Source organism: Paenibacillus sp. J31R30 (assembly GCF_059692115.1).
The window spans coordinates 1,441,789-1,499,459 of the sequence record NZ_JCAUAV010000001.1 but is presented as its reverse complement, the minus strand read 5'-3'; the positions used below and the strand labels follow the sequence as shown (position 1 = coordinate 1,499,459).

51 protein-coding genes (2 of these 51 only partly in view) are annotated in these 57,671 nt (G+C 42.4%); 22 read left to right on the top strand and 29 right to left on the bottom strand.

The genetic code is table 11. The features are described from left to right. The 18 genes from AC58QO_RS06015 to AC58QO_RS05930 all read left to right on the top strand — a co-directional run. Positions 1-258 carry the 3' portion of a DUF6756 family protein gene (locus AC58QO_RS06015; RefSeq protein ID WP_497264334.1) on the top strand. The gene continues 159 nt to the left of window position 1, outside the view, so the window shows 258 of its 417 coding nt (coding positions 160-417); the start codon falls outside the window, past its left edge; it ends in the stop codon at positions 256-258. 363 nt (positions 259-621) lie between these two features. Further along, a complete protein-coding gene (locus AC58QO_RS06010; RefSeq protein WP_497264333.1) occupies positions 622-1,092 on the top strand; it encodes a hypothetical protein in 471 nt (156 codons plus the stop codon). 228 nt (positions 1,093-1,320) lie between these two features. Then, complete coding sequence (locus AC58QO_RS06005) at positions 1,321-1,962, top strand: group-specific protein (protein WP_497264332.1); 642 nt, start codon at positions 1,321-1,323, stop codon at positions 1,960-1,962. A gap of 201 nt (positions 1,963-2,163) precedes the next feature. Next, positions 2,164-2,712, top strand: a complete 549-nt coding sequence (locus tag AC58QO_RS06000; RefSeq protein ID WP_497264331.1) for an NUDIX hydrolase — start codon at positions 2,164-2,166, stop codon at positions 2,710-2,712. A gap of 193 nt (positions 2,713-2,905) precedes the next feature. Continuing rightward, complete coding sequence (locus tag AC58QO_RS05995; RefSeq protein ID WP_497264330.1) at positions 2,906-3,178, top strand: hypothetical protein; 273 nt, start codon at positions 2,906-2,908, stop codon at positions 3,176-3,178. Between the two features lie 116 nt (positions 3,179-3,294). Continuing rightward, on the top strand, positions 3,295-3,774 hold the full coding sequence (locus AC58QO_RS05990; protein WP_497264329.1) for a hypothetical protein: 480 nt from the start codon (positions 3,295-3,297) through the stop codon (positions 3,772-3,774). A gap of 538 nt (positions 3,775-4,312) precedes the next feature. Beyond that, positions 4,313-5,320 carry a serine hydrolase domain-containing protein gene (locus AC58QO_RS05985; protein WP_497264328.1) on the top strand — a complete coding sequence of 336 codons (1,008 nt, stop codon included), beginning with the start codon at positions 4,313-4,315 and terminating at the stop codon, positions 5,318-5,320. 496 nt (positions 5,321-5,816) lie between these two features. Next, positions 5,817-6,701, top strand: a complete 885-nt coding sequence (locus tag AC58QO_RS05980; RefSeq protein ID WP_497264326.1) for a carbohydrate ABC transporter permease — start codon at positions 5,817-5,819, stop codon at positions 6,699-6,701. Between the two features lie 21 nt (positions 6,702-6,722). Continuing rightward, complete coding sequence (locus AC58QO_RS05975; protein WP_497264325.1) at positions 6,723-7,646, top strand: carbohydrate ABC transporter permease; 924 nt, start codon at positions 6,723-6,725, stop codon at positions 7,644-7,646. A gap of 92 nt (positions 7,647-7,738) precedes the next feature. Next, positions 7,739-9,040 (top strand): extracellular solute-binding protein, encoded by a 1,302-nt coding sequence (locus AC58QO_RS05970; RefSeq protein ID WP_497264324.1) that lies wholly within the window; start codon positions 7,739-7,741, stop codon positions 9,038-9,040. A gap of 15 nt (positions 9,041-9,055) precedes the next feature. Next, the gene (locus AC58QO_RS05965) at positions 9,056-9,778 is read left to right on the top strand and encodes a glycerophosphodiester phosphodiesterase (protein ID WP_497264323.1); all 723 of its coding nucleotides are present in this window, start codon (positions 9,056-9,058) and stop codon (positions 9,776-9,778) included. 12 nt (positions 9,779-9,790) lie between these two features. Then, positions 9,791-10,987 carry an ROK family transcriptional regulator gene (locus AC58QO_RS05960; RefSeq protein WP_497264322.1) on the top strand — a complete coding sequence of 399 codons (1,197 nt, stop codon included), beginning with the start codon at positions 9,791-9,793 and terminating at the stop codon, positions 10,985-10,987. Further along, positions 10,984-12,156 carry an MFS transporter gene (locus AC58QO_RS05955; protein ID WP_497264321.1) on the top strand — a complete coding sequence of 391 codons (1,173 nt, stop codon included), beginning with the start codon at positions 10,984-10,986 and terminating at the stop codon, positions 12,154-12,156. The genes AC58QO_RS05960 and AC58QO_RS05955 overlap by 4 nt, the downstream gene beginning before the upstream one ends. A 221-nt stretch (positions 12,157-12,377) precedes the next feature. After that, positions 12,378-12,791, top strand: a complete 414-nt coding sequence (locus AC58QO_RS05950) for an ankyrin repeat domain-containing protein (RefSeq protein ID WP_497264320.1) — start codon at positions 12,378-12,380, stop codon at positions 12,789-12,791. A 51-nt stretch (positions 12,792-12,842) separates the two neighbouring features. After that, the gene (locus tag AC58QO_RS05945; RefSeq protein WP_497264319.1) at positions 12,843-13,289 is read left to right on the top strand and encodes a hypothetical protein; all 447 of its coding nucleotides are present in this window, start codon (positions 12,843-12,845) and stop codon (positions 13,287-13,289) included. A gap of 93 nt (positions 13,290-13,382) precedes the next feature. Then, positions 13,383-13,745 carry a contact-dependent growth inhibition system immunity protein gene (locus AC58QO_RS05940; protein WP_497264402.1) on the top strand — a complete coding sequence of 121 codons (363 nt, stop codon included), beginning with the start codon at positions 13,383-13,385 and terminating at the stop codon, positions 13,743-13,745. 233 nt (positions 13,746-13,978) lie between these two features. After that, the gene (locus AC58QO_RS05935) at positions 13,979-14,371 is read left to right on the top strand and encodes a hypothetical protein (protein ID WP_497264318.1); all 393 of its coding nucleotides are present in this window, start codon (positions 13,979-13,981) and stop codon (positions 14,369-14,371) included. Then, entirely contained in the window at positions 14,368-14,676 is a 309-nt protein-coding gene (locus tag AC58QO_RS05930; RefSeq protein ID WP_497264317.1) for a P-loop nucleotide/nucleoside kinase family protein, read from the top strand. The genes AC58QO_RS05935 and AC58QO_RS05930 overlap by 4 nt, the downstream gene beginning before the upstream one ends. Positions 14,677-15,007: 331 nt before the next feature. Here the strand turns inward: AC58QO_RS05930 and AC58QO_RS05925 are convergent, their stop codons facing one another. From AC58QO_RS05925 to AC58QO_RS05880, 10 genes are all read right to left on the bottom strand, one after another. Beyond that, positions 15,008-17,329: a helix-turn-helix domain-containing protein gene (locus tag AC58QO_RS05925; protein ID WP_497264316.1), complete on the bottom strand. Its 2,322-nt coding sequence runs from the start codon at positions 17,327-17,329 to the stop codon at positions 15,008-15,010. A 75-nt stretch (positions 17,330-17,404) separates the two neighbouring features. Further along, positions 17,405-20,134 carry a hypothetical protein gene (locus AC58QO_RS05920; RefSeq protein ID WP_497264315.1) on the bottom strand — a complete coding sequence of 910 codons (2,730 nt, stop codon included), beginning with the start codon at positions 20,132-20,134 and terminating at the stop codon, positions 17,405-17,407. Between the two features lie 78 nt (positions 20,135-20,212). Continuing rightward, on the bottom strand, positions 20,213-25,639 hold the full coding sequence (locus AC58QO_RS05915) for an S-layer homology domain-containing protein (protein ID WP_497264313.1): 5,427 nt from the start codon (positions 25,637-25,639) through the stop codon (positions 20,213-20,215). Positions 25,640-25,964: 325 nt separating this feature from the next. Continuing rightward, a complete protein-coding gene (locus AC58QO_RS05910) occupies positions 25,965-27,725 on the bottom strand; it encodes a DUF8769 domain-containing protein (RefSeq protein ID WP_497264312.1) in 1,761 nt (586 codons plus the stop codon). Positions 27,726-27,816: 91 nt separating this feature from the next. Further along, a complete protein-coding gene (locus AC58QO_RS05905; RefSeq protein WP_497264310.1) occupies positions 27,817-29,421 on the bottom strand; it encodes an extracellular solute-binding protein in 1,605 nt (534 codons plus the stop codon). 56 nt (positions 29,422-29,477) lie between these two features. Continuing rightward, positions 29,478-30,374 carry a carbohydrate ABC transporter permease gene (locus AC58QO_RS05900; protein WP_497264309.1) on the bottom strand — a complete coding sequence of 299 codons (897 nt, stop codon included), beginning with the start codon at positions 30,372-30,374 and terminating at the stop codon, positions 29,478-29,480. A 3-nt stretch (positions 30,375-30,377) separates the two neighbouring features. Then, positions 30,378-31,355, bottom strand: a complete 978-nt coding sequence (locus tag AC58QO_RS05895; RefSeq protein ID WP_497264308.1) for an ABC transporter permease — start codon at positions 31,353-31,355, stop codon at positions 30,378-30,380. A 266-nt stretch (positions 31,356-31,621) separates the two neighbouring features. Then, on the bottom strand, positions 31,622-31,804 hold the full coding sequence (locus tag AC58QO_RS05890) for a hypothetical protein (RefSeq protein ID WP_497264307.1): 183 nt from the start codon (positions 31,802-31,804) through the stop codon (positions 31,622-31,624). Positions 31,805-32,241: 437 nt separating this feature from the next. Continuing rightward, a complete protein-coding gene (locus AC58QO_RS05885; protein ID WP_497264306.1) occupies positions 32,242-32,541 on the bottom strand; it encodes a hypothetical protein in 300 nt (99 codons plus the stop codon). Positions 32,542-32,727: 186 nt separating this feature from the next. Then, positions 32,728-33,138 (bottom strand): GNAT family N-acetyltransferase, encoded by a 411-nt coding sequence (locus tag AC58QO_RS05880; RefSeq protein ID WP_497264305.1) that lies wholly within the window; start codon positions 33,136-33,138, stop codon positions 32,728-32,730. Between the two features lie 851 nt (positions 33,139-33,989). Between AC58QO_RS05880 and AC58QO_RS05875 the strand changes: the two genes are divergently transcribed. Beyond that, a complete protein-coding gene (locus AC58QO_RS05875) occupies positions 33,990-34,793 on the top strand; it encodes a class I SAM-dependent methyltransferase (protein ID WP_497264304.1) in 804 nt (267 codons plus the stop codon). A 232-nt stretch (positions 34,794-35,025) separates the two neighbouring features. Here AC58QO_RS05875 and AC58QO_RS05870 read toward each other — a convergent pair whose 3' ends face one another. From AC58QO_RS05870 to AC58QO_RS05810, 13 genes are all read right to left on the bottom strand, one after another. Next, positions 35,026-36,594, bottom strand: coding sequence for a glutamate synthase-related protein (locus AC58QO_RS05870; RefSeq protein WP_497264303.1), 1,569 nt, complete (start codon positions 36,592-36,594; stop codon positions 35,026-35,028). 287 nt (positions 36,595-36,881) lie between these two features. Next, complete coding sequence (locus AC58QO_RS05865; protein ID WP_497264302.1) at positions 36,882-38,009, bottom strand: alginate lyase family protein; 1,128 nt, start codon at positions 38,007-38,009, stop codon at positions 36,882-36,884. 37 nt (positions 38,010-38,046) lie between these two features. Then, on the bottom strand, positions 38,047-39,024 hold the full coding sequence (locus tag AC58QO_RS05860; RefSeq protein ID WP_497264300.1) for an SGNH/GDSL hydrolase family protein: 978 nt from the start codon (positions 39,022-39,024) through the stop codon (positions 38,047-38,049). Between the two features lie 97 nt (positions 39,025-39,121). Next, positions 39,122-40,540, bottom strand: coding sequence for a sulfatase family protein (locus AC58QO_RS05855; protein WP_497264299.1), 1,419 nt, complete (start codon positions 40,538-40,540; stop codon positions 39,122-39,124). A gap of 38 nt (positions 40,541-40,578) precedes the next feature. Then, a complete protein-coding gene (locus AC58QO_RS05850) occupies positions 40,579-40,857 on the bottom strand; it encodes a response regulator transcription factor (RefSeq protein WP_497264298.1) in 279 nt (92 codons plus the stop codon). 139 nt (positions 40,858-40,996) lie between these two features. Next, positions 40,997-41,137: a hypothetical protein gene (locus tag AC58QO_RS05845; RefSeq protein ID WP_497264297.1), complete on the bottom strand. Its 141-nt coding sequence runs from the start codon at positions 41,135-41,137 to the stop codon at positions 40,997-40,999. Between the two features lie 290 nt (positions 41,138-41,427). Further along, positions 41,428-41,967 carry a GNAT family N-acetyltransferase gene (locus AC58QO_RS05840; protein ID WP_497264296.1) on the bottom strand — a complete coding sequence of 180 codons (540 nt, stop codon included), beginning with the start codon at positions 41,965-41,967 and terminating at the stop codon, positions 41,428-41,430. A gap of 167 nt (positions 41,968-42,134) precedes the next feature. Beyond that, positions 42,135-42,836 (bottom strand): hypothetical protein, encoded by a 702-nt coding sequence (locus AC58QO_RS05835; RefSeq protein WP_497264295.1) that lies wholly within the window; start codon positions 42,834-42,836, stop codon positions 42,135-42,137. Between the two features lie 182 nt (positions 42,837-43,018). After that, positions 43,019-44,125 carry a Ger(x)C family spore germination protein gene (locus AC58QO_RS05830; RefSeq protein WP_497264294.1) on the bottom strand — a complete coding sequence of 369 codons (1,107 nt, stop codon included), beginning with the start codon at positions 44,123-44,125 and terminating at the stop codon, positions 43,019-43,021. After that, positions 44,122-45,525 (bottom strand): spore germination protein, encoded by a 1,404-nt coding sequence (locus AC58QO_RS05825; protein ID WP_497264293.1) that lies wholly within the window; start codon positions 45,523-45,525, stop codon positions 44,122-44,124. Before AC58QO_RS05825 ends, AC58QO_RS05830 begins: the two co-directional genes overlap by 4 nt. Beyond that, on the bottom strand, positions 45,522-46,604 hold the full coding sequence (locus tag AC58QO_RS05820; protein ID WP_497264292.1) for an endospore germination permease: 1,083 nt from the start codon (positions 46,602-46,604) through the stop codon (positions 45,522-45,524). The genes AC58QO_RS05825 and AC58QO_RS05820 overlap by 4 nt, the downstream gene beginning before the upstream one ends. A gap of 151 nt (positions 46,605-46,755) precedes the next feature. Then, a complete protein-coding gene (locus tag AC58QO_RS05815) occupies positions 46,756-47,316 on the bottom strand; it encodes an N-acetylmuramoyl-L-alanine amidase family protein (protein ID WP_497264401.1) in 561 nt (186 codons plus the stop codon). A 320-nt stretch (positions 47,317-47,636) separates the two neighbouring features. Next, entirely contained in the window at positions 47,637-48,638 is a 1,002-nt protein-coding gene (locus AC58QO_RS05810; RefSeq protein ID WP_497264291.1) for a glycoside hydrolase family 130 protein, read from the bottom strand. A 107-nt stretch (positions 48,639-48,745) separates the two neighbouring features. On the opposite strand from AC58QO_RS05810, the gene AC58QO_RS05805 reads away from it, so the two are divergent. Both AC58QO_RS05805 and AC58QO_RS05800 read left to right on the top strand, forming a co-directional pair. After that, positions 48,746-49,597, top strand: a complete 852-nt coding sequence (locus tag AC58QO_RS05805) for an AraC family transcriptional regulator (RefSeq protein ID WP_497264290.1) — start codon at positions 48,746-48,748, stop codon at positions 49,595-49,597. Positions 49,598-49,713: 116 nt separating this feature from the next. Then, positions 49,714-50,754 carry an S-layer homology domain-containing protein gene (locus AC58QO_RS05800; RefSeq protein WP_497264289.1) on the top strand — a complete coding sequence of 347 codons (1,041 nt, stop codon included), beginning with the start codon at positions 49,714-49,716 and terminating at the stop codon, positions 50,752-50,754. A 54-nt stretch (positions 50,755-50,808) separates the two neighbouring features. On the opposite strand, the gene AC58QO_RS05795 is transcribed toward AC58QO_RS05800, so the two are convergent. The 6 genes from AC58QO_RS05795 to aroA form a co-directional block, all read right to left on the bottom strand. After that, positions 50,809-51,972: a cysteine desulfurase family protein gene (locus AC58QO_RS05795; RefSeq protein WP_497264288.1), complete on the bottom strand. Its 1,164-nt coding sequence runs from the start codon at positions 51,970-51,972 to the stop codon at positions 50,809-50,811. 17 nt (positions 51,973-51,989) lie between these two features. Next, positions 51,990-52,595, bottom strand: coding sequence for a class I SAM-dependent methyltransferase (locus AC58QO_RS05790; protein ID WP_497264287.1), 606 nt, complete (start codon positions 52,593-52,595; stop codon positions 51,990-51,992). 78 nt (positions 52,596-52,673) lie between these two features. Continuing rightward, positions 52,674-53,741, bottom strand: coding sequence for a tRNA 2-selenouridine(34) synthase MnmH (mnmH, locus tag AC58QO_RS05785; protein WP_497264286.1), 1,068 nt, complete (start codon positions 53,739-53,741; stop codon positions 52,674-52,676). A 14-nt stretch (positions 53,742-53,755) separates the two neighbouring features. Beyond that, a complete protein-coding gene (gene selD, locus AC58QO_RS05780; RefSeq protein WP_497264285.1) occupies positions 53,756-54,805 on the bottom strand; it encodes a selenide, water dikinase SelD in 1,050 nt (349 codons plus the stop codon). Positions 54,806-54,943: 138 nt separating this feature from the next. Further along, positions 54,944-55,999 carry a chorismate synthase gene (gene aroC, locus AC58QO_RS05775; RefSeq protein WP_497264284.1) on the bottom strand — a complete coding sequence of 352 codons (1,056 nt, stop codon included), beginning with the start codon at positions 55,997-55,999 and terminating at the stop codon, positions 54,944-54,946. 18 nt (positions 56,000-56,017) lie between these two features. After that, positions 56,018-57,361 carry a 3-phosphoshikimate 1-carboxyvinyltransferase gene (aroA, locus tag AC58QO_RS05770; RefSeq protein ID WP_497264283.1) on the bottom strand — a complete coding sequence of 448 codons (1,344 nt, stop codon included), beginning with the start codon at positions 57,359-57,361 and terminating at the stop codon, positions 56,018-56,020. A gap of 106 nt (positions 57,362-57,467) precedes the next feature. Between aroA and AC58QO_RS05765 the strand changes: the two genes are divergently transcribed. Further along, positions 57,468-57,671 carry the start of a LysR family transcriptional regulator gene (locus AC58QO_RS05765; RefSeq protein WP_497264282.1) on the top strand. Its footprint extends 675 nt past the window's final position, so the window shows 204 of its 879 coding nt (coding positions 1-204); the start codon lies at positions 57,468-57,470; its stop codon lies beyond the right edge, outside the window.

Here is a 57,671-nt window from a genome sequence, read left to right as displayed (position 1 = left end):
ATTAATGATGATAGGGTTTGGTTTATTGTAGAGGATTACAAAGATAAAATGTGGCTATATGAAGGAGATACAAATTTTATTATAAAGAATGTTATTCCTGAACTTGTGCATCTAAGGGAACATTATTTAATTTCAAAAAAGTACAAGTGGTTATTATGCGTTAATCATCATGATATTGTGTTCGGATCAGGGTTAGAGGTAGTAAATAAGATGAAAAAGTTTGAGCAAATGAACTCAGAAGAAATTATTAGGACTTGATTGGTTCGCATTAATGGAACTCTTGCCCATACTTGATTACGCTAACGAGGAACGATAGTTGAATTAACCGCCTTTTCAAAGGGCGGTTTTCTTTAGGGCTAAAAACAACATTAAGGTTTAACATAGCCTAATATTTTAATGGCAGGATAGTTGAATCATTTCACAAATATCTCAAATATCGAGAATTTGAGAAGTTCATAAGGCGTTAACTGCACCTTCTGAAAGGAACCTAAAATGGATAATAGAAATCGTGAAGCTTATACGCGGATGCTTTTTTATGTGTTTTTACTCTTAAGAAGCTTATCCAATACAAAAAGGATGGACTTGTGGAAACCTTGGGAGTGGGTTCGACTCTATAGGAACATGAAGAAGATTAATTCTGTTTCAGATGCTTTTCATAATTTACCATATTTATTGTACGAAGATAGCTTTAGTGAAGAACAGTTTTGGAATTCCCTTTCAAGAGTCCTACCAATAGAATATGAATATTTAAAAGAAGATTATGAAGAAGTATATCAAGGAATTTACTCAATACCGTTTGAATTATCATTACCATGGGAAGTAATTAGCAATACAAATAGTAACTGGAGATATGTAAAAGAACTATTAACAGAGATAATGGATAGAGATTTTTTAAATTATTGTAAGGTATATGCAATTGCACAAAGAATTGATAACGATGATGTGTTATTTAGGGTAGTTGAAGATAGAACAGAATACTTTCTTGTTGCCCACCTAACCTGGAATAGATCCATTCCGAAAATGCAGAAATACGACTCCATTGATATATGGAAAGAACAATGTATGGATAAAGATAACCAAGATTATGTGTAGTTGCTCGAAGTAATTTATAAAAGCAGAATTAGGCAGACGACCTGTACCGCTTAACCGCATCGAATTTTTAAGCTAACGGTTGATGTTTGTTGAATACTACTCATATAGCGGCAATTGGTCACACGATCGGCTGCCGTTGTCTATTGAGGTAACGGGTAGGTTAGTTTCAACGTCCTAAGTGGATATAGAAAAAGTCTTTATATTCCATATAAAGGAAAAAACCAATTTATGAAGAATATAATATTCATATGGCAAATCATAATGAAGTTAAATGGAGATGAAGTGTTTATGTACATTTATCATGCGGTCCCAAAAAATATGATTGGTACAAAGTTAAAGTCTTTGAATGTTTTAAAAGAAACGAATTCAGAGCTCTACGAACAGTACATAACCAAATACAAACCTAACAGACTAATCCTCTTGGAAAGAATGGTTCCTAAATTAAACTGTTTATGGAATGATGTAATTCATTTTCTCCCAATACACCCCAATTTAGTTTACAAAGGGTTAGTTGAGGCAGGTGGAAACCCTGAAGTTACATTTAATCGTTTATTTTATAAGATTCCGATTGCCAAAGTTGATGATGAGGTAACCATTGCTCTTTATAAATATAGTAAAGCAAACTTCAAAGGAATATTTGATGAAATCGACAATTCGGAAATACAGTTGTTAGATGACATCCATGATGGATATAGAGAACTGGATAGCTTACCGGAAGTAACTGTTGACTATTATAGAGAGCAACTAAGTTTAGGAAATAGATTTGGTTTGTATCATTTTGTTCCTCATATTTTTATTAGAGGAGAAGTGGATATTGAAAATGTAGAGATAATTGATTGGAGTGAGAACCCTAATATAGCAATGGTCTAGATTGAAGTAACTGGGAACCATAGCTTAATACTGAATATACCAGGCAGCCAACATTACCGGCTGCCTTTTCTCCGTTAACGGGCAGAAATGTTCAATACTATATAAGAGGATTATGACTATAAACTGAAGAATAAACGGTATTACAGTGAAGAGAAACAAGTATGGAGGAGTATTCAGTCTTCTAAAAAGGCAGGTGAATTTATGCAACTGATCAAACGGATAACGGATAGTGATATTCTAGGTACTATTCCTGAATTTATGGACACGGTATCTCGCTATGGATCAAGAGGTGTCTTAGTTGATAACATGTTGAACGTTGCCATGATGTATATGTCAAAAACTAACTTTTACAAGTTACCTGGTGGAGGGGTAGATGAAGGCGAAAATACTGATGACGCATTTTTACGTGAAATCAAGGAAGAGGCTGGTTATGAAGCTGAAATTATTCATAATTTAGGGTATATCGAGGAGCATAAAAAAAGAAATGATTATATGCAGTTCTCCTACTGCTATATCGCAAAAGCACACAATAGTGTCAGTAATACAATGCTTAGTGAAAGCGAAATGCAATTGGGTATGGTGGTTAAATGGATGACACTAGACAAAGCATTAGAAGTGATGAATTATTCGCTTCTAAATTGTGCTGATTATTCATCTAAATTTATGATATTTCGAGATAAGACTATACTTGAAAAAGCAGTGAAAATATTAACTGGAAAAATCGATCACTCAACTAACTGGGAACGATAATTCAGTCACACAGGGAGTAGGTCGCCGTCGGCAACTGCTCCTTTTCAGTTAAAGTAACGGGCAGAAAAATGATGCATCTTTAAGTGAAACAAGGGTATTTGAGCATCGTATTGAATACATTAAATAATTAAATAAGATTGTAATGAGAAGTATGAATGTCATGATTTTTATACCTTATAGGGAAGGTGAATTCGTGGACGTAGATTATGATAAAATCAAAGAGCTATTACAAAATAGATTTCTAGATTGGGATATATATTATGAAAAATCAGGAATTACTTTCTGGATAAGTTTGAATGATGGAAAGTTAAATTATTATGAAATACAAGTAGTACCTGGCATAGGAGTAGGTTTAACAAACAGAATGAATATTCTTCCCCTCGATATTTCTTTTAATAGTCACGATTTAGCTTTTGACACAATTGAAGAAGCAGTTGATTATCTTGATAAGCTTGTTCACAACTAATTCATGTTGAACTAACGGATAAATATAGTTCAATCACAATATTACGGCAGCAGATATGCGTTTAGCACTCTTTTTTCAATGAAGTAACTGGCAGTTCAATATAAAGGGGGTATGAGATGAGTAAAAATAAGGTATTTATATCACTTCTCGTACTTTTAGCATTTTTATTCGGATATGTGGTTCGAGGGTTGACGAGTATAAATAGCTTCTCACACAAATGGGTCGTTTCATCAGAACCCCCGTTACCAAGTATAAAAATAAATGGAACTGATATTCCTGTATTTCAAGGCTCATATAGTTGGTGTAGCAGTATTTCTTTGGTTTTACAGAGCTGCAAATCTGTAGATATGATTTCAGCTGAAGATACCCTAAAAGAAAAGAAGGCTGAGCCGTCTATTGTAACCCCAAATGCATTGATCGAGACCAAAGCTCCTAAAGGTATTAAAGAATTCACATTAACTCGTCGTAATAATAAAGACAACAATGATCCATATCGAATACCATCTGAGAAAGGAATTTATTATTACAACATCCATTGTGATTGGTTTGCAGACCAAGGAAATGCGGAATTCTTTTTTGCTGTAGAGGTTAAGTAGTTGCGATTTTAAACTAACGGGACACGTATGTTTAATAATTATGGGGAGTTGCCTAGCAATCTGCTCATGTTATTGAAGTGAGAGGACAATAGAGATGAAAATAAATATAATCTTATTGAAAGTATTAGTTGCTCTTTTACCGAGCTTAACATTAATTTTCTTCTTAACTTACTATTTTCCAAACACAGGATTAGGTAGAATAATCGCATTTCCGTTAATTTTTGTTATAAATACAGCCTTAATAACTGTAGGAATAACCATTATTCATCGATTGAGGCAGCCTCTAATAACTGCTAATTGGGTGTTGATTTTACTATCTACTTTGGTAGTTACCATTTTGATTTATCCTCAAGAATATGGTCCAAGTGTAATTAGTCAATTGTGGAGTAAGATGCCCATCGGGCGTTGAACTAACTGAGAACGATAGTTCAAAACAAAACGGTTGCCACGGGGCAACCGTCATTGCGCTAACGGGCAGTAGAGCGGAATGGTAAATGTTATAATTAAAGACAGAAAGCGCAGCTAAAGGGGGATGAATATGAATTTCAAAGTGGAAATAAAGGAGAATCTCTTCGATAGCCTTAACCAACAACTGCTTGAAATACAAAATCTTGTTTCTGCATCGGCAGCATCTGTATTGATAATTCAAAATGCCGTTATTGTCAACGAGTGGTACTCTGGAACCCACGAACGCACAGCACATAGTCGGAAAGTGGACGAAAAATCTCAGTTTAATATTGGATCGACCCGTAAGACGTATTTAGGGTTCGCTATTAGTCTTGCGCTTTATGAAGGAAGAATAAAAAGCATTAACGATTCTGTCTCTGATTATCTTGATGATCTTGACAAAGACGTGGTTGCTGGCACAACCATTCGTCATCTTTTAACACATACACATGGTTTGAATGGACCATTGGAAAGAATGTTCCCAGCAGGGAGCGATTGGAAATATAATAACGCAGGCGTCAACCTTCTTATCAGGGTTGTCCAAAAAGTGTTCGACCGCTCCTTAGCTCAGGTCGTTGAAGAAGAGGTTTTGAAGCCATATGGGCTCTCCAAAACAGGGTGGAGAAAAGAAAACAATGAGCACCTCGTTTGGGTAAACGAAAACTATGCGGGAGAACAAGGAGGCGAAGCGAACCTCTTTGTTAGTACGCGGGAACTGGCATTTTGGGGATACTTGCATCTTACAAAAGGGAATTATGAAGGGGAACAAATAGTTCCTAAGCCCGTTTTTGAACAAACGGTGAGGATAATTACTCCATCCGCACTTGACGATACTTTGCCGCGAAATGGTTTCTTTTGGTGGAGACAGGATAAGCCCCGCCCGATGTCAGAACTCGGAGGACAACTTCCAATAGGGTCATTTCAATCACTCGGGATATTTGGGAATGCACTGTTGGTTATACCTGAACATAATGTAGTGGCAGTGCGAATGTTAAATCAGACCGAACGCAGTCCCGCAGGTTATGATTATTTAAAGGATATAAAAACTTTTGGAAATAAGGTTTTGGAGTGCATTTTGACTCAGGATGCATTACGCTAACGGTGAACGTTAGTTGATTAGCGATTTGTTTCATACACTTGTCTGAAGTACTTCAAAACTTAATTGGATTTCATCTTTTGTGAGTCCGATAACCACTTCAAAACTTTAATGACTCCCAACAACTTGTGTTGGAAGACATTAAAGTTAGACATTAAAGTCTTGAAGTAATCTCACATTATTTAAGGTCTTGAAGTAAAAAACTAAGTTTTGAAATTAAATAGGCGTTCACTCTATTGGGTGAATGCCTATTTAATTTTGTGTATGGAGGGTAATCCAGAATAGGGAAACTCTTATTCTGATCAAATGAACGCTTCCTGCGGGTAGTGGAAATAGCGCAATTTGGGAAACAACACACTGATTTCTCATTTACATTTTCTTGAGAACTAGTTAACACGGCAATAATAATGGGCTGGTAAGCTTGATTTATCAATAAGTCAAATTATTTTACTAAGAGAAATCGGCAACAATGGCGTGCTCTAAAAGGAGGATTATAGGTTTGAAAGAGAAGAAGTGGAAAACGAACATGGCGGGTTATGTGCTGCTCGCGCCTTCCTTGCTGGTGATTGCTATTTTTGTTCTCATCCCTATTTGTTACAGCGCTGGGTTGAGTTTATTTTCTTGGGATATGCTGCGGCCCACTCCAACTTATATCGGATTGGAAAATTATCAGAAACTATTTACGAATGCAGAATTTTATCATTCTTTGAAAATTACGTTTCTGTTCGCAGCGATGACCGTTCCTACGTCCATGCTGATTGCGCTAATCTTTGCATTGCTGCTGGACAAAGGTTCGAAGAAGCTGATGGTGACCTACCGTTCCATGTTTTTTGCACCGATGGTCACGTCTACCGTAGCTATTTCCGCTGTATGGATGTTTATTTTTCATCCGGATTATGGGCTGGCCAATGCTATATTGGAAAGCTTGGGGTTTCCCTCGCTACGTTGGTTAAATGACACGAACACGTCGCTCATTTCTCTGGCTATTATGTCGATTTGGAAGACGCTTGGCTACAACATCATTATCTTGCTTGCCGGGCTTCAAAATACGGATTCAAGCGTTTTAGAAGCAGCAAAAATAGATGGGGCGAATGAATTTCAAATCATCAAGCGGATCCGTATTCCGCTCCTAATGCCTTCCATTTTTCTGTTGCTGATATTGCTGACGATTGAACAGTTCCAGACTTTTACACAAGTAAATGTGATGACGAAAGGTGGTCCGGCCAAGAGCACGGAGTTGATCGTCGTTCAACTTTACCATTATGCTTTTGAGTTATTTCAAATGGGCTATGCTTCAGCGATATCCATGGTAATTTTTGGCATTGTGTTAAGTTTGGTGCTGATCCAAATGCTTGTAGTAGGCCGCAAAGTTCACTACCAATGATTGATAAAGGAGCGAATGAAGATGGAAACATTGTCACCGGCTACGGCATTGGAGAAGCACTCCATTACGCCTCACGATGATCAACCAACAAGACCCAAATCCATAGCAAAGCCGAGTCGATCCACAAAGGTCAGACTCAGCGCTTGGGTTACGCATTTAGTACTTTTCGCCTGTGCGTTATTTATGATACTTCCGTTTATCTGGATGTTCTTAGCGGCCGTAAAGTCAACGGAAGAAATATTCTCTGGCTCATTTCTTAGTTTACCAAAGGTTTGGCATTGGGAGCATTTTGTACAGGCTTGGAAGATGGCACCGTTTAGCCGCTTCTTTGTGAACAGTTTTGTGATGTCGGTAGGGGTTGTGCTAGGCCAGATTATCACATGCTCGATGGCCGCATTTGCGTTTTCATGGGTACCTTTGAAGGGGAAAAATATTCTTTTTATTTTAGTGGTAGCTTCGACGATCGTTCCATTTGAGTCAACCATGATTCCTTCTTATCTGGTGATCAAGGAGTTTGGGTGGATCAATAGCTATGCCGGACTAATTGCACCAAGTATAACAAGCGTGTTCGGCATATTTTTACTGCGGCAATTTTTCATGACGATTCCCCGTGATCTGATGGATGCTGCGAGAATGGACGGGTGTGGTCATTTCCGTACACTGCTACAGGTTGTGATGCCAATTTCCAAAACCGTCTTAGCAACGCTCAGCTTGTTTGCCTTTCTGCATGCATGGAACAACTACTTGTGGCCACTCCTTATTACAAATTCTTCGGAAATGCGGACTGTTCAGGTAGGACTTCGCTATATGATGGACGTGGAGAAGGGTATCCAATGGCCTCATTTAATGGCTGCGTCTACATTCATTATTATGCCTGTGCTTCTGTTTTTCCTGTTAACTCAAAGATATTTTGTTAGAGGGGTGATGCATTCCAGCGTGAAGTAAGCGTGAAGTGGTAGGTTGTGTCATAACAGAGATAGATTATCGGATAGGTCTGATCATTAATTAAATCTAAATTAAGTGGAGGAAATGAACTTATGAAAAAGGTTTTAGTAGTAATGATGTCGCTTTCCATTATTGGCTTGACAGCATGTGGCGTAGCCAAGGACGCCCAAACCAGTACTGCGACAACTAATGTTCCAGCAACGGCAAATTCGTCTGAACAAAAACAAGTGACACTAAGCTTATGGACAACGAACAAGGATATGCTAGCAGAACAGGTAAAAGCTTTTGAAGCGCAGCATCCTAACGTGAAAATAAAGGCTGAATTTATGGGCGGCTACGATGAAATGGCCCAGAAGGTTATGGCCGCAGTCGTTTCGAACACTCTTCCCAACGTCGTGCAGCTTGGTCAACGTTACGGGATTCCGCAAATGGCTGACAGCGGGAAGATGATTCCAATTGAGCAATTTATTAGCGATCAGGAGAAAAATGATGTATACCCTGCGTTCTGGGACCGTTTCCGTTACAAAGACAAACTTTGGACCATTCCGTTCAATAGCAGCACACCAATGTTATACGTTAATAAAACGCTGTTGGATCAAGCAGGATTAAAAGCACCGAACACATGGGATGAGTTGGTTACAACAGCTAAGGCTTTAACTAAAGACACGAACGGCGATGGAAAAATGGATGTTTGGGGTTTTAACACAGCGGCCGATTCCCCTTGGTATTTCCAACCGATGACTTGGAATCGCGGTGGCACGATTATCGACAAGAACGGAAAGGTGACGGTCAACGGCAAAGAAGCCGTAGAAGTACTTAAATCATTCCAGGATTTGGTCAATGTGGACAAAGCGATGGCACCGAATCAGCACAAAACCGCGGAAGAGGATTTTGCGTCGGGCAAACTTGCTATGATCTATAAATCCGGATCCGCGTTAGCTGCAACGCAAGATCAGGTTGGTAAGAAATTCGAGGTTGCTGTCGCTTTCCTTCCTATGATTAAGGATCGTAATGTGCCAATCGGTGGAAACAGTCTGGGTATCTTTAAGTCTACACCGGAAATGGAAAAAGCGTCATGGGATTTCGTTTCGTTCGCAACCAATACAGAGAATGCGGCGAAATTCAGCATGTCGTCGGGGTATGCGCCGATTAAAAAATCAGCGACGGCATCCGAACCGTTCCAAAAGAAATTGAAGGATGACCCTAGTTTCAAAACGATTATGGATCAAAACCAATATTTGAGAAACCAACCTATGCATCCTGCTGATTCACTAATCTGGAACGGTCTGGTCACCGCGCTCGAAACTGTGGAAGGGGATCCGAAGGCTGATCCGCAAAAAGTATTAGATAAGTTGCAAGCCGATGTAGATGGTTTTATGAAAACTTATAAATAAGGGAGTGGTTCGACAATGTTTATGAATTTAGCTCATCGTGGAGCCTCGGAATACGCACCAGAAAACACGTTTGCCGCCTTTTACAAAGGGATCGAAATGGGTGCCAATGGGATAGAAACTGATTTGAAAATGACAAAAGACGGTGTACTGATTTTATTTCATGACAATGAGCTTCAGCGCACCACCAACGGTCAAGGACTCCCTTCGGAATATACTTGGAAGGAGCTCCAAGAGCTCGATGCCGGTTCGTGGTTCTCACCCCTTTACACAGGTGAGCGACTGGTATCGTTTGAACAGTTTCTGCATTATTTCGCCAGGAAAAATATTATATATGCTTTAGAGTTGAAAGACAAAGGAATTGAGCGCTCTGTTCTAGAAATGATCAATCAATACGGCATCCGGAACCAATCGACGGTTACTTCTTTTTCGTACGATAATATCAAAGCCATGCGAGAGGCGGACTCTGACATAAGGATTGGACATTTGATCCGCAAAATTGATGTGGAAGCCATCGAGAGGCTGAAGGAAATCAACGCACAGCAAATTTGCCCATCCACCGAGCTGCTTACGGAAGAGGATGTCTTCCTAGCCAAATCAAACGGTCTAGAGGTTAGAGCATGGGGCGCATTTACCATGGAGCTTATGCATCATGCCTTGAAGTGCGGCGTCGACGGGACGACCATCAATTTCCCTGATAAGCTTACAGAAGTCATAACCATGCAAGAGGAGCCTAAATAGGAGGAAATACATTTGAACGAGGATTATAACAGCTTCCGATGGATGAAGCTTCATAACCAGAAAAAAGTGCTGGAGCTCCTCCATCAAGAGAAACTTATTTCACGCATTGACATTGCGCGAAGAGGCAATCTTCAGAAACAGACGGTGACCAATATTGTAAACGAACTGCTAACCGATCAATTAGTCACTGAGGAAGCTGTCCTTGCAAAAAAGGGGGTCGGGCGCAAGCCCGTCCTTCTTCGTTTGTTAGGGGAGAACCTGATTGCTGTCGGTGTTGAAGTAACGAAAAGCTACGTATCCGGTATGGTTATGGACTACAATAAGACGGTAATATATCAACATAAAATTATTTTTCCAGTACCTTTTTCTACGAATGAACCTTCATTTCAAGGGGAAGCTCTTCTCGATGCATTGATCGATCTTATCGACTTATTACTTGAGCATGTTCCTCATTCTGGTAAAAACCTAGGAATCTGTGTGGGAATTCAAGGAATTATTGACCCCGTCAAGGGTGAGGTGATTCATTCCCCTTATTTAGGATGGCACCATGTTGCTGTTAAGCAGCGCTTGGCAGAAAGGTACCCCGTACCTGTTTACGTTGAAAATAACGTTAGAGCTTTTGCCCGAGGAGAGGTCTGGTCGAGAACCGGGGAGAACGGTGCGGGTTTGAGCCATGCTTTATGCATTTACTTGGACGAAGGCGTCGGAGCGGCATTGGTTATGAACGGGCAAGTCTATACCGGAGCGAGTCACTATGCGGGTGAAATGGGCCACATGAAGATTAGCGCGGGCGGTCCCTTGTGTTATTGCGGACAAAGAGGTTGTCTCGAAGCTTATGTTTCCGTACAAAGAATTATGAATGAGCTTAATTTGACTGGCGGGGCGTTTTCTCAAACGATAAAGCGGCTTGAAGATGGGGATACAATGGCTCTTGCTGTATTAGAAGAAGTGGGACGGCACATTGGCTTCGTCATTGGCAATGTCTTAAATTTACTGAATTCTGCAGCGGTTATCATCGGGGGAGAGTTGACACTGGCATCCCGTTGGATTCAAGCGTCGTTAACCCAGACGTTAGGTCATACAGCAATTGCCACAATAATTGAAACGCCGATTTATTTTTCCGACTATAGTCGTAACAACTGTGCCTTGGGTGCAGCCGCACTCGTATTTCACGAATGGCTATTGCAATCGGGAGCCTGCAAAGGATGATAGTCAAACACCGCAATACGCTGTTGTTCTTCAGCTCGTTCTACTTTCTTTACTATGGAACTACGGCATTTAGTATGATTTACCTGCCTATTCTTTTGAAAAATAAATCACTACTCCCTGGAGAAATCGGAACGCTGCTTGGTATTGCTCCCATCGTCTGCCTGCTCGCACAACCGTTTTGGGGTTGGTTTAGCGATTCAATCGGCGGTGTGAAAAAGATTGTTTTACTTTGCATGGCAGGACTTACCTTCGGACTTGGAATTCTTCTGTTATTAGACAGTTCTTTGGGCTTATATACGAGTTTAATAATTTTCATGTTTTTTTCATGTTCGGTCGTACCTTTAACAGATTCATGGAATTTGACGCTGAGCACTCAAAATGGTTATACATTCGGCAGTTTGCGAATTTGGGGCAGCCTTGGTTTTGCTGCAGTCGCTCCATTTATGGGTTTGGTGACTTTTAAGTTCGGATCCACGGGGCTTTACGGTCTTTTTGTTGTGTCAATCCTTTTTGCTATGGTCGTTCTACTTCCGATTCCGGACGAAAAACGGCAGAAACCGGCTAGAGTGAATTTGCTGGTAAAGTTAGGAGCGCTCAAGAAGCCAGCGATTTGGACGGTTCTGCTGCCCTTATTTGTACTTGGCACAGGGGGACGCGCTGTTGATAGTTTTATCAGTATTTATATGACGCAGTCGGGGGTGTCAGAGCTGTTTGTGGGGCTTAGCTGGACATTAGCTGCTTTGAGTGAGATTCCGTTCTTTTATTTTGTATCGCGATGGATAGAAAAGATGGGGCCAATTCGGATATTAGCAGCGGCGTCTGCGGTTTATGCGGTTCGATGGTTCTTACTGTATATGTTCAGCGGCAGCGGAATATTCTTTGCCGTGCAGTTATTTCAAGGTGGTTCCTATGCGTTGATGTATGTCGGAGCTATGACATTTATTCGTTCGCAATTCCCGGAAACCCTTCGTTCTACGGCACAAATGATGACCTCGGTATGGTTGTTCAGCTTACCAGGGATTTTTGGGAACGGATTAGGCGGAATTGTGTACCAAACAGCACCACAGGCCTTATTTTTGTGTGCTTCCGCTTTAGCTTGTGTCGCCTTCATGATGTTACTTTTGTTTCCCCGGTACCAAAGGTTGTTTTCATGCAAAAAAGTTGAATAAGACTACAATCAAATTCCCATCCAGTTTCTTGAGGTTAAGATAGATTGAAGTTTACTTGAGTATTTACTGTTGGATTAGCAAAATGGCTAATCCAACAAGCGATATCACAATAAACAGGGAGCAAACTGCCGTGGCAGCCGCTCCCTGTTTTCATTCAAGTAACGGGCAGATTACGTAAATAGTCATTTATGGTAAAATACCCTTAAAAGGGGGGAATAGTCTTGGATGATAATATCTGTAAAGCAGTTGCAAATGGTGAAATCGAGTACGTAAAATCCCTTATTTATAAAGGTATTAGTGCAAATTATAAGTGTATAAATAGTGGACATTCCTTACTAAATATAGCTGTAGAAAATGAACAAGTAGAGGTAATAAAATTCCTGCTTCAGAACGGGGCGGATATAAATTTAAACAGTTTTGAAGGGTGGACGCCATTACATGTAGCGGTGGATATATCCATAGACGGTACAATTCAAGCGGGTGGAAGTCCTGGAGAGGAACCAAAAGAATTAATAAAGTATTTGTTGGATTATGGTGCGGATAAGACTATCTTGGATTGTAACGGTAAAACCCCAATAGATATTGCAAAAGATTATAACTCACAAAAAATAATAGAATTCTTAGCAAACTACTAGCTCTCAGTTTGCTAACGGAAGTTTGCTTCAACATGGAAAGCAGGTTATAACATGAAATTTCAGCAATTAAATATTGGATGGGGAGCAGAACCTAATGCTCCTGACCCACAAATAGAAATTGATAATACCCTAGGTAATTTGAAATTGATATTTTATTTGAATCCATTCAAGTATAAGGATGTTGAAGAAGATACAAGGGCTGAAAACGAATTTAATAATTGTTATATGTTCAGATTAGGGTCACCAAATGATGAAGGATTCTACAAAGGGAAATGTAGATTTTCAAAAACAGGAATTAAATGGGGAGAATTTTATCAACTTGAAGAAAAAGATTGGAAAAACAAATTTCCAGAAGACAAGGTAATGGTGTTGAAGCAACCGAAAAATGAAGAGGAATTATTACATTTCCTATTTTACTTTAGGGATGAAACATTTGAATGCTTGGCTAATGATTTCCAATATAAGATTTTTAAAAGGATGATTAATGATTCCAATTAATATCGAGTCATGGAACTATCGAAAGAACGATAGTTCCAACCTAAGAGTGGAGGTAGTTATGCTAGATTTAAATAAGTCTTTAGAGGTGAGGTAATCGATGGGGAAAATTGGGGAGATCCTGAGGAGGGAGCCACTGGTTTGATAAGAAAGTGTCTTACATTAAGAAGAAAACCTCTTAAGGACTTTACAAATGATGATCTTACCCGGATGATATTACAAAAATTTCCTCTAAATTACCTTGTCCCTATAGCCATTACAAGATTAATTGATAACCCGTTGAACTCCGGAAATTATTATACGGGAGATCTCTTATGTTCACTACTAAAGGTTAATCAGGATTTTTGGAAGGATAATTTAGAACTTAAAGAAGAATTCGATTTGATTGTATTTCATTTTCTCCAAGCGTATGAGACAATAATTCCCCTTATAAAGGATTATCAGGATAAAAACGACTGAAGAAAATACTTCTGGATGTTGGTTTTAGTATTTAACTATCGATGATCGATAGCGTAATGCATGCAGAGAAACGGCAACCAACGTAATGGCTGTTGTTTTACGAGGGCAGGTTAGTATAATCACTAGAATTTGAGTAGTTCGTAAAAAAACTATATGAGAGTCTTTACAAGAGGGAGTGATGCTGTATCGAATGGATTCAACTGGAGTTTTTCGCAGGCCATCCCTACGGATACATGAAATTGCGTTATCAGCCCGACGGTATGATGGAGTACACTTGCAACGGAGAGGACTTGCCGTACGCCCTTCCGAACGGACACCGATGGATGGCCTCCAAGCGAGTCTACCAAAACCTTGCAAAGGTTATTCTGTCCCGCCCGTGGGAGCAGGAAGTTGATACGCGTCTGGAGCAAGGGATGGTGTGCGATGGATGGACGGATATACTTACTTGGTCGATTAAGGGAATAACGGAAAAGCAAACCTTTGTTATCGGCAAGGGGCCTGTCGGTCTGCTCAAAATTATGGAGCGGATTCAGCGATTTGCGAAGGATGCGGAGAAGAACTATCCTAACCATATCGTGGTCGTTATGGAATCGATTATCCAGCAGAAAAATATAGGGAGTATTTGAATGAAGCACATTTAAGATTACGTAATAAGCTAGTAAAGTTAATTCAAGATAAAAAACTGGTTGTGGTTGACTCTAGTTTTTGGCAACGTTCAGAAAGGGATGAACTTAAACAGCTTATTGAAAACTCTGGAGGTAAATGGAGACTTATTTATTTGAAAGTACACCCTGATGAATTGCGAAAGCGCCTTAAGAAACGAAGCGAACGTTTTGATGCAAATGCAGCTTTTACTATAACTGAAGAAATTTTAACAACCTTTCTTAACGGATTTGAAGAACCAAGTGATGAAGGGGAAATTTTGTTATAGAAAATTAGAGAAAGTTCCGTATAACATGTCTTAACAATTAAGTAAGATTTCAGATGGGTTACTTTTATATATGTTCTTGTCACCCGACAACCGACAAGAAGATAATATGGGCATACCAAGACTTAAATCACACTTACTTACATATACTTACATATGTATAAAATACGGATTTTGTGAAGAAGTAGTTATAAAGAATTCCCCAACCAGACGATTGCTGTTGTTTCTAAGTCGTCCTACGACACTATTGCTGTTTCTTTCTAGATTCTTCGTTACCCCCCATAGAAACAAAGAAGCCACGATGATATTATCATCGCGGCCACATCGCGGCCAACTACTTAATTAAACAATTTGGGACGGTTTCTCGCTTCAACATGTGTTCTCGATACTCAGTCGGTGTTAATCCTGTGTATTTTTTAAAAGTTCGCAGGAAGCTCCTCGTATTCGCATAACCTACTGCATCCGATACATCATTTACTTTAATCGACTTATCTTTCAATAGCTCCATGGCAGCCTTGATGCGAATCTCAATCATATAATCGATAAAATTGCTCTCTGTGTGATCTTTAAACAATCTGCTGATATAAGGAGGAGTCAGATGAAACATGCTGGCCAGTCGTTCCAAAGATAGATCATGCTCTTGATAATGCGTACGAATATAATCCAGCATTCGCTCAATCGTCTCATTCTTCCCGCGTTGGCTGCGCTTTTCCTCTATTTGTGATGCCAAGCCCTCGAGAATATCGCCGACCAACTGTTCCGCTTCCTTCCAGTTTTCACACTTTGCGATACGCTCATAAATGCTGCTTAATGGCCCCATCGATATTTCTGGTTCAATCCCAATCGCACTTACGGTTTGCAGTGACTTCATCATGAGATCGTAACACAGCTGCCTAATCAGCTCCGGTGGAAGATTACTTTCGACTGATGCACGAAAGGTATCTGACAAGTAAGCAAGCATCTTACCGCGATCGGTCTGCCTTAAAGCTTCCATGACTGGATCAGACATTCGGCTGAGCTTGTAATAATCTTGTCGGTCTGGTGGCTGTAAATCGTCTACAGATATCACCGAGTGCTTACCGAAAATCATTTTATAGAGTAGTGCCTTTTGTGATTCATCGAACGAACGTGGTATCTCCTGCATATCCATACGGCATGTGCCTACACCAACCGTCACTGACAAACCGAATTGTTTTTTCATAATATCGAGAATCAATTCAAGAATGACCAATGTCCGCAAATGATTTTGCTCTGGGTCACCTTCAGCAAAACTTAGCAAGACGGCTGCCCTGCCGCCTCCTAAGTCAATAGCTGCTCCCGCATGCTCTGATCGAATCAGCTCTTCCGTAACATTACAGAACATATAGGTGTACAAGGCTTCGTCACGCGGTGACAGTTGTTCTCCATCTTTGCTAATTTCTGCTGTACACACAAGGAAGCGCTCCGGATACATGCGTATCCCCTGAAACTCCAAATGATGATACACCGCATGGAAATCAGAACGACTGCCATTCAATAGCTCCATTATGATCTTCCATTTGAGCATTGGCTTCGAATCCCTCACATGCTGCTCCAAGTGATCACGGTCTGTTAGGATTTCATCGAAAATATGCTCTAAGCTGCTAAGTCCAATGCTCTCAGTCCCCTGTCCTCTTCCCTTCTTCATACCAGACATCTTGCCTGCTAATCGGTCTAACGGCTTAAAGGTCCAGCGATTCACATAGAACAAGGCAGACAACGCGAGGCCGAACATGATAACGGCAAAAATGAGCAGCAGATTGCGTGTAACTTTAAGGGGTTCAAATACCGTCGTTTCCGGCATAATGCTGACAACTTTCCATCCCGTATATGCACTTGTCCGATAAAATACAGACTGCTGCACGCCATCCAATTTAACGTTAAACGAACCGCTATCCGAATCTGTTAGTATCGTAGTTATATAGGGTAACGACTTCATATTGCGGTAAAGCTGAGTTTTATCATCATGAGTAACGACGTTCCCTTCTGCATCCAGAATGAAGAAATGACCGGGATGACCATCCTCATAGATCGTCTTAATCATTTGGAACAATTCATCCTCTTGAATACTAATGGCCATGAGACCCTTCCTAAAGCCGGGACTGCTGAGGGCAGGAAAACTACGGACCAAGGTAATTACATCCTCTGTTTTTTGTCCATCCCATACTTTCTGGGTCGACAACCACTTGAAATATTCCGGCATATCCAAATATTGGGCTAACCAATTAAACTCTGTCGAGGCTTGTTTTAAAAAGGTTTCTTCGGTCATTAAATCTCCGCTGACATGAGAATAAGCAAAAACAGAGGAGTAATTCGGATTATTCGCGATAAAATCCCTTAGCCTTGTAGTCAGTGTGTAATGGATACTGTATCTTTGTGCATCATCACTATAGCTATTATTCATAAAATAAATAAACTCCAACCCCTCGGCCATGGAGAGCAAATCCTTTTCCGTCTGGCGAAAGGCACCTTCGATCTTGGAGTCGACTTGTTTCAATAGTGCAAGATTCGTATCTTTCAAATCCTTTTGCAGCCTACCCACTGTCCCCGTATAGGACAGCCAGAAGGTTAGGCTGATAATAAAGAGGAATACGATGCCATAAATCATCATGGCCTTCGCAGAAATACTGTTTCTCATGGTAGGCCCTCCATTCGGTCGTGCATTTGTTCTTATTGTATCATTAACACGACCTTCAGGAGGAAGATTCATCCATTAATTAATGGAATTCACAGTTACGTTCGCCAGAGAGTAGATAAACAAAGGTGCTCCTGTAAGAGGTACGCTTACAACTCCCGAAACTGCAGCGATATATTTATAACTTCCATCAATGCCAACAATCGTTACTCCTGGTTCAGTCGTCTCAATAACGGCTGTTCGTGAATTGGTACTTGTTGTTTGCCAACTGGCATCCCATAAAGATGTGATGTATCTATTCTTATTCTCATCCCAGAATTGATAGCCATAATAAGGATTAGCAATGCCTGGTACCACACCTAGATAGTTTGCATTTTTTAACACTCTAATCAAAGTGTAGTAACCGTAATAACTCTCCTTAGGCTTACCATTCCAGTCGATCAATCCTAAGTTATGCTCCAAGTTATTCGTCTCCGTGCCATCATCGGCAAAATCGTACCAGTGCATTGTACGAATTCCGTTTGCAATGGCATGCATATAGGCTCTAGCCAAATAATTACGTTGGGTCGCACGATCAACTTTTTTCAAGTAGCTTCCGCCTGTGTAAGTGCTCCACCCTAATTCCGTAATAACAATGGGTTTGTCTCCATCACCGTGGCTCGTCATCGTGTCTTTCAATTCCTTCAGCGTGTCGAGTAGCTTCTCTGGAGTACCTTGATCAAGTCCAGGGACGGCTGGATATTCATATTTGACATAAGGATGAACATCCATGACATCAAAATAGGTCTTCACTAAAGCACCATTCTGCCCATCCGAATTATAGAAATCGTCCAGCCAATTCAAACCTTTGGTCGCATCTAAACGATCGAGACCCGCAAGTGCAGGCTCTACAAGTAAGCTCTTGCTGCTGATAGCTTTCAAGCTCTCATGGTTTATTTTGAGTTGATTTGCTACAGAAGCCGGATTTCGATTGGCAAGATCAGGTTCATTGTAAGTAGAGAATGTATAAGCTCCTCCATTATTATCCGCTTCAACAAAGCTCGGTCCATGATAGAAGTAGTGGAAATTCAATCCACTTTTACCATACAAGGTTTTCATTGCAGCACTGTGATCCCACCATCTGTTCTTGTTGATACCTCCAAGATCTCTAAGCAAACGCAATTTCGTCATCAAAAAGATATCTTCTGTCTCACCATGGTGTATATAGTTTCCTCCCCCATAGGGAGCGTCATTGATGGCGAATATATCTCCGACTTTATCACCTCCAAGCACAGATGGTGTTGTTACTTTCAACGTCTGCACATCACGCCTTTCAACACCAGTCGATTGAAAGGGGGTCACTGCTACATAATAAGTCGTCTCGGGCTTCAAGGCGAAATAGGGTAGAAATTTACCTAATTGTTCAATGGACTTTGCCTCAGCTGTAAACTTAGGCTTTAATCCTAATGTACTAGTAAAAGGAGCGGTCTCCACGTAGACACCATATTTGTTCACATTATTAACTACACTATTGTAACTGGACCAATCGAGATACATCGTGCTGTAATTTTTGAGATTAGCCGTGAACTCTACTTGATCCGGTGTTGCCTGCTTAGGAAGTGACGCATCATAAAGCTTCCACCCCCAAATGGCGATTTCTCCCACCGTCAGGATCTCCGAATTATTCGCGTTATGCATAATGATTTTGACATATTTGGCAAACTGACCAGGAACGCCGTAGCTTGGTGTATTCACGAACACATTGGCCGTACGGCTGCTTGTATTCGTAGTGTAACTGAGGGATGTGTAATTCACACCATCTGTGCTGACGAGAACTTCATACCCGTCCATGAACTTATTCCCCCCCGATGCCAAGGTCCATACGTCAATTTTCCCAATTTGATATACATCGTTTAAGTTAAATACAACTGCACCGAATTTCCCTTTGGAGCCCCAGATCGAGTTGGTCGTTGAAGCTGCATCGGATTCCGTGCTAGATCCGTCGATTAAATCCGGCTGTCCCCCTACCGTGTCATTCTTGGATCCATCGTTATCAAACTTGATTAAATCGCCATCTGTGATGAATGGATTCTCGGTTAACCACGTGTAAGAAGCACCTGTTGCAATTTTCGGCTTGGACGTATTGTAGGTACCGGAAGCTCTCAAATAGTTATTACTGAGTATCGCCATAGGCTCAAGTGCATCTCCATAAACCGCCACTTCACCTAGCCTCATGACTTGCTTGTTCGGATCTTTATGCATAATAACTTTCAAATATTGCGCACTGACAATAGGCTTAATGGCAAGTGAAACAGGAGCAAAACCCGAATCTGGCGCATTCGTGTTCTCCTGAATCCCGACCCGATTGTAAGTTAAACCGTCATAGCTGGCGTATACCTCTAACTGATCCATATAACTTTGATTGTTCGTGTCCGCCCATACGGTAACTGAGGATACTTTAAATACGGATTTCAAATCATATAACAGCGTTCCGTAAACCGCCGCTCCTACAACACTCCCAGTTGAATTGCTGGCATTCTCATCTGGGCCGTTACCACCATCCGACATATCCGGTGATGCGGATTCATCTGATGCAAGGAGACCTGGATCCGTCGCATGGGTCCCTTCGGACAGCCAAGTATAAGACGCACCTGTTGCAATTGCTGGCGCATCTGCCGAAAACAATTCACTTCCAACAGCGTTCCCACTTAGCAGCTTTTGATTGACTGCCGCCTGTACGGTTTGACTAGCGGGGATCACTGCGGAAACCAAGCCAAGAAGATTCACAAATGCACTTATCAGAGCACAACTCTTTTTCATAATACGCATGGCAAAGCTCCTTTCTGGATGGTTATATAGTGGGTCGGTACACCATCTGAAAACAATAGTTACCGACCCCATTCAGAATTACATTAACAACAGCCCATAAATGATTTTTGCAGCTTGTGCACGTGTCGCATTCGTATCCGGTGCGAATCGATTCTCAACTAAACCGTTAATGATACCAGCCGCTTGCATCGACTTAACCGCTTCCTGAGCATAAGAGTCAATGTCTGGCTGATCTTCGAAACTCACAGGATCGATCAATGTCCGCAGCTCAATCTCTGCTAACGTAATTACTCTAGATGCCATAACCGCCATATCTTGTCTTGATATGGGTTGATTGGCACCAAAGGACCCATCCTCATACCCTTGGATGATTCCCAACTTTTGTGCGCTTGCCACTGCTTTGAAGAACCAATCGTCTTTATCCACGTCGCTGAAACTCGTTGTAGCATCCGCTTCTGTAAGATCGAAGGCATTCATCAGCATCTGAATGAACTGGGCCCTCGTAACCTGTTCATTCGGAGCAAACCGATCACTTTCAAAACCATTTACAATCTCTCTTGCTGCCAATGCTTCAATGCTGTTTTGCGCCCATACGGCTTCCTGAAGATCGGCGAAGGTCACGTGCGTATACAAGGCTGTATATGAGCTAAGATGATTTGTCGTAAAAGTTACTTGACCTGTTGCGGCATCATATTTCCCATTCTTCACAACTTCAAGCGTCTGACCATCTCGGATGTGATACACAATGACTTGATCACCGTTCTCGTCAGGTGCGAGCGTATAGTCCATTGATATCTGAACCGCATCTCTGCGGAAAAACGAATGCATGTTAATCCCGTCAAGGATGACATTAAAATCATATACAGCTTGGTTTCCTATGCGGGAATCCGCCGCTCCAGTAAGAGCATCTGAACGAACCGCCTCCACAACAATCTCCAAAATAGCTGAGTTCGGATTCACTTGGTCAGACAGCGCATCAGGAGTCAAAGCTATCGTCGCCGAACCTGTTTGGAATTGGATTTTTTCGATATTATTCTTTTGAGCTGTGTCAAGAATGGATGCAGGGAGCTTAATCTGAAATTTCTTGGCACCTGTCACTTTCGCAATATCGATGACAAGCGTTCGATCAGAAGATAGTGCTCCTTCTATCGCTTTCTCCAAGGAAGCCATAGTTACTTTAATCTCAACCGTTCCGTCTTGATTCAGCACTGGGTTTGTAAAGCGGATCGTTCCAGCCTGAACCTCAGGAAGATCTGGCGCTGGCATCCATGCTCCTCCGCTTGAAGGCACATTACTTTCACCTGAAGGTAACTGAATGGTTACTCGACTAGTCGCCGAATAGCTGCCATCAACGGTCGTCACACGAATCGTTGCCGTTCCAGCTGAGACGCCTGTCACCGTTGCTTGCAAGCCATAGACCTCTTGCGATACGCTGGCCACCGCTGGATCACTGGATGTAAACTGAACCTGTTTGTTTGTTGAATTACTCGGAAGTACAGTTGCATTCAGAACCATGGATTGCCCTTTGTTCAAAATCGCTGTCGTTTGGTCAAGCTTCACGTCAGTAACCTTTACTTCTGGCGCATTGATTTGGCTGAATATCAGATCCTCAAATAACTGCGTGTTCTTACTGGAACCAATACCGCTCATGTATTCAAGCCAACCTCGGCGGGTTGTTCCATCATTCTCATTGATGAGCATGGAAAAGCCAAAAATGTCTTTGTCCGTCACCGTTCGACCTGGAGACAGCAGCTCTGTCCAAGGAATCGCAAGCTCATAGGTAGTAGCGATAGCGCTTCGATAAACAGCTGACTGCACAGTCGTCATTTCCCCAATAGGTTTGCCGTTAGCCGCGAGCCATCTCCAAACCATCGGACCTTGTTCTCCAAGTGCAATGCCGAACTCATTGTTGGCTGCGCTACCGACTCCGCCTTCTCTTCCCGTATCAATGGCGAATTGGATGCTATCCCCTTGCCACAGATCACCGCCAGCTCCAACTTGATAATGCTTGTTGTCTTGAACTTCCATGCCAAAGTAAAGCTGATTCATATCCCATTTCAGGAAGCCTTTGCCGCTTAAATCAGCCTCACCACCCCAGTTGGCTATGTTTTTAATTTGATCTGGTCTGTTAATGACGATGGGCATGCTATTGCTCCAGCTTTCCTCAGATAGCTTGCCATCGATAATTGGCGCTGTCTGGTCGTTTACAGCTGCAATAAAATTAAACGGTCTTTCCACAATCTTCGTAAATCCGCTATCTAAATCAATCGATAATTTCAATTTAGCTCTTGCTTGTTCTGGAAGAGCGGTAATCGGCATGGTGATCTTCGTAATTTCACCTGGCAATAAGCGATTGAAAGCAATTGGGCTTCCTTGACCTAGGCCTACATATACCGCATCCGTAACTGTAACGGTACCGTTTAGCTCTTTGTCAGCAGTCGCATTCTCTACATAGATAGCCGCATTCCATTCATTCCATTTTCCAGGCACTGCAACCTCAGGCACAACACGAACTTTGACGGTCTCTAGTACGTTGACCTTCAATTTCATGGCTGCAATGAGTGACGTGCCCGAGATAACTTGAATCGTAACCTCATGCACCTTTTCTTCCGCGTTAAGAGGGATGGCGATAGCAACCGGAATCGCCGTTGTTCCTGCAGTAAAGCTTGCTTCACCTTCGAGTTTCCATTCACTGGATGGACCCATGAGTTGAATCTTTCCATTCAGTTCTGCTCCCAAGCCAGAACGTTGAATAACTGTATGGAGCGTATCGCCACGTCTTACATCCACCGAAGTGTTTTTTAGTACAAAGGAATCATCAATCGAAGAGATTTCCAAGCCCGTTCTCGAGTATATGAAAACAGGAGCACCACTAATTGTTAAGCTCGCAATCCCATCATTAACCGGTAAGTAAGAGTAACTCCCATCAATACCCACAACAGTAAGGCTGGTATCCTTCGTTTGGAAAGTGGCTGTTTTGGTCGATTCATCAGCAGCCCACAGCGATGTAATGTACTGATTTTTCCCTTCATGCCAATATTCATATCCATAATACGGATGATCAACATTCGCTTTGGGTCCAATAAACTTTGCGTCTTTCAAAACTTTTGCCATCGTATAGTAAGCATAATAGCTTGGCTTCGGAACGCCATACCAATCGATTAAGCCTAGATTATGTTCCAGATTCGTCGGATCGACTCCGTCATCTTGGAAATCGTACCAATGCATTCGCTTAATATCGCCAGCAATGGCATGCATATAGGCTCTAGCTAAGTAATTACGTTGAGTTATCTTATCCACAGGGCGAAGATAGCCGCTTCCTGTATAGGTGCTCCATCCAAGTTCACTGAATATGACGGGCTTATGCTGATCGCCATATTTAGCTTTCAGCGCATTGATTTCATTTATTTTCCCGATTAGCATTTCAGGGGCACCTGGAACGAGACCTGGCAGACTACCTTCATGATTCTTTACATAAGGATGCACATCAAGAACATCAAAGTACGTTTTTACTAAAGCGCCATTTTGGCCATCGGATTTGTACAAATTCTCAAGCCAAGTCATACTTGCTGGCTCAGTCCCGCCTAAAGCAGGCTCAATAAGTAAATTTCGGTTGTCCACTGCCTTCAGGCTCTCGTGGTTTTGTTTAAACTGTAAGGCTAGTGCTGAGGGATTCGTCCCTTTCAGATCGGGCTCATTAACGGTAGAGAAGGTCCAGGTCCCTTGCTTATTTTCCATCGGTACATCTTGAGGTCCATGGTAATACGTGTGGAACCCGATTCCGTATGTATTAGAGAATGCTTTAACCCAAGAATCATGGATCCACCACCGATTAAAATTAATCCCTTCAATGCTTCGCATGAGCATAAGCTTACGGATGATATTCTCTTCCTCTTTATCCCCGTGATGAACATAGTTTCCTCCACCGTAGGGTGTATCATTAATGGCGAAAATGTCCCCAATCTTCTCCCCGCCAAGGACACTAGGCGTCGTTATTTTAATCGTGCTGACATCCTTACGTTCACCCGAAGTTGTGCTTGTAGGCGTTACAGCTATGTAATAAGTCGTCTCTGGCTCTAAGGATGAAACGAGCAGGAATTTCCCCTTCTGTTCGGCTGACCCATTTTCCGCTGTCACCCGAGCGGCCAGCCCATTCGTCGATGTAAAGTCATTCTTCTGTATATAGATACTGTATTTATTCACCTTATTGACCACCGAATTGTAGGCTGACCAATCTAGATACAACGTGTTGTAATTTTTGATCGTAGTGATGAGTTCAACTAGATCCGGCATGTCTTTCTTCACAAGTGCCGCATCATAAAGTCTCCACCCCTTAATCGCAATCTCTCCAGCAATTAACCGATCGGAATCGTTGGCGTTATGCATGACGATTCTGACATATTTGGCGTGCTTGCCAGGGATGCCGTAGGAGGGCGTATTGACCATCGCATCTGAGTATCGATTGTTCGGATTGGCCGTATAACCACTGGAGAAATAGTTGATGTTATCCACGCTTAACAGAACCTCATAACCATCCATGAAATTTCCGCTGCTCGCTTTGGACCAAACATCAATCGAAGAGATTTGGTACACATCATTTAATGTAAATGTGACGGTTCCATATTGACCTTGCGAACCTGCCGTCATGCTGGCTGTTGTATCCGCTGTCCCCTCTGTGCTCGAGCCATCAATCAGATCAGGCAAGCCGCCTGCACTCCCGTCATTCTTCGCTCCAGCCTCATTATCCGTTGCAATTAATCCTGCCTGTGTCACAAAAGGCTGCTCCGTATTCCATCTATACGTTGCTTTCGTATCCAACTTCGGCATCCCCGTTGGGTAGTAACCACCGGTCTTTAATTGATTATTACTTAGAATCGCGGGCTCCTGAACAGCATCACCCCAAATGGCAATTTCTCCGATGCTCATCATAAGCTTGGCTGGATCTTTATGAAGCACAACCTTTACATATCTTGCATATGGGGCAGGTTTCATATCGCTGCTCACAGGCACAATGCCCGCATCATTCCCATATACACTCTCCGTTACCGCAACACGATTGTAATTGATGCCATCGAGACTTGCATGAATCTCTATCTGTTTCAATCCGCTTGCAGCTGAAAATTCTGACCACACCTGCAAGGATGTTAGACGGTTTACAGTTTGCAGGTCATAGACCACTGTTCCATAAGCTTCTCCAGTTTGACTAGCCGAACTGACAACGCCTACAGAACCGTCCATCAATTTACGAGCAGCCAAAGGATCTGAAGCGACAAGATTGGATTCAGTTGCATAAGGCCCATCTTGCTGCCAGGTATATGAGGCTCCTGTATTCATGACAATTGTATTCGCAGGGAACAATTCACCTAGCCTATTACCGCTCAGCAACTTCGATGAAACGGATTCAGCCGCTAGTGCGGTCATAGGACTCATCGAAGCAATACCCAAACCTTGTATGAAAACGATCATAGCGAAAAGGATGGAACTTATTTTTTTTAGACGTTTCATCACAGAACTCCCTTTCTCGAACGATTGGCCTGACCGACATGTCATTTGATCAAACAGTTATATCAACCCACGTTTTCACACGTCCTCTCTGGTCAATGATCACAACTGGATGCTGAAATTAACTTAGTCAAATACGGACAAAATCACAAGAGACACTTTTTATATGACGTGGCATTTCTTTCGATCCTGTTGAATCGACTATCATTTAGCAGATTGCTTATGCTCACCTTAAAAGATGTAACTTGAAGCATGATGAGGTCACTCCATTTAACATAAAAAAGCATTCCGAGCAGGGGGAAATCCCTGCACCAAAATGCTTAATAGCTTAGTTCGGATGAATATCGTTCGGCTTCAATGAAATCGACAACTGCTGTGTTGCACGATCGGCAATATCGTCAACATATCTCGCCGTCACTTGGTCAGCTTCTTCCAATAATGTTATTTGAGGATGTACCCCTTCCAAGTCGCCAATGGATAGGGAGAAAAGAAATGCTGCTTTGTTCAAAGCCATAAAGTCTATCGTGCGTTTCTCTCCACGATGAATGATCAAGTCAAGCCCGTATATGTCTTCTTCTTTGCTTATTTCCCAATCCCAACCTGCCAATGAGCTGGACAACTCTTCCTCACATGGTGATCGATTTTCTTCCGACTCCTCAAAGACGGCATACACACTTTCGAACCGCAACACCATTTCATCAATGATCACCTGCGCTTTGGTACCTTTCTTTTCTAGCCTTACTCGTTCCAAGCAACCGCCAAATTCCATACGAATCCGGAAATCAGTCGCTGCTATGTTCCCTTGGATACGATCCAAATTGGGATGTGTATCCCCGCCATTCGTTAGAAAATTCACTCCGAGCAGCAGTTGACTGCTGCTTGCTGCCGTTTGGAGTACTGCTGAGCAATAATCATATCCGTCATGCAAACAACGCATTTGCAGATAGGTGCTATGTTCGCCATTATCGAAATACGCCACCATCCCTCTTGTTTGATTCCACATGATTTCATGACGAAACACGCCGATCGTATACGTTGGAGTAAGAAAAGTGTCTGCCCACTTCACAAAGCCAGTCTCCTCATTTCGATAATAGATCTGACTGAGATCACTTTTCTTTTTCCTAGTAAATAGCTGCACATAAGGTTCCGGGCATTGAATTCCGCTGCCAAACCATTCTGAATCATATTCTAAATCCCACTGGTTTAAAAAAACAATTTGGTTGCTTGTAGCTATCTGCAGGAATGAAAGCGCTCTATTATTCAGTAATGTACGATAGCTGCGGCTGTGTGGGCCTGCCCATTGCCTAGAGCTCGGATGATAGTGTTCCGCAACCATTCGCCATACCAAATCCAATAATTCAGTGGCGATGGACTTTGCGCGAGAATGGGTTGAATATGTATGAATTTTTGACAGCTCTACAATGGCAATAATGGAGTACGCTGGACTGTTGAATTCTTGAAATGTCCCTAACTTTGCTGTATAGCGCTGAAGCTTTTCCAATCGATCCAGCCCATAATCGGCAAAATCCTTCCGTTCATACAACTCACCCGCAATTAAAGTCACAAATGCTCCCATGATCGCAATATTCGTATAATGAGGACCAACATCCCGTTTGATAATGGCGTCACAGGCACAACAGACCGCTTCATGGATTTGTCTCTTCAACGATTCAGGCAGCTTATGACCATGGCGCAGCATCGCTAGTAACAGTTCTTTTCCGCAAAAGTCAGCCCAATTCCAATCAGGCGGTGCCATCTGTGCCAGTGGTTCTTCGTAAAACCAAGGCCAGATTCCGTAGGTATCATGACTCTTTTCACTATCTTGTAAGGTTAACACACGAGCTATAATATCGCAGGCCCTCTCCTCATATTCCGCTATTTCCGTATTTAACAAACCAACCGCATAGAGCAGTGAAGGATAAGTCGGATGAATCGTCGGGTGATCCTGAGCTGTTAATGAGGTATGATACCCTGGACTATGAAAGGGGCGGCGAAGCATACAGATCTGTGGATCATAATCACTTTCTTTCGAGCTAATGGCCTTTATCAATAACTCTTTATAATCAGAATTCTGCACATGTACGTTCATGTTGGGAAGTCCCTCCTTTAATAGAATAACAATGGGAAGGTCAGCCTGCATAAGCAAGCAGCCTTCCCAAAGATTCATTTTTACACGTGTATTATTTCAAAAACTCTTTGTTCTTCTCATACCATTCTTGAGCCAGCTTCTCCACATTTTCCCCGCCAAGTCGCTTCCATTCTTTGCGAACTTCTTCCATCGCAGTTTCTGGGGTTGAAGCATTGCCGCCAGTTACGGCTTTCACCTCAATTTGCGTTGCAATCGGATGGAATGTTGCGATTAATTGACTGACTTCTGGAAGATCCGGATTAAAGGCAATGTCTCTGCGATATTTATTTTTGAGGGCTACATTCAAAGATTGTGTCTTTATTTTGGCATATTCTTGGGATACAGCATCTTGCGCAGCCATGACCGGGAACCACTCAGGTACTAAGCTAAAATCAGATACGATTGCGTACTCATACGCGTAAGATACTTCCTTACGGGATTTATCAGCATTAAGAACTTGAGGAATCTTCCCATCCAACAGTTTATAGTGAACGTTTTCCTCACCGTACTTCAGTGACATATCTCCTTTTTCCATCATCCAATCTAGGAATTTAACAGCTGTTTCAATTTTATCTTCCTTCATCTTGCTGTTAAAAGCGACAAGAATATTCGCCGGTAGCTCCTGATACAATCCATTTTTTCCATATTTACTAGTTACCGGCTCTAACGGAACCATCTTCGCATCCGGCACATTTTTCTTTAGATCTAAAAATTCATTTTGCATATTCCAAGAACTCATATAAATACCTGATTTGCCCGTCGTCCACAATTGACGCGCTCGCTGGAAGTTGCTATCCGTGATATATTCTTTATCCAACAACCCTTGGTCGAATAACGATTTCTGATAAGCAATGGAATCCTTGTATCGATCCAACGTTCTACCAAATTTCATTTTGCCGTCTTCCAAATACCATTGATTCTCATTCACCGAAAAGAAGGCTCTAATAATTTGCACAGCATTACCATTGAACGCAATAGGTACGGTATCTGCTTTACCATTGCCGTCAGGGTCCGCATCTTTGAATTTCTTAGCCACTTCAATCAATTCTTCCGTTGTCGTTGGTGCCTTTAATCCGAGTTTATCTAACCAATCCTGACGGATCCACATGGCATGGTTGGCAATACCATCAATACTTCTACTGCTGGTAATTGCATACATTTTACCATTAATGGTCATTGCAGATTTCAGCTCAGGATGCTCTTGCAGATACTTTTTCAATGTCGTACTGTACTTCTCAATATAGCTATCAATGGGCTGAATGGCACCTTGGTTTGCTAATTGAGCAATATAGTTGCGATCATACTCCCAGATGAGATCTGGCGCACTGCCAGAAGCAACCAGGGTGCTTAACTTCTGCTGAGCCTGCGCTCGGGGAACTGGAACCCAGCTCACTTTCGCAGGGGAATTTTCATTGATCCATTTCGTCCATCGGTTATCCTCATAGCTGCCTTCTTCTGCGGCTACTGTGCCTCTGTCAAACGTGGAAATGCTGATTTCTTTCTTCGGTCCTACCGGTGTTGTCGCAGCTGATGCACTGCCTTGTGGTGCAGTCGAGCTGCTTTCGGTCGTTGCCGTATTCGAACTACAGGCAGCCAGTACCGCCAAAGACAAGCTTGCAGCAAGAACTGGTTTCCAAACATGTTTCGACTTTTTCAATGAATTCATCCCCTTATAGTTTGGTATCTATACCAAGGGCTATTTGCCCCATGATATCAGCCTTTAACTGATCCAATCAAGACTCCTTTAACAAAATGTTTCTGAAGGAACGGATAGACAATCAGAATTGGCGTAACTGCGATGACGATGGCAGCCGCTTTGATGCCTTCTGGCGTCAGGACTACATTAGCCACGCCTTCACTTCCAGAAGCATTGTCGAGCAAACTCTGATCCACCTGCAGAATCATTTGGTAGAGCTTGAGCGTCAGCGTCTGCATGGTCGTTTTGGTCACATAAAGCAATACGTTGAAATACGAGTTCCACCAGCCCACAGCATAAAACAAGGAAAGAGCAGCTAGAATCGGCTTGCATAAAGGCACGATGATCTGAGCCAAAATTCGCCAATCACCTGCGCCGTCGATGGCTGCAGACTCCTCAAGTTCCTCTGGTAAGCCCTCCATGAACGTTTTCATTACGAACATGTTATACGTACTTATTAAAGAAGGCAGCCATAATGCCCAGTACGTATCCATAAGACCTAAGGACTTTACGAGTATAAAATTCGGAATTACTCCCGAAACGAACAACATCGTAAATGTGATGAACATGAGGATGGACGTGCGTCCCATCAGTCTACGTCTTGAAAGCGGATATGCGGCCAATAAAGTAAGTGCCATATTGAGCGCTGTTCCCACAACGGTTACCATTACAGTGTTGCGCATGGCTACGAAGAGCTGCCCATCCTGGAAAAGCCGCTGGTAGGCTTCCGTATTGAATTCAATTGGCCATAAGGACACCTCCCCCGCTGTAATGGCTCTACTGCTGCTGAAAGAAGCTGCGATCTCATACCAAAAAGGGTACAAAGCAATTAGTGAACAGAAAGCGAGCACCGTGTAATTCGCTGCTGTTCCCAAACGAGTCAATAAGGATTGATTTCTATTGTGGGTTTTCATCGATTACCAAAGCCCCCGTTCTCCGAAAACTCGGGTTAATCGATTCACGCCCACGACTAGAATCAAACCAACCGCGGATTGGAACAAGCCTAATGCTGTAGTATAGCTATAGTTCATATTTTGTAAGCCCACACGATACACGTAGGTACTGATGACATCCGCTACATCCAATACAGACATATTCTGGAGGACCAGCGTCTGCTCGAGACCCACATCCATCATGTGCCCCATCCGAAGAACGAGCAAAATAGCAATTGTGCTGCGAATTCCTGGTAACGTAATGTGCCATATCTGGCGAAGTTTCGATGCTCCATCCATCTTCGCTGCTTCATACTGCTGAGGATCAATGGATGCCATAGCTGCTAGGTATAAAATAGTGCCCCAACCCGCTTCACGCCAAATACCGGATAATGTATATGCGATTGGCCACCAGCCGGAACTGGCCATGAAGTAGATGGGCTCGATGCCAAACACTTTCGTCAGCACCAAATTCACAACCCCTGTGCTCGGGGAAAGCATAGCAATAAAGATACCCCCTAGAACAACCCATGAGATAAAATGAGGTAGGTAGAGCAGATTCTGCACAGTCCTTTTATACCACTCTTTGCGCACTTCATTGAGGAGAAGCGCAAGAAGAATAGGTACCGGGAATCCTAAAACAAGACTGTAGACATTGAGCAGCAAGGTATTCCTGAGAACTCTCCAAAAATCAATACTTTGGAATAAGCTAGTGAAGTGTTTCAGACCCACCCATTCACTCCCAAAAATACCATCTGCAAATCGATAATCCTTAAAGGCAATAATTTCACCAGCCATCGGGGCGTATTTAAATAACAGATAAAACCCGATCACTGGCAGTAGCATCAGATACAGATGTCGATCCCGTATCATTCGGTTTCTGAATGTGGATTGCGTCGGTTTGGTCCATATTGGCTTCCGTTGGTTTCTACCTGTATTGAAACCGGTCGCTCTTTCCTCCATGTTGTGTTCACCCTTTCGAAATTGAGCCTGCTATTGTGCTGGCAATTCGATCGTATCCTGCGGTGAAGAGATTGGAAATAGACATGTTTTGTCCAGTTGACCTTTCTTACAAATCATCCTGTCACCTTTCTTACACACCGTTCATTTTGTTAAGGTGACCATAGACATTCCCTGTTTCTATGCGGGTTCTCACTTGGTATACAAATAGCAGCCTCCCCCTAATGGAGAGACTGCTGATTATTCAATCTAGTTCACAGAGGCAGCACTCACACCATGATTGGAGTAAATAGATACGAAGCATCACGGAGCACCCTAACCATCGTGTAATAGCCATAATAGCTAGGCTTAGGTACTGCCACTACCTTCAAAAAGCCCCCGCCGCCTGTATAAGTACTCCAGCCTAATTCTGTAAATACGATAGGCTTAGCAGCATCGTCATGACTGGACATTAAACTTTTCAGGCGTCCCGCTATCTAATCCAGTAACGGGCGAATGAAAACAGGGAGCGGCTGCCACGGCAGTCTCTCCCTGTTTATTCTGCTATCGTTCTGCGTTAGTGCAACAATTGATTTCTACATATTGCTTATCCATAATGGTTTATCCTCGCTGATTATTTGCGGAATAAGTTCTTGAACAAGATGAGGTAAGACATCATGTAGTTTTAGTTTCTCAATTGTGGATTCAATCCAATCGAGCAATTAGAATGTGATTATTATTAATTATTAGAGCCCTTGCAATATGCGAAACTTTATACTCATCCAAAGGCCTCCCAATTAAAAAAGGAGCGCTGCCGCGAAACAGGCTCCCTCACTATAGTTCTTGCATTAGTTGAAACGTCATCTAATGTACCACGCTTCCTTTTAACTACAACCAGATGATTTCATTGTCAATTGTTATAAACTGCGTTTAATATTCCAATTGCCTTTATTTCAATTTTTTCTCCGTTCTTGTCTTCATAGTTATCTTTATAAATCGAAAAAAAACCATAGTCCATTACAGACCGTGATTTCCATTCAATAATTTTGATATCTTGTTTACAGTTTAAAGCAAGACCATCATTAATACAGGTAATCTCATGGTTATTTTCTAACCAACTTACGTATTTTGATTCATTCGGGTTTGTTTGAAATAAAAATACAATAACTAATATTATTGCCACTATTGATACCAGATTTTTTTTCTTCATTTTTCCTCCAAATTAAAGTTTTCTGCACTTCAAAAAAGAGGGCAATTCATTGTCCATAAGTCCCCCCCCCCCGCTATTGTTATAGTTTATACTATTTCCATTACTTGGAAGTTGCGCTAACTGCCCGATCGTATAACTTAAGAAGTTGGCTGGTTCATTCAACGATACATTTGACAAAACCACATTTTAAAACCATGCTTCTCGTAGCATCCAATGATTTTTTTGCCACTGCTTACTGGCAGAGTAGACAATAGAACGACTTATTCCATTTCCTTCTGCGGTTTGCAGAAACTTATCAACCATCAAATGTCCAATATTTTCACTCCGGTATTCTGAATGAACGAATACCTCATCAACTTCAATATACTTCTCGCCATCGATGACACCCAGTCCTTCACTCTCATGAACGCTACCAGTTATATAGCCTACAACCTCTGAATCGATTTCTGCCACCCAGAAATAATCTCCGATATATTCCCTCAAGAGTTCTTTGGTATTCGGCCCTAAACCGTAAGTTATACACTCGGAGACCCATAATTCGGATAGCCTAGCGACTTGTAAGAGGTCGTTTTCAATCGCTTTTCTAACCTTAAGCATTTTAATACTCTCCTCCATTACTTCTTGATTAAAACTATGTCAATCATTTCACTTTATCAATTCCTAATGTGTAACTTTTTTGTTATACCTTTTACTTCTACTAAAGCGAATTACAACCTGCTTTTTGTTTCGCTATACTACCCGTCAGTTTAGCAAGTTACAGGTCAGTCTACTGCTTGTCGGCAATCGGACAATGTTCTTGTCAACCGACATCTATAGAGTCTGAATTCAAATTTAACAACCAACTTATTCCAATCTCGTTCCATCTTTCAGATATTCCCCCGAAATATGTTAAAAGTAATTTATGTCATCCGGCTTAATGTAACGGTTTATATAGCGTTTGCTAAGCTCAAATTCCACTTGATGCCGATCAAGTCTCTGCCACTCATAGTTTACGGTTTCATCATAAAATTTCCTTACATATTCCAAACCGTCCAAATACACACCCTCCTATAAATAAAGTAATTATTTGATCATTGGCATTCTTAATAAAAAAATCTCGCCCCCAAGACAATAGTCTTAGGGACGAGATTGTGTATTTCTCGTGGTACCACCCAGATTCGCAAACAGATTACCCTATAAGCCTCTTCAAGTACGGCATTAAACAAGAATGCTTATACTCTAGCTATGTAACAGGAGCTCCTGTCACACCATCCCCTAAGTATGGTTCCGATGTGCTGCTCAGAGGCTTTCTTCAATAAAGAACTCTTTCTCCATTTCAGCTATCGGAGCTCTCAGTGAAAGTTCGTTGTTGATTTTCTAATAAAACAAACTCAGTTCCTTTTGCCACTTAAAGTTGAAGTACTTTGGTTTGCGGTTGGCGAATAACCTACTAGAAAGGAGGCGTAACCGTGACCAATTATTCCGACATGAATAGATTGAATTGGAACGATCGAACTGCTGTTCATGCCAAATCAAAGTTTTATAATATCGATGCTTTTTTAGCAGGAAAGAATTCTCAGTCAGAACTGGATCATGTCGAGCTCGGCGAAGTAGCAGGCCGCTCGATGCTTCATTTGCAATGCCATTTCGGGCAAGATTCACTGTCTTGGGCGAGATTAGGTGCTCATGTGACGGGAGTGGACTTCTCCGAGGAAGCAATTGCTTTGGCAAAATCGTTGAACGAAAAACTGGGACTAGACGCTCGTTTCCTACGTTCGGACATTTATGACGCCAAGGAAGTGCTTCAAGGCGAACAATTCGACATCGTATATACGTCTTATGGCGTTCTTTGCTGGCTTCCTGATTTGACAAGATGGGGGGAGTTGATCAGTTCATCCTTGAAGCAGGGAGGGATATTTTATATGGCTGAATTTCATCCTGTTACCTCTGTCTATGAAGCAGTGGACAACCATTTGAAAATTTGTTATCCCTATTTCGATAACGAGGTTCGGGTCTATGATTCAACAACAACGTATACCGGCGATGAGGATAAGCTCGAGCATCCTGTCACTTATGAATGGCAACATACGCTTGGCGAAATCATAAGCGCACTCGTCGGGGCTGGACTGACATTAGATTTTCTACATGAATTTCCGTTCACTGTCTACAACATGTTTCCGGGTCTCATGGCTCAGGACGTTCAAGGAAAGTGGCGAATGAAAGAGAACGACCATTTGCCATTGTTATTTTCCATCAAAGCCACAAAGTGTTGAAACTACATACAACATAGCCTTAATAAACAAATGAAGAGCTGCCCTCGAAGCAAGCCCCTCTACTGCCCGTTACTCGAATGAAAACAGGGAGCGACTGCCATGGCACTCTGCTCCCTGTTTATTGTGCTATCGTTTCTTCGTTGGTTGAATACCTTAAGGTCATGAAATCATTATGATCTATCTATCCAATCCTGCTCGTATGCGGAACGAAGTGCTGCATTACAGCAGTTAATCAGGATTCTGGATAAGGAAACAAATCAACGATTCGCACGGATTGACCGCTCTCGTTCGTAAACACTACATGTTCTCGCCTAAATTCACGTGGGCTCTCCAAGCCACAGGCCGCAGCCAGCGAGAATAAACCTTCCCTCAGTTGAAGAATGTAGTTCATTACCCGCCATTGCTTTTCCTCTGGAGCCAGAGCAGCCTGATACTTGGAATCCGTAGTTGTAATGCCCGTCGGGCACTTACCGGTGTGGCACTGCATTGCCATGATGCAGCCATTTGCCATCATGAAGCCGCGAGCAGAGTTGACACAATCGGCGCCCAATGCTAAGGCGATTGCAACTTTATCAGGCGTAATGAGTTTACCGGAAGCGAAAATTTTGAATCGGTCACGCACACCGAATTTTCTAGCTATATCGTCGAGGATGAGCAACGCGGGAAAGAGCGGCAATCCCATGCCATCCGCCATCGCTTTAAAGGTCGCTCCAGAACCACCCTCAGAACCGTCTACGGTAATGAAATCTGGATAGATATCCAATTCTACCATAGAACGGAAAAACGGCTCTAGTCGCTTCGGATCACCAACGACTATTTTGATGCCCACTGGTTTGCCTCCCTCTTCTTGTAAGGTGCTTATGAAACGGAGCGCTTCCACCGGATTGGTTAGAAATTCAAACCGATTCGGTGAATTCACCGTCTTACCAACAGGCACTAAGCGAGCTGCTGCGACTCCCTCGGTTACCTTTGAGCCTTCGAGGTGACCGCCACGTATTTTGGCGCCCTGATGAAACTTCAATTCAAAAGCCTTTATATTTTGGACCTTAGCTTTGTGCTTATATTCTTCTATTGAGAACTTACCGCTACCATCTCGGAAGCCAAACATGCCAGGCCCTATCTGTGAAATGACATCGACTCCAGTGGCAAGATGTACATCCGCAACCCCGCCTTCGCCTGTATTAATCCATGAGCCGCTCGCCATACATGCACCGCTCCCAGTGGACTGAATATAATGCTCACCGACTGCTCCGTAGGATGTGGCCGAAGCGCCGAACATGCCCTTGAGGCGCCAAGGGTTTTTACGGTTTTCGCCTACCACAATGACAGAGTCATCATCCAGCAACCAAGGTTTTACTTGTTCTTCTACGAATTTTTCCTTCCTAGTAAAAAGCCCCTCGTCGGTAATTACATATTTTTTTCCTGGTATCATCCCGTTGTTATCTACCCTTAGCTCACTAGTTAATTTCGGAAACATGGCATTTGACAAATAGAAACCGGGCTTCTCATAATCGCGCCTACCGCCGAATGAGATGAGATCCGTTCGGTATTTCGCTGCATACACAATACCGACAAAATCGGCTCGCGAGAAAGGCTTCCCTTCCGTATCATTGTCAAACCAATATTGGCGGAACTCGGGCCCGAGCTTTTCAAGCAAGTAGCGCAACCAACCAAGGAACGGGTGGGATCGGATGATGGAATGCTTTGGTTTTTTGGATAAAGCATACATATAACCAAAAAAAATGAGTGGTGGCAAAATAACGATTGAAATCAATATGACCATCAGTACAATATGTACCATTTAGAATAACCTCCAAGTCGCTAAAAGTGTAACAAATTTAGTATTCCATCTTATTCCAATTTTAAGCAACATGTTAATAATGGTTAACTACGTTAAACTGCCCGTTACTTTAATGAACAAAAAAAGCGAGTTTAAAAAAATGAGTTTGCAGCTTAGTGCTGTTATTTTACGGAACTGCAAGATTTTAATTAGTTGTATCCATAAAATAAAAAAAACCGCGCCATACGCGGCTTATAATGCATATATGTTTCTGTCCTCTTACATTCAAGGATAAGAACTATTTTCATTTATGAATTTACCCACAGCAATGGCTGACGGATCGCGATGTTGCGACGAACTTCCATGTCTGTAGGGTCCGGATCAAGGCTATTCCACAGTTCAACATATTCCATATTTTCAAGCGCAAGCCCTGCAAATAACAAGGATGACACTTTTGCCGGCCAGCCCTCGAAATGTTCTATGTCGGGAGACAATGGCCACGTGGACTTATCCATCATATAAGGAAACAAATATGACAGCCCTTTGCGAATGCCTCGACCATCAGGCAACTCGAAGTTCCATAAATTATCTTCCGGCGTCGATAGAATGTGACACAGAGTCACCATATTATCCAGCACGAAAATCGCATAGCCATAAGGTTTGGTACGTGCTAACTCACGCGGGAAGCTGCCGTCAGGGTCCATTTGGTCAGGAAGCAGCGATTCTTTATACATTTGTATGCAAAAACGAAGCATTTCTTCGTTATTCGTAAACCACGCAAAAGTCGCCGCCTGCACAAACCAGCAAACCCCATGGTTATTAGGAGCATTCATCTCTTCGATGCCATTCTCGTGTGTGCTTATCCATGCTAAATAATCAGCAAACCACATCTTAAGTCCTTGATATATTTCGTCGGTCATGAATGAAGATGATTTCAGCGCTTCAATGGCAACCGGTACATCGATCAAATGCAGTGTATCAATAATGCCTATACCTCTTCCTGGGCAAATACCGGGTATGGCTTGTGCATAGAGCAGATGCGGATTCATCTTCGTCCCTTTATCCAAGAAAAACTCCCTTAAAAAATTCACCGCTTTCTCTGCGTAAGCTTCCTTTCCACTCACATCATAACCAGCGGCCAAGTTCGCTACGTGGGTTCTCATGCTGCGTAAAAGTAACCGATGACTGTTAAAATTATTGGGATTGCTTTCACCATCCAGCCGTACATAAGGCAGTCCGTCTACAGTATCGGGGTTTGGCCACCAGTAATCACCATTAGAATAATAATCGTGCAGACCACCTTCGCTTTTATCCGCAATGACATCTGTAATATGAAACGTGCTTTCATTCAATGAAGCATCTGCTTGCTCAAGTATCCAATTTGTATCAAACAGGGAAAGATCCCTCTGCTCGCTTGCTTTTGTCAGATTCATCATGGCTAAATCCTCTCCTTGATCTGTGTTTTCTGATTTTCTATAAAGTCAATTTACCCAGTATATGATTAGCCATAATTTTATAGCCTTCTGCATTCGGATGCAGCTGGTCTGGAAGTAAGTCAACGAAAGCGTCTCCAAAAATATCCAAGCCATCCACATACGTAAGATTTGAATCTCCATAAGTATTAGCTAAAATATTCACTGCTTCCTGGATTTCTTTCCTTATTGTAATCAACGTCATCCCTACTTCGTTCTCTTCCGTTTCTCTGTGAGGACAAAAAATAGGAGAAAATAAAAATATAGGCGTATTGCGATGCTTTTCCCGAATGATCGATACCATGCCAATGATAGCAGATCGAAACGTCCGAATATTTAAAGTATTACCCCCCATCACATTGATGCCGAGGCACAAGGAAATAACTTCTGCGGGTAGGTCACGGATAACACGAGCAACCATGGGTTCCAAATGACATTGCCCACCAAATCCCAAACAGGTCAGGTCCCAACCTTTGTTGCGTGCTACGATTGCCGGCCACGTTAGAGCAGGACTTTCAGCAGTACTGCATTGTGTTATGGAGCTGCCGTATGTAACCCACCGAGGTTGATGGTTTGGCAATGGAACTGCCGATGCCCCGTCATCGATCTTTAATCCTTTTACAATGACGCTAGCTTTTTGTGGAAAATAAAGTTCAACCTGCTTCATGCTGCCTGGTAAGTTGGTAAACAAACAAATGTCTTCTCCTGCAAGAAGTGTATTGGTACCGATGAATTCATCTTCAATTACGAGATCAAATTGTCTGTCTTGATCTGTACTAACGACGTGCAGCTCCACTGCAGTGGAATCGCACCGAAAAGCAAGTCTCACACCCGCTGTTTCCGCTGCCTTCTCCACTAATTTAAATGCAAATAAACCACGCTGATCGTGAGGCAATCGCCATGGCCTGATTCCGGTTTCTTCCTTTTCAATGGAAACGGCACCCCGGAACCATTCTTTGTTGATTTCAATTGTTTGCATGCTGCTATTCACCTTTCAATCTAAAATATCAAAAATATTTTCTCTAAAACAAAAAGTCGCATTTTCGCGACTCTTTATGTTTTAGGCCTCTTGTCTATCACTCTTGCAAAATATCATCGCAATCATGCATCCATACAGCCAATTCTGATGCAAGCCGTTCGATATTCCCAGCCTGTGAAGGATCATCTGACAAATCCAGTGTTTCCCATGGATCGTTCCGTAGATCGAACAACTGGATTCGTTCCGTTCCCATGTTCGTAATTGGCGAGCGATAATAACGAATCAACTTCCATCGGCCGTCCGTTACCATCCGCTGGACATCTCGATAAGCCGAACCAACGATACAACGAACGCCATCGCTTTTCCCTGCAAAGATTGGATGCAGACTTATGCCTTCTGTTTCCGCTGGCAAATCAACGTCGCATAGCCCGGCAATGGTAGGGAAAATATCGATATTACTTGCCAGCGCACACACCTGTTTACCTTCCGGCACGCCAGGCCCTCGGAAAATAAGCGGTATGCGCACGCTGTGCTCGTAGAGGTTCTGTTTGCCCATCAGTCCGTGCTGACCGACAGCCAAGCCATGGTCCGCCGTGTAGACGATAAGCGTATTGTCATAGATGCCCTTAGCCTTTAGCGCCTCTACAACTCTACCAATTTGCGCGTCCATGTGGCTTATCATCGCATAGTAATCGGCCATATGCTCACGAATTTCGCCCTCATCCCTCGGCCATTCTGCCAGTTTCTCATCGCGAACCAGCATATCACCGGTATCGAAAGGATGTTCTCGCACAAAGTTGGGAGGCAGCAGAATGTCGGACTTGACGTACATGCTGGCATACGGCTCAGGCGCGGTTCTGGGATCATGCGGTGCTGTGTAAGCGACATATAGGAAAAACGGCCGCTCTTCTCGGTAATCCTCAATAAAGTTGACAGCTGCGTTTGTAAACATGTCCGTTGAGAACGTATGTTCCATATATTCCTGTTCCTTCGGATAAATCCCGGTGGGGTCATAATCATATACAGGAACCTTGGTATGATCGCTCATCCCGTGAAAGTGCAGCTTATCTCCCCCTTCGAAACTCCTGGCGAAACTTGCCTTGTCGTTATGCCATTTGCCGACTGCATGCGTTCGATATCCAGCATCACGCATCGTTTGCGGCATCAGCCGTACATCCGGACGAATAACGGTCGAATGCTCGCGATTCATCATGTCTTTGCCGATCGTCGCCCGGAATATCGGGATGCCCGTATGGACACAAGCTCTGCTCGGCGCACAAACTGCTCCAGTGAGTCCACCGAATATGTGTGTACTCCGACAAGAGGTACCGCTAGCGACCAGCGAATCCAGTACCGGCGTCAGCACGGTTTCATTACCGAACGCTCCAATAGCTTCACTACGATGATCGTCAGCGATGATAAATACAACATTCGGACTTTTCGTTATTTTCTTCTCTATGTTCGTTAGTTTCTTCTCTATGTTCCTTAGTTTCTTCTCAATGATCGTAACCCTCACTCTCACGCGACAACATGCGTAATGATTCTGAATGTAGTCTACTTTTGGGCTTTATATTGCGTATAGGCTTGTTGATAAATCTCTAAGTAACGTTTTAAGTTCATTTTGTCCAAAGTGCTCAAGTAGTTGTTCCACTCCTTCTCAACGTCCAATGAGCCTGTAAAAACAACCTCAGGAGGGTTAGCCATAATGCTCGACAACGCTGACTCACCATCAGCAAACGTATTAATCACACTAAACCGTTGATATTCTTCAATTAGCGTTTTGAGACCAACACCGATGATAGGTTCATCGTCAACAATACAGATTCTAGCCATTCGGTAGCCCCCTGTTTCAAAAATGAAAACCTAATCTCGCCTCACCAAGCGCTGCATACCCTTATTATGGTACGTTTCGCTTTCGCCTGAATACCCATTAAAACCTGAACAGCATCATCAAAATCGAGAATTCCCACCCTTAATAAACTGAATGCGTATGCAAAATAAAGACAGACCACTCGGCAAGCCTGCCGAGCGGTCTAGTTGAGCGCATTATTGAATTGGCAGCCAGATCATGTCTCGCCATAAAGGAAGGCCAGTCCACCATTGTCTGCATCATTCAATACCCTCAACCTTTCTTACATGTTTTATTCGAAACGGACTATTAAATCACACCGCGCTCAATGTAAATATACGTGTGCACTGGAAGGCGATCATTGTGTTTATTTACTGCGACATGATTTTTTTTGCTTAAAGAAAAAACCTTCCCTCTGCATATGCAGAAGGAAGGTATAGCTCACATAAATGGAGCTGCCGTGAAGCAGACTCCTTGACCAAAGCTTTTCACAACAAAAAACTGTCCCAAAAATCTCTTAAAGACAGTTCCCCACAAAGTTCCATGCACAGTTATTACGTAGCAATTTCGTGTTGCATGGCTTTACTGTATGCTAAGAAGTCTTCCCGCTCCACTTGATACAAATCATAGATCCGTTGCGCATTGTTAATCGATTCGTATACTTGATGGTGTATATCACTAGCTAATTTGGCATATGGTAGTTTTTCTATAGCCTTCTTCGAACGAATATTTTGTTTACGGACTTTCAAAAAAACCGTTTTAATAGGATGTTCTAGAAACAGTTCAGTAAAAAAGGATTCCTTTGCACGTTGGTTATAACCTTTTCCAAAATAAGGAGTTCCAATCCATGTAGCTAAAAAGCCTGTTTCATTTACAATATCATATAAATCAATGGTACCAATGGGATGACCCATCTCGTTAAGAATGGTTCTAGACATACATGTTCCCTGTTCTTCTTCAACGATCAACTGTTTGGTTATGAATAAATATTGCTCATAAAATTGGCATTTATAACGAACATAAGGAAAAACTGCAGGATCTAGCATTAAGTTATATAAGGAATGGCATTCTTGTAAATCTCGTTTTTTTAGCATGAAGTCTACCACCTAGTCCTTTTATTTCGCTATAACACGCAATTTAAGTATATAAAAGGATTTCGAGGATTTTATTAAGTCAACATGGTTTTTCTGTAAAATTTATCGTTATTAGCAAAAATAGGCCCTCAGCAACAAGCTAAGGGTCATAGATTCCTAGATTGTTCTTAGGGAATGATAGGATCTAATGTCTTAAACTTATCAAATTCAATGATTGTATAAAGTTTGTACGGACTTTCTGTATTCTCTCGTTTAAACATCCCCATGTATCCAACATTTTGAAATACAACATACTCTATAAAAGAAAAATCATCTGGGTGGTTAGATTGCCAATAGTAATGTAAATCGCGCGGCGACTTATAGTATAGCCAATCTAAATCTTCAATTGAAAAACCTTTATGAGATAATACCCAGATTCTAAAAAGCACATGTGGATCAATTTTAATATCTGATTTATTATTTTTGTTTTTAATTTCAAGAGCTTTATTATCCAGTACAGCGTTAATTTCAGAATTAGACTGATAGTTATAAACTGAATTTACTTGATTAAATTGACTTGAATACGATGCGATTCGTGAAATCTCTCTTACTTGATTTATGTTTACCTTCGGCATATAAAAAGTGATTATTAAACAAACGAGTCCAAAAATTAGTGATCTAAGTATGAAATTATCCTTAGTTCTAGACATATATATTAATCCCAAGATTGCTCCTACCGGAATTAGTAGTCCAAAAACGTCAAAATATAAACTACATATGATATACCCGAGAATGATTTTAATCCATGCTTTAGTTTGTAGAGTCTTTATTTTATCGATGTAGGATAATATCAGTAACAGCAAAATACTCAAGGAAATAATCCAATTCATAACTTCCTCCTCTTTTCATTTTCATTTTTTAGAGGCACTACCTTCAGTATTTAGACGCTCAATTTCCAGTTAAGTTCCATAAAAACACTAATTTATTCCATTCTCCTGCCGGTTACTACAATAAAAAATGCACCAAAAGGAGCTTGCCGCGAAGCAAGCCCTCAACTATTGTTTTCCGTAAGCTATGTTTTCTTGAGCTCTCCAGTATGTTGAATATAAACATGGACATCGATTTGGTTAAGCGATGATGAAGTCAGCTCAAGATCTTGCCAGTTTTTTACTTTTTTCTTAAACATCACATTCCGAAAATTGTAAATATCAGCCTTTATGCGCATCCCTTCTTCAAAAGTAGATCGGATTTCCTTCTTGATTTTCTCTTCTGCTTCTTTCTCCATTTCTTGCTCGGATGGCTGGCTGTCAAGTAACTCAACTATATTCCCCTTGACTTTAACCTCAATATTGAAAAGCGTTTGCCCATCTTGCTCAATAACCGTAATTTTAGATTTGGGTTTTTCAAGTGAGAGGATCGCGGGCTTGATCTCAATGGGTGTTCGAACAGTATCTTTCTCCAGCCATCGCAACCCGTTAAGCTGATTTTTGGCCATCCAACCTTGAAAGTCGTTTTTTCGAACGACGAACACACCGTTAATTTTCAATTTATCTTCAGCTTTCTTTTCGGACTGCCATGCTGTTTTATCAATGATAAGGGTCGGAACTATAGCTGATTGACCAGGCTCATTCAGATTAAATTGATATTCTTGCGCAAGCAAAGGCTTTATGAACGAACTCTGAATATAATTTTCTTCCGGTTGGCCGAGAATGTTAGTGATCGGTGACATTTGAAAAAAAGATGGGGTTTTAAAGATGTCTTCAATGGATCCCTTTGTTCCGAATATCCATGGTGTATATCTAAACTCTCTGTATCTCTTTAAATTATCGAAGTAAATCTCTCCACCTGATTGAATGGCATTTTCGGTAAACAGATACGTGCGAACATGACTCCAATAGATTCTTCTTTGTACCGTACTATAAATATCACCTAATGCCAAAGCGAGTGACTTTCCTCTCCCTTTGCCGACATACACTTGCGGGCCGATCCCTCCGCCTCCCGTTTCCGACTTTGCTACGTTGCCAAAGGATACCGTCTGAATGTAGACCTCATACAGATTATTTTTATAATCAACCCCAATAGCAGTAGCATAAAGCAGATCTTGAATATTTTTATTGTCCCAACACCCGGACAGGCATATCATACAACAGAGCGTGATTAAGAGTACCACAGGTCTCATTGTCTCTCTCCTTGTGACGTGGAATCTGTCGGTTGTAACATGCTCGGTCTCTTGTTTTTTGATTTGAAAGGTCGATTAAATAACGCTAGTACGGACGACTTCACATTGAGTTCGGCGATTGGAGACCAGTAGGATATTCCGAAAGATGTCAGTGTAGAGGTATATGCTATCACTGAGAATAATCCCATAAAAAATCCGTAAATCCCCAAACAGGATGAAATTAATAATATGTAAATTCGAATTAGGGTTACAGTACCTGTTAAGGACTGATTTACCAAAGTAAAGGATGCAACGGCAGATGCTGCCGTAACCATGAGCAGAGCCGAAGAGGCAAGTCCTGAACGTATCGCAGCATCCCCAATAATCAGCCCCCCAACTACCGTTACCGTTTGTCCAACCGGTTTAGGCAGGCGTATGCCGGCTTCACGAAACAATTCGAATAGTCCAAAAATCAAGAAATTTTCAATCGTCGTTGAATAGGGTATACCCTTACGTGCTTCAGCAATAGTTGCAAGTAAAGGAAACGGAATTTGGTCGATATTGAAGCAACTCAATGAAATATAGAATCCAGGCAGAAACATGGCCGTTCCTAAACCGATAAGACGTAATAAGCGTTGTAATATCGTGTAGTAGTAAGCAGAATGGGCATCTTCGGGAGATTTTAATAACTCGATAAGATTGGATGGGCCGATGATTGCCATTGGAGATCCGTCCAAAATGATCACAAATCTGCCCCGAAGCAGTGCCTCAGCAGCAAAGTCTGGTCTTCCAATCGTGTCCACTAATGGGAAGATGGAATCGCTGGAATCGCTTAAATATTCTTCCAACTGCCCGACACCAATAATGGAGTCCACATCGATTTGGGAAATCCGACGCTTCGCTTCAACAACGAAATCTAGGTTTATAATATCTTTGATATATAGAATGGCTAAACTTACATTTCCCCTCTTGCCTACAATGAAATGTTCATATTGAAGGGAAGTCGTTCTTAATCGTTTGCGAATGAGGGCAACGTTAGTAGTGACTTCCTCTGTAAAACCATCGCGCGGTCCGCGAATGGATATTTCGCTGATCGACTCTTCGGGTTGACGTTTTGGCGGATCAGCAATATCAGCTTCATAGGCGTGTGTTTCATTCTCATGGAAAAATAATACAATCACATTACCTGAGAATACGCGTTGTTCAATTTGGCTTAGATCTAAGTTTCCATCAATAAGCTTCAGCTCATCGTTACGAATCATTTCACTCATTCGCGGGAGTACATTTTCATTTAATTGCTTGCTATCCACCATACCTTCACAATAAACAACTTGCGTGCCGCTGCGCTTCTGAAATTTCACATCGTAGCAAGAAGTGAATAAAGCCCTGAAATCCTCTTCTTTTGCATGTTTGATGATCATACCGACCCTCTTTTTCTTGTTGTAAAGTAGGCTAAGGCAGTCCAACAGAGAATTGACAACGTGGATAGTGGATAGAAGTAGTTTTTAGTGAAAGCTAAAAAATCGCTATCGTTGAATTGAAGCTCTATACCGATAAATAAGGCGGTCGTACATGTAATAATCACAATTTTATGATGTCTTTGTTTGGAAGTCAGCAAATCGCCTATTAAAAACAAACCCAAACTAATAAGAATAGCGGTACTACTAAGCCATTGGTATATCGACAAAAAGTCAAGATGCTCCACGAAACTGCTGATTCTAACTAATCGCCAATTTGTAAAGAGAGGGAACCGCTGTTTTGAAGCTTCATATGTACCGAATATAGTCAACACACTTATAACAGCATTGATGGCTAATAACGAAAAAACAGACGGGAATAGTACAAAATGCTTCCATTTGAAACGGCCTTCCGTATGTGAAGACAGTAATAATAACAGGAACAATTCCATGCCAGCTCTAAGAGTTGTTGACGCGCCTTCTAAGATGGACCGTGCTCCTTCGGTAAATAGCGGGAACAGAAGACCGTAATGTCTGTATCTAAATGTAAATATTGCCATAAAAACAATTAGAAAAAAAATAGCCGGCATTAAGATAGAATAGGAAATGGCGATCGGTTTGATCCCTTTAATCGCTAAGTAGGCACAAATGATCAGTAAAGGTGATGAAATCGCCCAAATAGGCGTAAAGGGCAGAATCATGGATTTAACCCATATAACTACATTTTTATCAATGACAAATAGTTCGCAAAACAAATATGAGGCAATCCAAAATTTCAATACCCACGCGACTAAACTCCCCATTTTAAGTTCAATGATATCGAGGAAGGATTGGTTAGGTGCTTGATTGTTTACTATTCGATAAATCCAAAAGGCATATAAGAAATATGCTGTGCACCCTATGATACTGCTTACAAACGCATCCCTTTTGGCTTGTTCAATTAATATGATTGCACCTGAAATTTGGGACAGTGCAAAAGATCCACCCAAACATAGAATATAAGCTTGTAAAGGATTAATTTTAGGATTGGAAAACGTCGACATCGTGCTCACCTCCTGCTCCTATATTTTCCTACAAGCTATTTATTTATCCCAAGAATAGGTAATAGGTACAAAGGCCATCCTGTCGGCAAAACAGAACACCCCGTAACATGAAATAATAAGTTACGGGGTGAGTATGCTTGTCGAATAAAGATTAGGAGAAATAGGAAATAATGCCTTCGGTAATAGCGGCTGCTGCTTTATTTTGAAAATCAGGAGTTTGCATTCGCTGCTCATCCTCTCGATTGGATATATATCCTAGTTCCAGTAAAAGAGACGGGCATTGATTCTCTCGAAGTACACGATAATCCCCCTGTGATACTCCACGATCTCTGGTTTCAATACGTTGGCCAAAGATCTCCTCATGGATTAGCGTTGCCAATTTTCGATCTGCTGCTTTGTTGTAATACGTCGTGATTCCAGCTACATCATGACTGGTAAATGCATCAAAATGGATACTGATAAATAGGTCGGCCGCGTTCTTCTTGGCAATCTCCACTCGCTCCGTAAGCGTTATAAACTCATCCTGTTCGCGGGTCAAAATAATAGTCGCGCCAGTTCTTCTAGCTAATTCCTGCTTGATAGTTAATGCCGTTTGAAGCGTTATAGCTTTTTCATAGATACCCGTTTGTCCTGTTGCACCTACATCCTTGCCTCCATGCCCTGCATCAATGACAATCGTTTTTCCTTCTAACTTTCGATTCTCTTTATCCATAGAATTTCTAGTAGCAGAATGTACAGCAGATTGGGTAATTTCATTTTTCAAAAAGCTGCTAGCTTGTACGTTATATACAATGAAACCGGAAATTAGTGTGCTAATTGTGGCGAAGGCAATAATTCCATTCTTTTTCATAGATGAGCTCCTCTCATTATGCCAACTCTATCTGGCTGAAACTTTCACTTCATAGAGTTAGTTTAATAGAGGTAGATGAACTTAAAGCGAAGTTGAGATAAAGATGAGATGAAGACATAGGCTATTCAAGCAAAATAAAAAAACCGCCATTTAGGCGGCTTTCAATCGAACTATGTACTAAATTATTTATTTCCTTCCAAACACAACTTCACCAAGTCATCCACATGCGCGGTCGCCAAACACTCAACGGTATCCGCCGCACCATAATAGATTTTAACTTCACCATCATCTTCCAAAATCATGCCGCCTGGGAAAATAACGTCGTTACGGAACCCGCCATCTGTCTCATAGCTAACCTCTGGCGCTAGTAACGGTTCTTTGTACAGCCCGATTACCTTCTTCGGGTTATCCAAATCAAGCAGCATAATGCCGGCTGTATAGCGCTTTTTCCACGTTGGCTCCCAACCATTTTTACCGCGGTTGGCATCGATATCAACGGCATGGATCGTCGTCAGCCATCCCTTGGACGTGCGAATTGGCGGTGCAGCAGGTCCAATTTTATCATTTGCATATGGAACATGTTCCACGCCTAAGACGAGATCTGTTTCTCCCCAGTATTTGAGATCAGGCGACTGCGAAAGCCAAATATCAAATTGATCTTTCCCCCGGCTGTAAACCGGGAACGGACGTTCTAGACGCACATAATTGCCGTTAATCTTCTCTGGAAAAAGAACCATATTCCGATTGTCCGGAGCAGACATGGATAGGATGTCAAAACGATCGAAGTCATCCGTTACCGCAATGCCTCCTCTGACGCCATGACGTGTATCTACAGCGAAGCACATATACACGCGTCCATCCATTACGGTTAATCTAGGATCATAAACGCGTGTGATTTCCTCATCATATAGCTTCCAACAAGGACGAGATTGCACTTCCCAATGTATGCCGTCTTTACTGTAAGCTAACCCTAAATCTGTGGTATGTGAAGGCTCTAACGTTTCCTCTTTGATATTGCCGTGGTCATTACGGAACACCATGACATACTGACCTTGGAATTTCGTTACACCCGCATTGAATGTAAGTGCCGTAGGATAGGGCACGGAATCCGCCGTTAGAATAGGATTGGCAGGATGTCTTGTTATAACAGAGCTGGACGTTAATGAACCGATTGTTAAAGTCATCAGTGATTCTCCTTCATTCTTATTTATCTTTAGGTTACAATAGGTGTGCTTACTATACCTATCAATCCTTGAACAAACCTCTCATTTCTTGAATAGGCTGTGATCCCATGACTTTTCCAATCAATAAGCAATTATCAGATTATCCGAATATCGGTTCCTTTCCTTTTCATTTATCCATAAATCGGGTAGATCAGCACTTTCCCAGTCATCGTCATGATTTTCTAGAATTCTCATTAGTCATTGAGGGCAGCGGTTACGAAACCGTGAACGGCCAGGCTCATCCGATGAAACCTGGTACCTTTACCCTACTGCTTCCATATCAAGTACACGAAATCACTGCTCATCCAGGCAGTCCGTTAATCTTATTCAATTGTATGTTCGGCATCGAGCTGCTTGGCGACCCCGCTGCGCGCTTGCTCCTTTCGGATACGAATCCGTACCTGACTCATTATGACCTGAGTGCTGAACAATGTGAGATCGTGAGAGAGAAGCTACAGGGCATGCTTCGAGAATATGAACACATGTCCTCCGATATTTGGCAACCGATCCTCTTGAAAGGAGAACTCCAAGGCATTCTTGCTTTCCTCCACAGATTACGTCCGAGTCACTCATTGCAGCCTAATGTTTCCGATATCCCATCCAAAACGGCATTGCCATGGGCTATGCTTCGATACATTTATTCCCGCTATCGGGACCCGCTCACCTTGGAGCAGATCGGAGCCTATTTTCATTGTCATCCTTCCAGGGTGACTCAAATTTTGTCGCAGCATCTTGGCGTGACCTTCGTCGCGCTCCTTCAGGAAATACGGATTCGTCACGCTTGCAGTTTGTTATCCAGCACGGAAATGAAAGTGACCGATATTGCTTTTGAAGTCGGCTACGAATCGTTTGCTAGTTTTAGTCGTAATTTCCTTAAACTTGTGGGGGTTTCACCAACTACATATCGATCGAAGATCTAACATTTACAATAAATTAATATAGTAACTTATTTATGTGTAGCTGCAACATTTTTATCATCGTATCCGTTATGGATGTCGATAGGTCAGTAACACAAAAAACAGATGAGGTGAATGGAATGAAGAAAACCATGAAGTCGATCACACTTTCAGCAGTAACTGCTATACTATCACTCACAATACTCGGTCAAAGCTTTGCAGCTGCTCCAACATTTACAGATATTGAACATGTGGCAACAAAGGATAAAATTATTTCACTCCAACAAAGTGGGATTATTGAAGGTATTACGCCTTCATTATTTGCTCCACAGGAGTCAATTACAGCCGCTCAAACCGTTCAACTTCTCGTGAATGCGCTTGGACTCAATTTAGACTTGGTTAAATTCTTCAAAGAGCCAATGGCGACTGATTATTTCAAAAACGCTTCAAATGACGCTTGGTACGCAGAGGCGCTGATCATTGCGGCAGTCAACAATCTTGATCTTCCCAAGGACCTAGATCCTAATAAAAAATTAACACGTGAAGAGTTCACACATCAGCTCGTTCGTGCAATTGAAGTTAGTCATCAACTTCCACTGATTAACCCCGTTGTTGTAGATATTAAAGATACGGATCAAATCAATGTTGAGTATTCAGGATCTATCCAGCGTGGACTTAACTACGGGATTATTAAGCTGAATGCTGCAGGTAAATTTAATCCAAAAGATGAGATCACACGTGCAGATGCTGCTGAGGAAATTTACAATGCCCTTGAATATCTAAAAGCTCATCAAAATCCAGTCGTATCCAATGACCCTATTACATCCACACAAGGTGCTCAACTTATCACAGATGCACTAGCAAAGGTTGGCACAGACATCAAGATCAAAATTGATCCAAATGCTAAAGTGACTCGTGAATCGTTCACGTATCTGCTCATTCACACTTTTCAAACAAGCGGGAAATTACCAATGATTAAGTTATCTCCTGTAGATGTGAAAGATACGGACAAAATCGATATCAACAATGTCGGCGCCATCCAAACTGCGCTTGCCTTAGATATTGTCGAGTTAAATCCAGATGGTACTTTCAATCCGAAAGATGAGATTACCCTTGCAGATGCAACAGAAATGGCGAATAATGCCGTTAAAGCAGTTGAACGATTACAAACAAGCAAATAAGTAACTATAAAAAAAGGACAGACCCTCATTCATATCGAATGGGTCTGTCCTTTCCTATTCCCCTCGCTTCATCCCTACTCGTTCTATTAACAAGTCACAAGCACGCTCGATCTCACTCATCGTCGTGTAGCGTCCCACAGAGAATCGTATGGTGCCAGCCGCAGCCTCTGCTGTTAATTTCATCGCTTTTAATACCGGAGACATCGCACTACTTCCCGTATGACATGCAGAACCCGTAGTTGCAGCAATTTCAGGGATTTGTGCTAATATTTCTTGCCCAATCCTACCTAGAAAACTAACGTTTAAGGTATTCGGCAATCGTTGATCTGGATGTCCATTCCTAATTATACGATCTTTGAACGCATCGGATAATCTCTCCCAGAGCCGGTTTGTTAAGGCGAGAATATCCAACTGATCATTACTCATCTCAGCGAGTTCTGCCGCTTTACCTAAGGCTACGATGTAAGGCACATTCTCTGTTCCCGCTCTGCGACCCGCTTCATGACTGGCGCCGTGATTGTGTGAAGTAATGGAAGTTCCTTCTCTGATAAGTAAAGCGCCTACACCTTTGGGTGCATATAGCTTATGACCGGCAATTGTAAGCAGATCCACCGACATTTCGCTCCAATTCACATCGACTTTCCCTACAGATTGTGCTGCATCGGTATGGAGAACGATTCCCCTACTCTTCGTAATTTCAGCAATTTCCTGGATCGGCTGAATGGTTCCGGTCTCATTGTTTGCATGCATGATCGTCACAAGAATTGTATTTTTCGTAATTGCTGCTTCGAGATCTTTGGGGTCAACGAGCCCATATACATCCACATCCAAATAGGTAACCTTTGCTCCTATCGATTCAAGAAAGGCACATGGATTCATGACAGAAGGATGCTCAATTTTCGTCGTAATGATGTGATTACCGCGATGTTTATTGGCAAAATAAACGCCTTTGATGGCATGGTTATTAGACTCACTTCCACCGCTGGTAAAGACAATTTCACTTAATTTACAACCTATCAATGAGCCTATGCGACGTCGGGCTAAATCAATAGCCTCAGCAATCTTTTCGGAGGCCCAATGGGAAGAAGATGGATTACCATAATGACCATATAAAAATGGAAGCATGTCATTTAGCACTGCTGGATCAATCGGTGTGCTCGCGTTATAGTCGAGATAGATGCGTCTATGTTCAGATTCGCTTTGAACTGTTGTTTCCATACGTACTCTCCCCCTTACTATTTATTTGGCTGCGCCCACACGAGATGAATGGTATTCCATAAGTACCTCTCCATACGTAGAACACGAAGTTGGGATTGCTGAAGAATGTCTACCATATCACGATCCAAATGGCAGCCAACGCATCGATTGAACATGGGTTCAACGATTTTTTGGGTTCGACTCACCAAGCGGTTTGAGCTGAGGCCATGCTCCATTAATAGGATTTGACCTCCTGGTTTGCAAAAAGTGTTAAGGGATGCCATAACTTGGACAGGATTGTCATACCCGCAAAAGGACAAAGTGGATATGATTGTATCAAACGTGTTCTCGGGAAAAGCGAGTAATTCAATATCGGATTGCACAAACGTTGCTTGAATTCCGGAATCTGCCGCAGCATCTTTGGCTTTGGACAACATCTCACTACTGAAATCTACGGCTGTCACTTCTACATCTTTTGGGTAAAACTTGAAATTGGCTCCAGCTCCTACGGCAAGCTCCAACACCTTCCCCTTTGCACTGCCAAGCAAGGTTGAGCGCCATCTACGCTCCGTCTGCTGCTTTCTTCGCATTTCATAGATGTTGGACTGTTTATCGAATTTACGAATTAATTTCTCTTTATTCACGATACACCTCTGTAGCTGTGATAAATCCACAAAAAATGGAGCACCTCAACCGTTGCCAGTGTGTACTCCATTTCATCTTCATAACAACGTAGGATACAATTGTTGGAAATCTTCTGTTCGTATATACGCTTTGACAGCCTCAACAGCTTCATCAAGGCTATTTACATCAATTGTTCGAACTTCTTGAATCTCTTGTTCGTATTTGTTCAAGGCATGTTCATACCGCGGATCATAATAATGCGCTAACAGAAGGCTAACCGCCTTCTCAAATTGATCATCATTTAGCGCTTGTTCAATTTCTTTCGCGATCGGGGTGTGAATTCTGTCTTTGATGTGGCTATACGCGTTCAGCAGCTGATCTTTATTTTCCCATGGAAGATAATCCGCCATAATATGACGAACACGTTCTTGTATAGGCATTTTGATATAAAGGTGCGTACCGGTTTCTTTCTTATTAAAAATGAACTCAGGTATCACTGCTTTTCCGATACGTTTGCTTTCTCCCTCGATCAGTATATAAGGAGAATCCTTCCATTTCAGAAGGTTCGTAACGAGGTGAGCTTCGAACGTCTTTTGATTATTAGCCTCGAGACCGACGTGTCCAAATATAGATCCACGATGCCCTGCAAAGGCCTCAAAATCTAACACAGGGTAGCCCTCCGCCTGCAAACGTCGAAGAATCGCAGTTTTGCCTGCACCTGTATTCCCGGAAATCACGCATACACGAGGTTTGAAATCCATCTTCTCAAGTGTATCAACGACCCATCTCCGATAGGAACGGAATCCCCCTGTCAGACGATACGTTCGAATGCCCATTAAAGAAAGTACAGTAGCTGACGAATGACTCCGCATGCCGCCGCGCCAACAAAATACAGCCTTCTGCCCTTTAATCGCTTCAAACGTTTTGACAAATGCCGGCAGCTTGGCAGAAATGATCTCAAGACCTCGATCTTTAGCTGCTTGTACACTTACTTGTTTATAGATGGTTCCAATTTCGGCCCGTTCTTGATCATCAAAAAATGGGATATTCATACTTCCGGGAATCGTTCCATCCTGAAACTCAGAAGGAGAACGAACATCGATCGTCACGATTTCTTTCTTATCTTTGAGCGCTAATAGCTCATCTATGCTGATGTCTTGAAACAATGGATTTCTCTCCTTTAGATGACGACAATACGGCCAGGATGCTCCTCTGTTGCTTCTCCAATGATACTAGCTTCCACGCCAGCTTTGAGCAGTTGATCGAGTAATTCCTCTGCCTGTTCACCGGCAATAGAGATTAATAGTCCGCCTGATGTGACGGCATCACATAGGATCCATTGTCCGATTTGGTCCAACGTATCCGGGAAGTCGACTGAAGGTTGCACATGGGCGAAGTTATTCTTTGTACCGCCAGGCACAAATCCTTCTTCAGCCAATTCCCTTACTCTCGGCAATAGAGGCACATCGTTAGCCGTGATACGAATGCCGACTTGACTGCCTTTTGCCATTTCCAGCGTGTGCCCGATCAAGCCAAATCCCGTCACATCTGTGCAAGCATGCACTTCGAATGGCTCCATCGTTTCTGCTGCTACTTTGTTAAGCGTTGCCATAACCTGTGTTACTCGGGCAACTTCTTCTTCATTCAAGCGATCTTTCTTAATCGAAGTTGTCAGAATGCCTACACCAATTGGCTTCGTTAGAATCAATTTATCACCGGGAATCGATCCCGCATTGGTACGTATCTTCTTAGGATGGACTAAACCCGTAACAGCAAGTCCGAACTTAGGCTCGTTATCATCAATCGAGTGTCCTCCAACGAGCGTAATGCCTGCTTCCCTCATTTTATCGCCAGCGCCGCGTAAAATATCAGCCAGCACCTCTTTATCCAATGTACGAATCGGAAAAGCAACGATATTTAATGCCGTTAACGGTCTGCCGCCCATGGCATAAATGTCACTGATTGCATTCGCAGCAGCGACTTGTCCGAACGAATACGGGTCATCAACAATCGGGGTAAAGAAGTCTACCGTTTGTACAAGAGCTAGCTCTTCGCTTAATTGATAAACGCCTGCATCATCACTTGTGTCAATACCTACGAGAAGGTTCGGATTCGGTATCCCTAGTGGCAATTTCTTGATGACTTCGGAGAGATCAGCCGGACCAATTTTGCAGCCACAGCCACCCTTGGTTGAATAGGAGGTTAGTTTAATTTTATCCGTTGTCGACATATGCTTCTTCCTTCCTTTGTTCAGCAGGGAAATAAGTATATTCATATTTCTTCCATACGACTAATAATAACCTATTTAAGTTCCCAAAATCTAATATTTGGCGAAATAAAAAGACTGCCGCATGAACGGCAATCTCAACTATCCTAGCATAGCAGCTTGTCGCTTGTACTGATCTTCCAGTACTAAGCAAGCCATCGCTTCTACCACTGGTACTATTCTCGGGCAAATACACGGATCGTGTCTGCCTTCTGTTCGAATATCTTGTTCCTCTCCATTCACGTTTAGCGTTTTCTGGGAAACAGAAATGGAGGAAGTCGGTTTGACACTAATTCGGAAAATGATATCTTGGCCGGTACTGATCCCACCTAAGATTCCACCGGAATGATTACTAAGGAATCCATCTCTATTCATTTCATCATTATGCTCACTGCCTAGCATCGAAGCCGCTGAGAATCCCGCTCCAAATTCGATTCCTTTTACAGCTCCAATAGAGAGCATAGCTTTGGCCAGTTCTGCATCCAATTTATCGAAAACAGGCTCGCCGAGCCCTGGAATTACCCCACGAATACGGCATTCTACGATGCCTCCACAACTATCACCAATGGCTGCTAATTGCTCAATTTTTTCAATCATTTTGGCAGCCGCAACCGGATCGCAAGCCCGAACCGCATTAAGCTCAATCGCGTTCTCGTCGAAAGTCTCACACGGAATTCCTCCGATCTCTCGGGTATAAGCCAATACTTGCACGCCTCTTTGTTCTAATAGCTTTCGAGCTACTGCACCGCCAGCCACTCTGCCCGCTGTTTCTCTTCCTGAAGCCCGTCCACTCCCCCGATGGTCACGGATTCCATACTTCTGCAAATAAGTGAAATCCGCATGGCCAGGTCGAAAAGAGTGCTGGATGTCGTTGTAGGCCTCAGGTTTCATATCTTGGTTATACAGGCTGACAAATAGAGGCGTCCCCGTTGTTTTTCCTTCAAATACGCCGGATAAGATGTGAATAATATCATATTCTTTGCGGGGAGAAGTCACAGAGGATTGACCCGGCTTTCTCCTATCCATTTGTTTTTGAATATACGCTTCATCGATCTCGATGCCAGGCGTTACCCCATCCACAATGACACCTACGGCGGCCCCATGTGATTCACCGAAGGTTGTTATTTTGAAAATTTCACCAAATGTATTTCCTGCCATAGCACAAAAGCCTCCTATCTAATAAGTAATTTCTACGCCTAGCTCAGACAATTGTTCGAAGTACCCTGGACACGTTTTGGATACGCAGCCTGGGTCAGTAATCCGGATGTTGTCGACCCTTAAGCCGATCAAAGACAACGCCATGGCCATGCGATGATCATCATGAGAATCCACTAACGCCGGCAACGGTTGCCCGGGATAGATTGTTAACCCATCTTGATGCTCCTCGACGCGAATGCCAAGCTTACCGAGTTCCGTACATATAGCGGCGATGCGATCGCATTCATGATGTCGAATATGAGCGGCATCTGTTAGCGTAATTGGTCCGTCCGTAAAAGGAGCCAACGCAGCTATCGTCAAGGTTTGATCTGACCATTTTTTCATACTGAGCGTAAACCCGCCTTTGAGGTGCTTAGTTCCCTGTACTTCCACAAACGTATCGCCTCGTGTTACGTGACAACCCATTTGTTCCAAAACATCTAATATTTCTATATCTGGCTGACTTGATCTCCACGCGTTTATACCTTCAATTCGTACACAACCTGCTGTTAACGCAGCTGCAGCCCAGAAATAACAACATGTCGAGACATCCGGCTCAAGTTGGAATGACTGCGCTTGATATTTCCCAGAAGGAACCTGAATGGATTGACCATCATCTGAAAATTGCGGTGTGATACCGAATGCAGTCATCATATCCACAGTCATTTGTACATAATCCCGCTGCACGATTTCACCATCAATCTGAATGGTTAGCGGAGTTTCCGTATAGGGTGATGCTAATAAAAGTCCACTAATAAATTGACTGGACGTTGAACCAGGCAGCCTCACACTTCCACCTTTTAATCCTGACGCGTGAAGTTTGAAAGGTAACCGTTGTTCCACCTCATGATAGTCCAAAATAGCACCGAGACCGGAAATGGCAGAAAGCAACGGGGCCAGTGGCCGCTCGCTCAATCTTCTACTTCCTTTTATCGTCCAATTGCCATTTCCTACTGCCAAAGCTGCTGGTAAGAAACGCGCAATCGTACCCGCAGCTCCCATGTAAAGCTCACCAGATGGCTTGGGCCAATTCCCTCCACAACCATCCACATAAGCAGTCTCTCCCTCAATAACGACTGACACACCTAGTTTGGTTAATGAATCAATACACCAATACGAATCGTCGCTTTTCAATAGGCCATCTAGCTGTGATTTGCCTTCGGCTAAGGAGGCAATAATCAATGCGCGGTTAGTCAGGCTTTTACTACCAGGTACTCGAATTGTTCCTTCCACCTTGATTTTAGGAGGACTTATATTAACTTCTTTCGCCTTATTTGTTGACCACGGGGAACGAGCTTCCCAATCAGGCTGATGCATCGCCATATTCGCCACCTCTTTTGTATTATTTCTATAATCCAATTATAATGAGGAGATTGAAATAAATGAAATTGGATTTTATGCATAATGACATAGAGGTGATCTATACCAAATGATGAACTTGGAATGGTATCGTATTTTTTTACATACAGCCAAATGCCGGAATTTAACGAAGGCTGCGCAAGAACTCCATATTACACAACCATCGGTGAGCTATGCCATTAAACAGATTGAGGATGCAGTAGGATTGAAATTGTTTCATCGATTATCGAAAGGCGTGGAACTCACAGAGGAAGGGCGTACGCTATATGAGTAT

Excerpts from the sequence above, each read along its gene's own strand:
- AC58QO_RS06010 (WP_497264333.1), top strand. The coding sequence starts at position 622 with ATGAAGAAGATTAATTCTGTTTCAGATGCTTTTCATAATTTACCATAT.
- AC58QO_RS06005 (WP_497264332.1), top strand. The coding sequence starts at position 1,321 with ATGAAGAATATAATATTCATATGGCAAATCATAATGAAGTTAAATGGA.
- AC58QO_RS06000 (WP_497264331.1), top strand. The coding sequence starts at position 2,164 with ATGCAACTGATCAAACGGATAACGGATAGTGATATTCTAGGTACTATT.
- AC58QO_RS05990 (WP_497264329.1), top strand. The coding sequence starts at position 3,295 with ATGAGTAAAAATAAGGTATTTATATCACTTCTCGTACTTTTAGCATTT.
- AC58QO_RS05985 (WP_497264328.1), top strand. The coding sequence starts at position 4,313 with ATGAATTTCAAAGTGGAAATAAAGGAGAATCTCTTCGATAGCCTTAAC.
- AC58QO_RS05975 (WP_497264325.1), top strand. The coding sequence starts at position 6,723 with ATGGAAACATTGTCACCGGCTACGGCATTGGAGAAGCACTCCATTACG.
- AC58QO_RS05970 (WP_497264324.1), top strand. The coding sequence starts at position 7,739 with ATGAAAAAGGTTTTAGTAGTAATGATGTCGCTTTCCATTATTGGCTTG.
- AC58QO_RS05965 (WP_497264323.1), top strand. The coding sequence starts at position 9,056 with ATGTTTATGAATTTAGCTCATCGTGGAGCCTCGGAATACGCACCAGAA.
- AC58QO_RS05955 (WP_497264321.1), top strand. The coding sequence starts at position 10,984 with ATGATAGTCAAACACCGCAATACGCTGTTGTTCTTCAGCTCGTTCTAC.
- AC58QO_RS05945 (WP_497264319.1), top strand. The coding sequence starts at position 12,843 with ATGAAATTTCAGCAATTAAATATTGGATGGGGAGCAGAACCTAATGCT.
- AC58QO_RS05935 (WP_497264318.1), top strand. The coding sequence starts at position 13,979 with ATGAAATTGCGTTATCAGCCCGACGGTATGATGGAGTACACTTGCAAC.
- AC58QO_RS05925 (WP_497264316.1), bottom strand. The coding sequence starts at position 17,329 with ATGAGAAACAGTATTTCTGCGAAGGCCATGATGATTTATGGCATCGTA.
- AC58QO_RS05920 (WP_497264315.1), bottom strand. The coding sequence starts at position 20,134 with ATGCGTATTATGAAAAAGAGTTGTGCTCTGATAAGTGCATTTGTGAAT.
- AC58QO_RS05915 (WP_497264313.1), bottom strand. The coding sequence starts at position 25,639 with ATGAAACGTCTAAAAAAAATAAGTTCCATCCTTTTCGCTATGATCGTT.
- AC58QO_RS05910 (WP_497264312.1), bottom strand. The coding sequence starts at position 27,725 with ATGAACGTACATGTGCAGAATTCTGATTATAAAGAGTTATTGATAAAG.
- AC58QO_RS05900 (WP_497264309.1), bottom strand. The coding sequence starts at position 30,374 with ATGAAAACCCACAATAGAAATCAATCCTTATTGACTCGTTTGGGAACA.
- AC58QO_RS05895 (WP_497264308.1), bottom strand. The coding sequence starts at position 31,355 with ATGGAGGAAAGAGCGACCGGTTTCAATACAGGTAGAAACCAACGGAAG.
- AC58QO_RS05890 (WP_497264307.1), bottom strand. The coding sequence starts at position 31,804 with ATGTCCAGTCATGACGATGCTGCTAAGCCTATCGTATTTACAGAATTA.
- AC58QO_RS05885 (WP_497264306.1), bottom strand. The coding sequence starts at position 32,541 with ATGAAGAAAAAAAATCTGGTATCAATAGTGGCAATAATATTAGTTATT.
- AC58QO_RS05880 (WP_497264305.1), bottom strand. The coding sequence starts at position 33,138 with ATGCTTAAGGTTAGAAAAGCGATTGAAAACGACCTCTTACAAGTCGCT.
- AC58QO_RS05870 (WP_497264303.1), bottom strand. The coding sequence starts at position 36,594 with ATGGTACATATTGTACTGATGGTCATATTGATTTCAATCGTTATTTTG.
- AC58QO_RS05865 (WP_497264302.1), bottom strand. The coding sequence starts at position 38,009 with ATGATGAATCTGACAAAAGCAAGCGAGCAGAGGGATCTTTCCCTGTTT.
- AC58QO_RS05860 (WP_497264300.1), bottom strand. The coding sequence starts at position 39,024 with ATGCAAACAATTGAAATCAACAAAGAATGGTTCCGGGGTGCCGTTTCC.
- AC58QO_RS05850 (WP_497264298.1), bottom strand. The coding sequence starts at position 40,857 with ATGGCTAGAATCTGTATTGTTGACGATGAACCTATCATCGGTGTTGGT.
- AC58QO_RS05845 (WP_497264297.1), bottom strand. The coding sequence starts at position 41,137 with ATGATGCAGACAATGGTGGACTGGCCTTCCTTTATGGCGAGACATGAT.
- AC58QO_RS05840 (WP_497264296.1), bottom strand. The coding sequence starts at position 41,967 with ATGCTAAAAAAACGAGATTTACAAGAATGCCATTCCTTATATAACTTA.
- AC58QO_RS05835 (WP_497264295.1), bottom strand. The coding sequence starts at position 42,836 with ATGAATTGGATTATTTCCTTGAGTATTTTGCTGTTACTGATATTATCC.
- AC58QO_RS05830 (WP_497264294.1), bottom strand. The coding sequence starts at position 44,125 with ATGAGACCTGTGGTACTCTTAATCACGCTCTGTTGTATGATATGCCTG.
- AC58QO_RS05825 (WP_497264293.1), bottom strand. The coding sequence starts at position 45,525 with ATGATCATCAAACATGCAAAAGAAGAGGATTTCAGGGCTTTATTCACT.
- AC58QO_RS05820 (WP_497264292.1), bottom strand. The coding sequence starts at position 46,604 with ATGTCGACGTTTTCCAATCCTAAAATTAATCCTTTACAAGCTTATATT.
- AC58QO_RS05815 (WP_497264401.1), bottom strand. The coding sequence starts at position 47,316 with ATGGATAAAGAGAATCGAAAGTTAGAAGGAAAAACGATTGTCATTGAT.
- AC58QO_RS05810 (WP_497264291.1), bottom strand. The coding sequence starts at position 48,638 with ATGACTTTAACAATCGGTTCATTAACGTCCAGCTCTGTTATAACAAGA.
- AC58QO_RS05805 (WP_497264290.1), top strand. The coding sequence starts at position 48,746 with ATGACTTTTCCAATCAATAAGCAATTATCAGATTATCCGAATATCGGT.
- AC58QO_RS05800 (WP_497264289.1), top strand. The coding sequence starts at position 49,714 with ATGAAGAAAACCATGAAGTCGATCACACTTTCAGCAGTAACTGCTATA.
- AC58QO_RS05795 (WP_497264288.1), bottom strand. The coding sequence starts at position 51,972 with ATGGAAACAACAGTTCAAAGCGAATCTGAACATAGACGCATCTATCTC.
- selD (WP_497264285.1), bottom strand. The coding sequence starts at position 54,805 with ATGTCGACAACGGATAAAATTAAACTAACCTCCTATTCAACCAAGGGT.
- aroC (WP_497264284.1), bottom strand. The coding sequence starts at position 55,999 with ATGGCAGGAAATACATTTGGTGAAATTTTCAAAATAACAACCTTCGGT.
- aroA (WP_497264283.1), bottom strand. The coding sequence starts at position 57,361 with ATGGCGATGCATCAGCCTGATTGGGAAGCTCGTTCCCCGTGGTCAACA.